We start from the raw sequence: 56,507 nt of genomic DNA on the forward strand, positions 1-56,507 counted from the left end.
CTGGAGCGGGAGAAGAGGCTCGAACTCTCGACCTCAACCTTGGCAAGGTTGCGCTCTACCAACTGAGCTACTCCCGCATCGTCAACAACAGGCCAGCATTATAGAGGAACCCGAAGGGGTGTCAAGGGCCGGACTAGGGTTAACTGAAACATTTCGCCAAATCAACCCGCCCTGCCCGCTCAATCCAGGCTGCCGGCCTTTTCCTTGATCAGCGGCCAGGCCAACTTCAGGTAGTAGCACATCGACCAAACGGTCAACACGCAGGCGATCAGCAACAGGCGTTCGCCCCACACTTGCGTGTCGACGGCGCCCAGCAAAATGTCGTGGAACAGCAGCAGCGGGATGGCGGTCATCTGCGCCGCCGTCTTGATCTTGCCCAGCGAGCTCACCGCCACCGATTTGGAGGCGCCGATCTGCGCCATCCACTCGCGCAGCGCCGAGATGGCGATTTCGCGGCCGATGATGATGAAGGCCAGGATGGCGTTGACGCGGTCCAGCTGCACCAGCACCAGCAAGGCGCCGGCCACCATCAGCTTGTCGGCCACCGGGTCGAGGAAGGCGCCGAAGGCCGAGGTTTGGTCCCAACGCCGCGCCAAAAAGCCGTCGAACCAGTCGGTGATGGCGGCGACGATGAACACCAGCGTGGCGGCCATGTTGCGGTCCGCCACCGGCAGCCACGGCGTGGGCAGATAGTACACGCCCACCACCAGCGGAATCAGCGCCACGCGCAACCAGGTCAACAGGATCGGAATATTGAAGGGCATAGGCTCGAGTAAAGGAACGGCTGTAAAAAAGTTGTAACAATGCGCCGCTAGTCTACCTTGCCGCCGCACATTAAACCAGCACGCTCAGTTACAACGGCCTGTTCTAGTGTAATTGTTTATATATTTCTTCGGCCAGGGCGTTGGAGATGCCCTCGACCGACATCAGGTCCTGCACGCTGGCGTCGACCACGCCGCGCAGGCCGCCGAAGCGGGCCAGCAGCTTTTGCCGCCGCTTGGCGCCGATGCCCTCGATCTCCTCCAGGCGCGAGGTCTGCCGCGTCTTGGCGCGCTTGGCGCGCATGCCGGTGATGGCGAAGCGGTGCGCCTCGTCGCGGATCTGCGCCACCAGCATCAGCGCGGCCGACTCCTTGCCCAGCTCCTGCGCCGGCCTACCGTCGACGAACAGCAGCGTCTCCAGGCCGACGCGGCGGCCCTCGCCCTTGGCCACGCCGACGATCAGGCTGATGTCCAGGCCGAGCTCGGCGAACACCTGGCGCGCCATTTCGATCTGGCCCTTGCCGCCGTCGATCAGCACCACGTCGGGCATCACGCCGTCGCCGTTGGCCACCTTCTCGTAGCGCCGCATCAGCACCTGGCGCATCGCCGCGTAGTCGTCGCCGGGGGTGATGTCGTTGATGTTGTAGCGGCGGTACTCACCGTTCTGCATCTGGTGGTGGTGGAACACCACGCAGGAGGCCTGGGTCGCCTCGCCCATGGTGTGGCTGATGTCGAAGCATTCGACGCGCAGCGCCTCGATATCCTCGCTCTCCAGGCCCAGCGCCTCGACCAGCGCGCGCGTGCGCGACTGCTGCGAGCCCTGCTCCGACAACAGGCGCGCCAGCGAGATCTCGGCGCCCTTCTGCGCCAGCTCCAGCCATTTGCGGCGCGCGTCCTGCGGCTGGAAGATCAGGTTGATGCGGTGGCCGCACTGCTCCTGCAGGGCCAGCATCAGCGCCGGCTGGTCGAATTCGATGTTGAGGATCAGCGTGCCGGGGATGAATTTCTCGGTGTAGTGCTGCACCAGGAAGGCGCTCAGCACCTCGACCTCGATGGCCTGCTCGGCGATGGCGGCGGCGTCGTTCAACTGGCTGGGGAAGTAGGCGCGGTCGCCCAGGTGGCGGCCGCCGCGCACCATCGCCAGGTTGACGCAGGCGCGCCCGCCCTGCACCAGCACGGCGATGATGTCGACGTCGGCGTCGCCGCCGGTCTCCATGCTCTGCTGGTGCAGCACGCGCGACAGCGAGGAGATCTGGTTGCGCACCGCCGCCGCCTGCTCGAACTTGAGCTCGCCGGCATAGGCGTGCATCTTCTTCTCCAGGTCGGCCATCACCTCGCTCTGCCGGCCGCGCAGGAAGCGGGCGGCGTTCTCGACGTCGAGCTTGTAGTCCTCCGGTGCGATCAGCTTGACGCAGGGCGCGCTGCAGCGGCCGATCTGGTGCAGCAGGCAGGGCCGCGTGCGGTTGGCGTAGACGCTGTCCTCGCAGGTGCGGATCAAGAACACCTTCTGCAGGATCTGCATCGACTCCTTCACCGCCCAAGAGCTGGGAAAGGGGCCGAAGTACTGGTTCTTCTTGTCGACCGCGCCGCGGTAGTAGACCATGCGCGGCGACTCGCCGCCGGTGATCTTCAGGTAGGGGTAGGATTTGTCGTCGCGGAACAGGATGTTGAAGCGCGGCTGCAGCGTCTTGATCAGGTTGTTTTCCAGGATCAGCGCCTCGGCCTCGCTGTGCGTCACCGTGGTCTCGAGTCGGGCGATGCGCTCGACCATCATGGCGATGCGCGGGCTGGCCAGGTTCTTCTGGAAGTAGCTCGACACGCGCTTCTTCAGGTCGCGCGCCTTGCCGACGTAGAGCACGGCGTCGGCGGCGTCGAAGTAGCGGTACACGCCCGGCAGGTTGGGCAGCTTGGCCACCGTCTCCAGCACTTGCGCGCGCGGGTCCGGCAGGGTCGTTTCGGCTTCGGTCATTGCTGTTACCAGTATCTGTGTGCTTGCTGCGGAAATCAGTCGGCCGGGTCGGAGGCCGATTCGGCGGCCTGCTCGACGATGACGAAGGCGACGGCGTATTCGGCCTCGTCGCTGATGGTCACCTGGGCCGACAGGCGCTTGGCCAGCATGAACTCCTGCAGCACGCCGCTGCAGACGATCACCGGCTTGCCGCTGGGCTCGTTGAGCATCTGCGCCGCCGGCCAGGTCATCGGCATGTGCAGGCCCAGGCCGATGGCCTTGGAGAAGGCCTCCTTGGCGGCGAAGCGGGTGGCCAGGAAGCGCAGGCCGCGCACCGGGTTGCGCGCGCTGCGCGCCAGGTACTTCTCCATCTCCTGCGGGCCGAGGATCTTGCGGGCGAAGCGCTCGCCGTGCCGCTCCAGCGCGGCGGCCACGCGCGGGATCTGGCAGATGTCGGTGCCGATGCCGTAGATCATCGCGCGCCCAGGCGGGTGGCGACCATGATCGCCTTCATCTCGCGCACCGCGTTCTCCCAGCCGACGAAGACGGCGTGGGCGACGATGGCGTGGCCGATGTTCAGCTCGGCGATATCGGGAATCGCGGCGATCGCCTGCACATTGGTGTAGTGCAGGCCGTGGCCGGCGTTGACCTTCAGCCCGCGCCCGACGCCGTACAGCACGCCGGCCTTGATGCGCTCCAGCTCGGCGGCCTGGGCGGCGCCCTCGGTGTCGGCGTAGCGGCCGGTGTGCAGCTCGATCACCGGCGCGCCGATCTCGGCGGTGGCGGCGATCTGCTCTTCGTCGGCGTCGATGAACAGGCTGACGCGGATGCCCTCGGCCTGCAGCTGGCGCACCGCCGCCTGCACCGCCTTGAAGTTGCCGACCACGTCGAGGCCGCCCTCGGTGGTCACCTCGGTGCGCTTCTCCGGCACCAGGCAGACGTCGACCGGCTTGATGCGGCAGGCGAAGTCGATCATCTCCTGGGTCACGGCGGCCTCCAGGTTCATCCGCGTCAGCAGCTGCGGCGCCAGGGCGATGACGTCGGCGTCCTTGATGTGGCGGCGGTCCTCGCGCAGGTGCAGCGTGATGCCGTCGGCGCCGGCCTGCTCGGCCAGCAGCGCGGCGCGGATCGGGTCGGGGTAGGCGGTGCCGCGCGCGTTGCGCAAGGTGGCCACGTGGTCGATGTTGACGCCCAGGTCGATGACCGGGCCGGATGGCTGCAGGAAGCTCATGGTGTGTCCGTGTGAAGTCGGTGGTGGTGGTGGTGTGGTGGCTACAGCTGCATCAGGTCGAGCAGGATCTGCCGCGTGTTGAGCGGCGCGCCGCCCAGGTGGTGGGCCAGCAGGAAGCGCATCAGCTGCTTGCTCTGCGCCTGGGTGGCGGCGTCCTGGTAGTCCTCGTTCTCCATGTCGAGCAGGGTCTTGCCGGAGACGCGCGGCCAACTGTCGGTGGCCCGCTCGGGCCGGGCGCCGCGCTCGGGGTCGACCACGTAGACCAGGTCGGCGCGCACCCGCTCGCGGCTGGCGGTGCAGCGCGTCAGGTCGGCGGCGACGCCGGTTTCCTTGAGCAGCGCGCGCTCGAACTTGCGCAGCACGATGGTGGCCGGCTCGTTGTGGGCCAGCTGGTTCAGCGTGGCGACGTAGTGGTCGAACAGGGCCGGGTGGGCGTCGTCGCGCGCCAGCAGCTTGACCAGCAGCTCGTTCAGGTAGAAGCCGCACAGCAGCGCGGTCTTCTCCAGCGGCAGCATGCCGCCCACCCACTCGGCCTCGGTCAGGGTGCGCAGCTCGGACTTGCCGCTCCAGCTAGACGACAGCGGCTGGAAGGTTTGCAGCACGCCGCGCAGCTGCGAGTGCGGCCGCTTGGCGCCCTTGGCGATCAAGGCCACGCGGCCGTAGTCGCGCGTGAACATGTCGATGATCAGGCTGGTTTCTTTGTAGGGATAGCTGTGCAGCACGAAGGCCGGCTGGCCGGCCACCTTGGTGCCGAAGGTGCGCTCGCGCGAGGGCGCGCGGCTGCGCTTGGGCGGTGTGCTGGCGGCGGCGCCCTGCCCGGCCGCGCGCGGCGCCACGCCGTCGGCCTCAGGCGGGGCCTGGGGCGCTGCTGCGGCGTCGGCTAGCGTGGCGGTGGACATGCGTGTGGTGGAGTCCTTGCCGCTTACTCGTAGCCGTAGGCGCGCAGACCCGCTTCGTTGTCGGCCCAGCCGGACTTGACCTTGACCCAGATCTCCAGGTACACCGGGCCGCCGAACAGGCGTTCCATGTCCAGCCGCGATTGGGTCGAGACCTCTTTCAGGCGCGCACCCTTGTTACCGATGATCATAGACTTGTGCGTGTCGCGCTCGACCAGGATGGCGGCGAAGACGCGGCGAAGGTCGCCCTCCTGCTCGAACTTCTCGATCAGCACGGTGCTGGTGTAGGGCAACTCGTCGCCGACGAAGCGGAACAGCTTCTCGCGCACGATCTCGGAGGCGAGGAACTTCTCGCTGCGGTCGGTGATGTCGTCCGGGCCGAAGATCGGGTTGTTCTCCGGCAGGAATTTTTTGATCTCGTTTTGCAGGCCGTCCAACTGGAAGCGCAGCTTGGCCGACACCGGCACGATGGCGGCGAAGTCGAACTTGGCGGCGACCTGCTGGGCGAAGGGCAGCAGCACGGCCTTGTCCTTGACGCGGTCCGACTTGTTGATCACCAGCACCACCGGCACCTCTTTCGGCAGCAGGTCCAGCACTTGCTGGTCGGCCGGGCCGAAGGTGCCCGCCTCGATCACGTAGAGGATCAGGTCGGACGAGATCAGGGTGTTGGTGACGGTCTTGTTGAGCGTCTTGTTGAGCGCGTTGGCGTGGCGCGTCTGGAAACCCGGCGTGTCGACATAGATGAGCTGCGCGTCCTCCAGCGTCTGGATGCCGGTGATGCGGTGGCGCGTGGTCTGCGCCTTGCGCGAGGTGATGCTCACCTTGGCGCCGATCAGCGTGTTCATCAAGGTCGATTTGCCCACGTTGGGGCGGCCGACGATGGCGATATAGCCACAGCGGAAGTTGGCGGGGGTGGTTGCGGTAGTCATGCTAGTGTCGATTCAATGTATGTGCGGGGGTGCTGCTCGGTAATTCACTTGTGGGCCAGCTTGGCGTCGGCGACGCCGGGCTGGGCCGCCTCGCCGTGGCCGGCGTTGTTGCCGCTGCCCTGGACGGTGGCGATGCCGGCCAGTTTCAGCTGGGCCGCGCGGGGCTTGACCTTGCGGCCGGCCGACGGCGTCTTCAGCATGGCCTGCTCGGCCATGCCCAGCGCCAGCTTGGCGGCGGCCTGCTCGCCGGCGCGGCGGCTGCCGCCCCGGCCGTAGACCTGCACGCCCAGCTTGGGCACCAGGCATTCGATTTCGAACTCCTGGCTGTGCGCGGCGCCGTGGGTCGCCACCACATTGTACAGCGGCAGCGAGATCTTCTTACTTTGCAGGAATTCCTGCAGCAGGGTCTTGGCGTCCTTGCCCAGGGTTTGCGGGTCGACCGTGTCGAGAATGGGGATGTAGAAGGCGCGGATCACGTCGCGCGCGGCGTTGAAGCCGGCATCGAGGAAGATCGCGCCGAGCAGCGCCTCGAGCGTGTCGGCCAGGATCGACGGGCGGCGGAAGCCGCCCGACTTGAGCTCGCCCTCGCCCAGCCGCAGAAACTGCGACAGCTCGAGCTTTTGCGCGATCTCGTACAGCGACTGCTGCTTGACCAGGTTGGCGCGCAGGCGCGACAGGTCGCCCTCGTCGATGCTCTGGTAGCGCTCGTACAAGATGGAGGCGACCACGCAGTTCAGAATCGAATCGCCGAGGAATTCCAGGCGCTCGTTATGCAAACTGCTATGGCTACGGTGCGTCAAGGCCTGCTGCAACAGGCCAGCATCCTGGAACGTATAGCCTAGACGGGTTTGCAATAACTGAAGATTCATTGTTGTTTGGTTGTTTCGTGGTTTATTGTTCGGGTTTGGCGGCGGCCGGCGCGCCGCCCTTGGCGGTGCTGCCGGCATATTCCAGCAACAGGCTGGCCGGGCCGACCAGCGGGATCTTCTTCTCGTAGGCGAAACTGACTTCCATTTCGCCGTTTTCCTTGCCGATGATCAGATCCTTGCCGCCGATCGAGCTGATGTAGTTGACCGTGGCGTTGGCGTCGAAGGAATTCTGGATCTCGCGCACGCCGCCGCCGGTGGCCTTGGCCGCCTTGATGGCGTTGAGCACGGCGCGGTACTCGGAATACGTCGGCACGATCTTCAGCGCCAGGATGCCGACGAAGCCGGCGACGGCCAGCACGACGATCAGGCCAACCAGGGAAATCCCCTCTTGCTTGATACCGCAGTGCCGTTTCATCGCCATCTTAGCCCCTCGCCAGTCTTAGTGTATGCCGCCGATGCGTCGCAGGTTGCCCAGGTTCATCCAGACAAAGAAGGCCTTGCCGACGATGTTCTGGTCCGGCACGAAGCCCCAGTAGCGGCTGTCGGCGCTGTTGTCGCGGTTGTCGCCCATCATGAAATAATTTCCTGCCGGCACTACACAGGTGAAGCCCTCGTACTTGTAGCTGCAGTTCTCGCTGTGCGGGAAGGTCTTGACGTCGCCCAGGTTCAGCGACGCCGCCTGCTCGTTGTTGAGGATCTTGTGCGCCACGCCGGACAGGTTTTCCCGGTATTGCTTGTTATACACCAGATGCTCGTCGTCCAGGTAGTCGTCCAGCGCGGTGTACTCGACCGGCTTGCCGTTCACCGTCAACCGCTTGTTCTCGTAGGTGATTTTATCACCCGGCACGCCGACCACCCGTTTGATGTAGTCCTGGCTCAGGTCCTTCGGATACTTGAAGACCATCACGTCGCCGCGCTGCGGGTCGTTGATGGCGATGATCTTCTTGTTGATCACCGGCAAACGGATGCCGTAGGTGAACTTGTTGACCAGGATGAGGTCGCCCACCAGCAGGGTCGGCACCATCGACGAGGACGGGATCTTGAACGGCTCGTACAGGAAGGAGCGCAGGAAGAACACCAGGGCGATGACCGGGAAGAAACTACCCGAGTACTCGATCCAGGTCGGCTGGCGCAGCAAGGCCGCCTCGATCGCGCCACGGCTGCTGTTGTGGTCGATCTTGATGCCGTCGGCGGTCAGCTTGTTGTTGCGGGCGTCGAACTCGGCCAGCGCGCGGTCGGCGGTGGCGCGGCGCTGCTTGGCCAGGTAGAACACGTCGAGGAACCAGATCGCGCCGGTGACGACCATCAGCACGAACAGGATTAAGGCGAAGTTTCCTAAGATGACTTGCAGGCTCATTTATCGTCCACTTGTAAGATTGCCAGGAACGCCTCTTGCGGGATCTCCACCGAGCCCACTTGCTTCATGCGTTTTTTACCTGCTTTTTGCTTTTCCAACAGTTTCTTCTTACGGCTGATGTCGCCGCCGTAGCACTTCGCCAGCACGTTCTTGCGCAGCGCCTTGACGTTCTCGCGCGAGATGATGTTCGAGCCGATGGTGGCCTGGATGGCCACGTCGAACATCTGCCGCGGGATCAGCTCGCGCATCTTGGCGGCCACCTGGCGGCCACGGTACTGGCTGTTCGAGCGGTGCACGATGATGGCCAGCGCGTCGACCTTCTCGCTGTTGATCAGCATGTCGACCTTGACCACGTCGGCGGCGCGGTATTCCTTGAACTCGTAGTCCATCGAGGCGTAGCCGCGCGAGGTCGACTTGAGCTTGTCGAAGAAGTCGAGGACGATCTCGCCCATCGGCATCTCGTAGACCAGCTTGACCTGGCGGCCGTGGTAGCTCATGTCCATCTGGATGCCGCGCTTGGCGATGCACAGCGTGATCACCGAGCCGACGTACTCCTGCGGCATGTACAGGTTGACGGTGACGATGGGCTCGCGCACCTCCTCGATGCGCGACGGGTCGGGCATGCGCGAAGGATTGTCGACGTTGAGCACGGTGCCGTCGCGCTGTACCACCTCGTACACCACGGTCGGCGCGGTGGTGATCAGGTCCATGTCGAACTCGCGCTCCAGGCGCTCCTGCACGATCTCCATGTGCAGCAGGCCGAGGAAGCCGCAGCGGAAGCCGAAGCCCAGCGCCTGCGACACTTCCGGCTCGTACATCAGCGCGGCGTCGTTCAGTTTGAGTTTTTCCAGCGAGTCGCGCAGCGCGTCGTACTGGTTGGCCTCGACCGGGAACAGGCCGGCGAACACCTGCGGCTGCACCTCCTTGAAGCCGGGCAGCGGCTCGGCGGCCGGACGGTTGGCCAGGGTGACGGTGTCGCCCACCTTGGCGGCCTTCAATTCCTTGATGCCGGCGATGATGAAGCCGACCTGGCCGGCCGACAACTGGGGCAGCGACAGCGAGCGCGGCGCGAAGACGCCGACGTCCTCGACCAGCTGCACCGAGTCGGTGGCCATCAGGCGGATCTTGTCCTTCGGCTTGAGCGTGCCGTTGATGACGCGCACCAGCATGACCACGCCGACGTAGTTGTCGAACCAGGAGTCGACGATCAGCGCCTGCAGCGGCGCGGTCGGGTCGCCCTTCGGTGGCGGCACCTTGGCGATGATCGATTCGAGCACGTCCTCTACGCCCAGGCCGGTCTTGGCCGAGCAGTGCACGGCGTCGGTGGCGTCGATGCCGATCACGTCCTCGATCTCGGCGATGGCGCTGGCCGGGTCGGCGTTGGGCAGGTCGATCTTGTTCAAGACCGGCACCACCTCGACACCCAGGTCGAGCGCGGTGTAGCAGTTGGCCACGGTCTGCGCCTCCACGCCCTGCGAGGCGTCGACCACCAGCAGCGCGCCCTCGCAGGCCGACAGCGAGCGGCTCACCTCGTAGGAGAAGTCGACGTGGCCGGGCGTGTCGATCAGGTTCAGGTTGTAGACCTTGCCGTCGCGCGCCTTGTAGTGCAGCGCGGCGGTCTGCGCCTTGATGGTGATGCCGCGTTCGCGCTCCAGATCCATCGAATCGAGCACCTGCGCCTCCATCTCGCGGTCGGACAGGCCGCCGCACAATTGGATGATGCGGTCCGCCAGGGTCGATTTACCGTGGTCGATGTGGGCGATGATGGAAAAATTGCGTATGTTGTTCATTAACAAATATAAAAACGAATTGAGTCGACACTGCGGGGCAGAAGATTCACGCGGGAAAACAGTCGCGGGCCGCCGCGTACGGTCGTCCGATGTGCTCGTGCAATTTCCCACGCAATACAAAAAAAGCGCTCCGAGCGGGGCGTGATGCCCTGGCGAGCGCCTTGAATACAATCACTAAAACGCGAAACTTAGCTTTTCTAACCCCGCATTTTACCGGATTTCAGAGTGGAAAGCCCGTGTTATGACGCCCGGCGGGACGGGAAATGCATTTTCACCAATGTTTTGAGGCAAAAAAGCGGGTCGGCGGCGGCGGAAATTGTTGAGTAGTCAACTTTCCAAGGCCAACGCGGCGCGCACCTTTTCCTCGTCGAGGAAATAGTGGCACAGCTCGGGCTGCGCCGGGTCGGCGAACAAGACCGGCACCAGCTCGTCGAAACGGGCCAGCAAGGCGGCGTCGCCGGCCGTGTCGATGTCGACCACGGCCACGCTGAACGGGCGCTGCGGCGTGTGCAGCAACATCAGCGCGTCCAGCATGTCCTGACACAGGTGGCAATAGCCGCGGGAGTATAGGGTGAAGTGCATGCGAATGAGTAAGGGTGGAAATTGGTCAAGGCGGCGGCCCAAGGCGAGGGTCAGACCCTAGGGTCTGACCCTGGATTCCCGCCGCCGGCTTTTGCCGCTCAGCGGGGCGTGGGTCCGCCCCTCCGACTTGCGCCTTGGGCAGACTACTTGGCCGCCGGCCGCAGCGAGACGAACTGCGTCACGTCGCCGCGCCGCACCAGCACCACCGAGGCCTTCTTCGGATCGAGCTTGGCGACGGCGGCGTTGAACTGCCTGGCGTCCTTGATCTCGACGTTGTTGAGTTGCAGGATCACGTCGCCGGCGTGCAGGCCGGCGCGCGCCGCCACGCCCTCGGCCGCGTCGACCGCCGCGCCGCCGTCCAGGTCGAGCGCCTTCTTCTGCGCCGGCGTCAGGTCGCTGACCTTCAGGCCCAGCGCGTTGGCGGCCAGCTCGGCCTTCGGCTTGGCGGCCTCGGCCTTGGCCTTGGCGCTCTTGTCGGCCTCCAGCTCGGCGATGGCAACGCTGAGCTCCTGTTGGGCACCCTTGCGCCAGATGGTCACCGTGGCCTGGCTGCCCAGCGCGCTGCCGCCGACCAGGCGCGGCAGGTCGGACGAGCGGTTGATCTGCACGCCGTTGAACTTGAGGATGATGTCGCCGGCGCGGATGCCGGCCTTGTCGGCCGGGCCGCCCGGCTCGACCAGCGAGACCTCGGCGCCCTGCGCGCTCTTCAGCCCCAGCGACTCGGCCACTTCCTTGCTCAGCTCGCCGATCTGCACGCCGATGCGCCCGCGCGTGACCTTGCCCGATTTCTTCAACTGGTCGGAGACGCGCATCGCCTCGTCGATCGGCACGGCGAAGGAGATGCCGTTGTAGCCGCCGGACAGGGTGGCGATCTGCGAATTGATGCCGATCACCTCGCCGCGCATATTGATCAGCGGGCCGCCCGAGTTGCCCGGGTTGACCGCGACGTCGCTCTGGATCAGCGCCAGGTAGTCGCCGGTGTCGCGCGACTTGGCCGAGATGATGCCGGCGGTGACGGTGTTCTCCAGGTTGAACGGCGAGCCGATGGCGATCACCCACTCGCCGACGCGGATCTTGCTCGAATCGCCCATGGTCAGGCTGGGCAGCTTGCCGCCCTCGACCTTCAGCAGGGCCACGTCGGTGCGCGCGTCGGCGCCCAGCACCTTGGCCTTGAACTCGCGCTTGTCGGTCAGGGTCACGTAGACCTCGTCGGCGCCGTCGACGACGTGGGCGTTGGTCAGCACATAGCCCTCGGGCGAGATGATGAAGCCGGAGCCGACGCCGCGCTGCACCTCCTCCCCCTGCGGCGCCTGGCGGCGGCCGCGCGGCGCCTTGCCGCCCGGATTCGGCGTCGGCACGGCGCCGCCGAAGAAGCGGCGCAGGAACTCCTGCATCTCCTCGTCGCTCGGGCCGCCTTGAGCGCCCTGCCCCAGCTTGAGGCGCTCGGTGGTGCGGATGTTGACCACGGCCGGGCCAACCTTGTCGACCAGCTCGGTGAAATCGGGCAGGCCGGCCACGGCGGCGGCCTGGGCGGCGGGCGCCAGGCCGAGCACGGCGGGCGCGAACAGGACTCCGGCGCTGAGCATCAGCGCCGACAAGGTTTTACTACCAGCAGAGAAGTTATTTTTCATGGAAAGTATCGTTCTTTTTGGGAGTTCGGGAAACGCGGGGCGCCCCGGCCGCTACGCGACTAAGCGTACGCCGGGAGCGAGACACATGGTAAGCGAAATTTCGCCTTGCCGCATGCGCAAGATATAGCATCTGGCAGCTTTTTCAAGGGCACGGCGGGGGGGCAAGATGAGTGCAGCTAGGCAAACAAGACCCAAGAGCGCAAACCTGGGGTCGCCCCCCCCGCGGGGTCCGACCCCGGCTCTCCGCCGTTGGGTGGTGCTATAGCCGCCGGCGCCTTGACAGCGGGCTCAGGGCAGAATGGGGGCGGCCAGGGCGCCGCCGGGGCCGGTCTGGCGCGCCGCCGCGTCGGCCGCCTGGACCGGCACTTGGGACTGCTGTGCCGCCTGCGCCGGCGCTGCCGGCTGGTGCGCGCCCCCGGCTGCCGGCTGGGCGGCCTGCGCCGCCGCGTCCGCGCCGTCCTCGGCCGCCAAGCGGAGCGCCACGCGCGCCGCGAAGTCGAGGCCGGGCCGCGCCTCGGCACCGCGCAGCACGTCGCCGACCAGGTGGTAGCTCTGCCAGGCCAGGCGCGCCTCGGGGTCGTTCAGCGCGGCCAGCGTCAGCTCCAGTTCGCTATCGGGCAGCTCGCCGTCGGCCAGCGCCGAGATGTTTTCATGCAGACTCTTCAGGGTATCCATCACGTTTCCAACCAGGTCTATGCCAACAGTTCGCGCCGCGCCACACCCTGCCTGGGTGCCCCGTTTGATGATTGCCGCCTTACCAGCGCTTGTCAATCGGCAAATCCAACAAGGGGCGCAATTTCTCCGCGATCACCTCGCGCGCACGGAAGATACGGCTGCGCACGGTGCCGATCGGACAGGCCATGACCGCCGAGATCTCCTCGTAGCTCAGACCCTCGATCTCGCGCAAGGCGATGGCGGTGCGCAGATCGACCGGCAAGGCGTCCATGGCGGCGTTGACCGTCTGGGCGATCTGCTTGCTGGCCAGCAACGACTCCGGTGTGTTGATATCGCGCAGGTGGTCGCCGTCGTCGAACACCTCGGCCTGCTCGGCGTCCGTGTCGGTCGAGGTCGGCGTGCGGCGGCCCTGGTTGATGAGGAAGTTCTTCGCCGTGTTGATGCCGATGCGGTACAGCCAGGTGTAGAAGGCCGAGTCGCCGCGGAAATGCCGCAACGCGCGGTAGGCCTTGATGAACGTCTCCTGCACCACATCTTCGGCCTCCGCCGGATCATGCACGATGCGCGACACCAGCCGCATCAAGCGCCGCTGGTATTTCGACACCAGCAAATCGAATGCCTGCCTCTCACCTGCCCGGACCCTGTCGACCAGCAGCTGATCACACTCACGTTCTGTTGTCACTCCCGATATCCTTGGTGGCCTGCAGCGTGGGCGCTCCCGGCGGCGGTTTCAATTGAGCCGAAACAGCCCCCATACAGCTATAGAGTTAGCGCACTGCAATAAGTTCACGGTTTTTGCTTTTTTTTTACTGCTCAACGCCGCGCGCGGCGATGGCGCGACACGCCACCACCAATCCGCGCAGCTCCGTGCCGGGCACCACCGTCAACGTCGTCAAGCGGCCATCGGCATGGCGCAGACGCAGCAACAGCAAGCCCGGCCACAGCGTCGATCCGGCCAGCAAGACGACTGGTTCGGCGGCGCTGACGGCCCCTGTCTGTTGGTATACCGTCAGCCGAATTTGTCCGACAGCGGAAATATCAAGCCGGCTTAGCATAGGCTGGCGCGGCGGCAACAGCAGCCCCGCCGCCCCGCCCAGCAGGCAGGCGGCCGGCCAGCACCAGCCCGGGCACAAGACGGACGCGACCATGACGCAAACGCACACGGCCGTATGCGACAGGCGCAGACGGGCCGAGGGGCGAACGACGACGGACACCGCGATCGACATGACTGAGCGACAGTGGGTAATGCAAAAAGGGAAAAAACTGGAAGCGCCGGCCGCGAAGGCCGGGCAATTCAGGTGCCCGCGAACGCGGGCACCGAATCAACGCTCACCCTGTTCGACCAGGGCGGGCGCTAAAAAGTTCAAACTTTTCCGAACACGAGGCTACCGTTGGTGCCGCCGAAGCCGAACGAGTTCTTCACCGCATACTCGATCTTCATCGGCCGCGCCACGTTGGCGCAGAAGTCCAGATCGCAGGCCGGGTCCTGGTTGAAGATGTTGATGGTCGGCGGCGACACCTGGTGGTGTACCGCCAGCACCGTAAACACCGCCTCCAGACCGCCGGCGCCGCCCAGCAAATGGCCGGTCATCGACTTGGTCGAGTTGACCACCATGTTCTTGGCGTGCGCGCCGAAGGTGCGCTTGATCCCCATCACTTCCGCCATGTCGCCCAAGGGGGTCGACGTGCCGTGGGCGTTGAGGTAGTGCACCTGGTCGGGATTGACGCCGGCGTTGGCCAGCGCGGCGATGACGGACTTGCTGCCGCCACTGCCATCCTCCAGCGGCGAGGTCATGTGATAAGCATCGGCGCTCATCCCAAAACCGAGCAGCTCGGCGTAGATCTTGGCGCCGCGCGCCTTGGCGTGTTCGTACTCTTCGAGCACCATCACGCCGGCGCCCTCGCCCAGCACGAAGCCGTCGCGGTCGGCGTCCCACGGCCGCGAAGCGGTCGCCGGGTCGTCGTTGCGGGTCGACAGCGCGCGGGCCGAGGCGAAGCCGCCCAGACCCAGCGGCGAAACGGTCGCTTCCGCGCCGCCGGCGATCATGATGTCGGCGTCGCCGTACTCAATCAGTCGCCCCGCCACGCCGATGCTGTGCAGGCCGGTGGTGCAGGCCGTCACGATCGACAGGTTGGGACCGCGCATGCCATACTTGATCGACAAATTGCCGGAGATCATGTTGATGATCGAGGCGGGCACGAAGAACGGCGAGATGCGGCGCGGGCCGCGCTTGTCGTAGTCCTGCTTGGTTTCCTCGATCAGCGGCAGACCGCCGATGCCCGAACCGATGATCACGCCGATACGGTCGGCGTTTTCCTCGGTCACGACCAGGCCGGAATCCTGCACCGCCTGGATGCCGGCGGCCATGCCGTAATGGATGAAGGTATCCATGTGGCGGGCTTCTTTGGCGGGGATGTAATCCTCGATGTTGAAGCCTTTGACTTCGCCGGCGAAGTGGGTGCTGAAGGGCTGCGCATCAAACTTGGTGATGTTGGCGATGCCCGACTTGCCCTCGGTGACTGCGCTCCACGCTTCGGCAATGGTGTTGCCGACGGGTGAAACGCAACCCAGGCCAGTAATCACTACACGACGGTTTTTAGAACGGCTCAAGCGATTCTCCTGGAGTCGATCGGACAGGCTTAGGCCTTGACGTGGGCAGTAGCGTAGTCGATCGCTTGCTGCACGGTGGTGATCTTCTCGGCTTGTTCGTCCGGGATTTCCATTTCGAACTCGTCTTCCAGGGCCATCACCAGCTCAACGGTGTCGAGCGAATCGGCGCCGAGGTCGTCGACGAACGACGATTCGATTTTGATGTCCGCTTCGGCGACGCCCAGTTGTTCAGCGACGATTTTCTTTACGCGTTGTTCGATATCCGACATGTTATGGCTCCATTATGTTTGTTACGGAAAGCGCGCATTTTATCAGGTTTGCGCACCTAAAAACTAATTTCGGTGTCTGCTGCTAAATATTCCGAAATCACTACTAAATGACGGGAACAGGCGGCCCGGGGCCGCCCGGGTCCGTCAATTCATGTACATGCCGCCGTTCACGTGCAGCGTGCTGCCGGTGACGTAGGCGGCCTGCGGCGAGGCCAGGAAGGCGACGGCGGCGGCGACGTCCTCGGGCTTGCCCAGGCGTCCCAGCGGGATCTGTGCCAGCAGCGCGGCGTGTTGCTCCTCGCCCAGCGCCTTGGTCATGTCGGTGTCGATGAAGCCCGGCGCGACACAGTTGACGGTGATGTTGCGGCTGCCGATCTCGCGCGCCAGCGCGCGGCTCATGCCCTCCACGCCGGCCTTGGCCGCCGCGTAGTTCATCTGCCCCGGGTTGCCCGACGAGGCCACCACCGAGGTGATGTTGATGATGCGGCCGGCCTTGGCCTTCATCATGCCGCGCAGCACGCCGCGGGCCAGGCGGCCGACCGCCGACAGGTTGGTGGCAATGACGCTGTCCCACTCCTCGTCCTTCATGCGCATGGCCAGCTGGTCCTGGGTGATGCCGGCGTTGTTGACCAGGATCGCCACGGCGCCCCAGGTTTTGCCGATCTCGTCGATGACGGCGGCGCAGCGCGCCGGGTCGGTCACGTTGAGCACCAGGCCGCAGCCGGCCTCGGGACCGATCTCGGCCAGATAGGCGCTGATCGCCTCGGCGCCGGCCTCGGTGGTGGCGGTGCCGATCACGCGCGCGCCCTGGCGCGCCAGCTCCTGCGCGATCGCCTTGCCGATGCCGCGCGACGCGCCCGTGACCAGGGCGACTTGATTTTGCAGATTCATGGAAGTCCTTAAACGTAATTAATCATACTGCACCAGTTGGCGCCTTGGCGCCAGCCAGTCCTACTTGAGCAAGCTCAGCACCCGTTCGAGCGAGGCCTGGTCGACGATGGCGTCGCCCACCAACGTGGCGTCGATGCGCTTGGCCAGGCCCATCAGCACCTTGCCGGGGCCGCACTCGACCACCTGGGTGATGCCCTCGGCGGCCACCTTCTGCATCGTCTCGACCCAGCGCACCGGGCTGGCCGCCTGGCGCACCAGGGCGTCCTTGATGCTGGCCGGATCGTTCAGCACGGCGACATCGACGTTGTTGATCAGGGCGACCTGCGGCGCGGCGAAATGCAGCCCGGCCATGTAGTCGCGCAGGCGGTCCGAGGCCGGCTTGAGCAGCGAGGAGTGGAACGGCGCCGACACCGGCAGCTTCATGGCGCGCTTGGCGCCCTTGGCCTTGGCCAGTTCGCAGGCGCGCTCGACGGCGGCCGTGTGGCCGGCGATGACCACCTGGGCCGGCGCGTTGAAGTTGACCGGCTCGACCACCAGGCCGGGCGCGGCGGCGGCCGCCTCCAGGCAGGCGGCGCGCACGTCCGCGTCGGACAAGCCGAGCACGACGGCCATGCTGCCCTGCCCCACCGGCACCGCCTCCTGCATCGCCTGGGCGCGGAAGCGCACCAGCGGCACGGCGTCCTTGAAGGCGATCACGCCGGCGGCCACCAGGGCGGAGTATTCGCCCAGGCTGTGGCCGGCGACCACGTTCGGCACGGGGCCGCCGGCGGCCAGCCAGGCGCGGTAGACGGCCACGGCGGCCGTCAACATCACCGGCTGGGTGTTGGTGGTCAGGTCCAACTCCTCCTTCGGCCCCTCGGCGATCAGCTTGCCCAGATCGAATTGCAGGGCGTCGGACGCCTCGGCGACGGTCTGTTCGACCACCGGGTTGCCGGCGAAGCCGTCGAGCATCGCGATCGCTTGCGAGCCTTGGCCGGGGAAAACAAATGCAAATTTAGTCATGCTGAGATTCCGTCTCGTTGTAGTCTGTGTTGGGCATCCGCATACTTGCGGGTTTGCCAACCTTACACTGGAGCGCGCCCGAAGCAAGCTGGACGGGCGCCTTTAGAATTCTAATTCTAAATTACTTCCAGAAAATTACATCCCTGCCCTTACATCCGGGCCAGTCCTGCCGAGTAGAAGCAAGCCATCACATCCTCGCCAGGACGGCGCCCCAGGTGAAGCCGCCGCCTACGCCTTCCATCATCACGTTGTCGCCCTTCTTGATGCGGCCGTCGCGCACGGCGATGTCGAGCGCCAGCGGGATCGAGGCGGCCGAGGTGTTGCCGTGCTGGTCGACCGTGACCACCATTTTTTCCAGCGGCAGGCCGAGCTTCTTGGCGGTGCTGTTCATGATGCGGATGTTGGCCTGGTGCGGGATCAGCCAGTCGAGCTGGTCGGCGCGCATGCCGGCGTGCTCCAGGGCCTCGTGGGCGACCTTTTCCAGCACGGAAACGGCCAGCTTGAACACCGCCGGGCCGTCCATGTAGAGGAAGGCGCTGCCGGCGACGGCGCCGCCGGAAACGTTGCCCGGAACGCTGAGGATGTCCGCGTGGCGGCCGTCGGCGTGCAGCTTGGTGGCCAGGATGCCTGGCTCGCTCGAGGCGCCCAGCACGATGGCGCCAGCGCCGTCGCCGAACAGCACGCAGGTGCCGCGGTCGTCGAAATTGAGGATGCGCGAGAACACCTCGGCGCCGATCACCAGCACCTTCTTGTGCGCGCCGGACTTGATGAAGCTGTCGGCGGTGGCGACGGCGTAGACGAAGCCGCTGCAGACGGCCTGCACGTCGACGGCGGCGCAGTGGTTGCTCATGCCCAGCTTGCGCTGGACGATGCAGGCGGTGCTGGGGAAGCTGCCGAAGAAGTCGGGCGTCGAGCTGGCCACGATGATCAGGTCGATGTCGTCGGGCTGCAGGCCGGCCATGGCTAGCGCCTGGCGGGCGGCGTGCACCGCCAGGTCGGAGGACTTCTGCTCCGGCTCGGCGTAGTGGCGCGCCGAGATGCCGCTGCGCGAGAAGATCCACTCGTCCGAGGTCTCGATGCCCTTGGCCGCCAACTGCTCGGTCAACTCTTGGTTGGTCACGCGCTTTTCGGGCAGGTAGCTGCCGGTGCCGATAATTTTGCTGTACAAAGTCATGCCGTTCTACCGTCCACTAAATAGTTGAGTTGGGTAATTCCGGTGCTACCGGGTCGCGCGGCATCAGTTCAGCGATCATGGTCGACAAATGTGCCAGCACGTCATTTTTTGCAGCATCATACGCTCGCTTGATCGCCCATTCAAAGGAATATGCGTCGGCGCTGCCGTGGCTCTTGAAGACCAGGCCGCGCAGGCCGAGGAAACTGGCGCCGTTGTAGCGGGCCGGGTTGAACTTGGCCTTGATCGACTTGAGCGCGCCCATGCCGATCAGCGCGGCCAACATGGTGAAGATGTTGCGCTTGAATTCGCTGCGCAGCATGTTGCCCATGAAGCGGGCCACGCCCTCGACCGCCTTCAGTGTGACGTTGCCGACGAAGCCGTCGCAGACGACGATGTCGACCGTGCCCTTGAAGATGTCGTTGCCCTCGACGTTGCCGTAGTAGTTCAGCGCGCCGCGCTCGTGGTCGGCCTGCAGCAGCTTGGCGGTCTGTTTGACCACCTCGTTGCCCTTGATGTCCTCGGTGCCGACGTTGAGCAGGCCGATGGTCGGCCGGGCGATGTTTTCCATCGCGCCGACCAGCACCGAGCCCATGATGGCGAACTGGTGCAGGTGGTGCGACTCGCAGTCGACGTTGGCGCCCAGGTCCAGCATGTAGGTCGGGCCGTCCTTCTCGTTGGGCATGATGCTGCAGATGGCCGGACGGTCGACGCCGGCCATGGTCTTGAGCACGTAGCGGGCCACGGCCATCAGCGCGCCGGTGTTGCCGGCCGAGACGGCGGCCTGCGCCTTGCCGTCCTTGACCTGCTCGATGGCCACGCGCATCGACGAGTCCTTCTTGCGGCGCAGCGCCACCTCGAGCGGATCGTCCATCAGCACCTGCTCGGAGGCGTGCAGCACGGACAGGCGGGGATGGGCTTCGGCGTGGTGCTTTTTCAGCTCGGCGCGGATGACGTCTTCCAGTCCGACGAGGATCAGCTCGGCGTCCGGTTCAGCTTTTACGAAGGAAATTGCGGCGGGAATGGTGACCGACGGGCCATGATCTCCGCCCATGCAGTCGATAGAAATTTTGATTGTCATTGTTTTGATTCAGTACCACGCTCCAACCCTTCTGGGGCAAGCTGCGGCAAGGGGCGGACCACTAGCGGACAGGGTCGACGCGATTCAAAATGACGGTGTGCAAAAGAGGATTGCAGCCGATGATAAAGAAAAAGCGGCGCCACGCCGGTATACACCACGTCGCACCGCTTTTATCTTAGCCTACTAAAAACGTCGATTACTCGTCGTTTTTGGTTTTCAGGACTTTGCGACCACGGTAGAAGCCGTTAGGGCTGATGTGGTGACGCAGGTGGGTTTCACCGGTGGTTGGCTCGATACCCAGTTGTGGTGCTACCAGGAAATCGTGCGAACGGTGCATACCGCGCTTCGAAGGGGACTTCTTGTTCTGTTGAACTGCCATGATGACTCCTAATACATAAGTTCTAAAATTTTAACACATTCGACTGGCAAATACATGCGAATCGAGTATCCCAGCGGCAAAACCGAGCTTGCTTGTCTTGCCGACATCGTTAAACCACTTTTACTACGTTTTCACTACACACTGCCATACTCGATTACTACACGCGTTTGACACGTTCTTTACAACACTACAATTCGGTACTGCGGTTTACTCTGGTTTCAGGCCCTTGAGGGCGTCGAAGGGTGACTTCTTGGCCACCTTGAGGGCGTCCAGCGCCGAGGTGTCCGGACAGGCGCCGTGCTTCGGCGTGTGCGGCAGGGCCAACAGGGCCTCGTCCTCGACCAGGTCGGCCACGTTCATCGTGCGGCTGCCGACGATCACGTCGATCGTCTCGTCGTCCAACATTTCTTCGATTTCATCAGCCTGATCGTCGTCCTTGCCCAGCATCAGCAGGGTGGAGGCGTCGATCTTATGGGCATACGGGGTCAGGCAGCGCTGACAGATCAGTTGCACCGTGCCGGTCACCGACATGGTCATCTGCGGAAAGCCCGTCTTGCTGGTGCTTCCCACGATTTTCCAGGCGATGGAGCCAGACTGGTCCGCGCAATCCTTGGTCAACCGGGTCATTTCGGCGACAGGCGTGACGCCCTCGCGGCTCCCGCTGATCCGACAGAATTCAAAGGCGTCGATCACAAAAGCGTTCATTGGTAGAAAATTTCCCCGGAAAACCTGCGATAATAACAGGGTTTTCGCCGCCGAGTCAAAGCCTTAGCACATTTTTTTCGTTCTAATGCGTGCCTTGCCTGCCCGGTCCCAGAGCATATAACATTTCGCCCCCGGGAGCCAGTGTTGCCACCCTATTCCCCGCTTAAAACTTGCTCCACACCCATAAAAATGACCTTCAACACAACTAGTCCGTCCGCCGTCCCGCCAGCAACCGCCCCCACCGCCGCCGCCGTCCCCGTCCGCCTGGTGCTCGCCTCCAGCTCCGCCTACCGCAAGGAATTGTTGCAACGCCTGGGCCTGCCCTTCGAGGTGGCCGTGCCCGACCTCGACGAGCGCCCGCTGGCCGGCGAGACGCCGAGCGCCACCGCGCTGCGCCTGGCGCGCGAGAAGGCCGCCGCCGTCGCCGCCCGCCTGCCCGGCTGCCTGGTGATCGGCTCGGACCAGGTCGCCACCCTGGACGGCGAGCAGATCGGCAAGCCGGGCGACCACGCCAACGCCATGCTGCAATTGCAAAAGATGCGCGGCCGCGAGGTGGTGTTCCACACCGCCCTGTGCCTGTGGGACGGCCGCGCCGCCGACCCGGCCGGCGCCGCCCAGCTCGAGGACGTGCAGACCGTGGTCACCTTCCGCGACCTGCCCGACGCCGAACTGGACGCCTATCTGCGCATCGAACAGCCCTACGACTGCGCCGGCAGCGCCAAGAACGAGGGCCTGGGCATCGCCATCCTCGAACGCATCGCCAGCAGCGACCCCACCGCCCTCACCGGCCTGCCGCTGATCGCCCTGACCGGCATGCTGCGCCGCGCCGGCGTGGCCTTCTTCGGCGCCTGAGCGTCCTCCCCTATTTACTTACCGACCATTAGTTAGCGACCCATGAGCACTCCCGGCACCCTTTACCTGATCCCCAACACCCTCGGCGAGACCGAGGCGCTGTCGCAAGTGATCCCCGAGCAGGTGCAGCGCACCACCGCCGGCCTCGACTACTTCGTCGCCGAGAACGCCAAGACGGCGCGCGCCTTCCTCAAGCTGATCGCCGCCCAGCACCCGCTGGCCAAGCCGCTGCAGGAGATCCAGATTGCCGAGTTGAACGTCAACACCCCGGCGCAGGCGCTGGCCGGCCTGCTGGCGCCGCTGCTGGCCGGGCGCGACGCCGGCCTGGTGTCCGAGGCCGGCGTGCCGGCGGTGGCCGACCCCGGCGCCGACCTGGTGCGCCTGGCGCACCAGCACGGCGTGCCGGTGCGGCCGCTGGTCGGGCCGTCGTCGCTGCTGCTGGCGGTGATGGCGAGCGGCCTGAACGGCCAGAGCTTCGCCTTCAACGGCTATCTGCCGACCGACGCGGCGCAGCGCGCCAAGCGCGTCAAGGAGCTGGAGCAGCGCTCGCGCGGCGAAAAGCAGACCCAGCTGTTCATCGAGACGCCCTACCGCAACGCCGCCATGCTCGAGGCGCTGGTGGCCAACTGCCAGCCCGGCACGCTGATCTGCGTGGCCACCGACATCAGCCTGGCCAGCGAGAGCATCCGCACCATGACCGGCGCGCAGTGGAAGGGTTTGCTGGCCGCCGGCAAGGCGCCGGACTTCCACAAGAAGCCGACCGTCTTCCTGCTGCTGGGCCAGTAGCGGCGGACGGGGTCCGGCGCGCGCCCGTGGCGGGCCGGCAAACCCCACAAGCAAAGGGGTCTGACCCCGTACGGGGTCAGACCCCGCAGCGTATCGGGGTGCGGGGTGAAACCCAAGCCGCTACTGCACGCCGTGGGCGTACTCGTGCACCCAGTCGAAGGCGGCCAGCTGGATCTCGTACAGCTCGGCCGGGGTCAACTGCAGCTCGTGCAGCATCTTCGCCAGCACCGGGCCGCGCTCGGCCAGTTCGATATGCTCGATCAGGTTGAGCATGCTGCCGTAGTCGCCGCTGCGGTGCAACAGCGCCTGGCGCACCTCGTCGAGCACGTTGACGCTGTCGAGCACGTCGCTCATCTTGATCGAGAACAGGGTGTCCATCAGCGACATGATGCCGACGGTGAAGCCGATGTCGGCGCTGACACGCTGGCCCGGCCGCAGCTTCTCCATCATCAACTCGATGGTCTTGCCGCGCGTGGTGGCCATCTGCAACAGCGGCGAGGTGAACTCCTGGCGCTGCCCCGTCTTGACGTACAGCAGGATCTGCAGCCAGCGCTGCAACTGGCGCCGGCCCAGCACCACCAGCGCGTGCCCCACCGAATTGATGCGGAAGCGCGCGCCGACCGAGGGCGTGTTGACCAGGCGTAGCAGGTTGAGCGAGATCAGCGCGTCGTGCTTGACGCTGCGCTCGATGACGTGGCTGTCGGCGTCGCTGCCGAGCAGCTCGAGCAGGTGCAGGATGGCCAGCTGCGAGGGCGCGATCTTCTTGCCGCTCAAAATGACCGGACGGGCGAAATAATAGCCCTGGAAGTATTCGAAGCCCATCGCCATGCACTGCTGGAACTCCTCGACCGTCTCGACCTTCTCGGCCAGCAGTTTCTGCTGCGGATTCTTCAGCGTGCGCGCCAGGGTGCGCAGCGTGCCCGGATGCATGTCCTTGATGTCGACCTTGACGATGTCGCACAGCGGCTGCAGGGTGTGCACGTCGTCCGAGTCGGCGACGACGTCGTCGAGGGCGAAGCGGAAGCCGGCGCGCTTGAGCTCGCGCACCCGCTCGACCACCTCGGGCGTCGCCTTGACGGTCTCGAGGATCTCCAGGATCACCTTGTTGTTGGGCAGGAAGCTGATGAAGTCGCTCATCAGGCCGACCGTGTCGACGTTGACGAAGGCCATCTGCTCGCCCACCACCTGGCCCATGCCCAGCTCGGAGGCGTGGGCGATCACGGTGGCGGTGGCCTCGGCGTCGTCGGCGAAGTCGGCCTCGTTGCGTTCGGCCGTGTTGCGGAACAGCAGCTCGTAGGCGACCAGGCGTTGATGGCGGTTGAGGATTGGTTGGCGCGCCAGGAAAAATTGATTGGCGAACGCGGCCGAAAAATGGGTCGACGGTGACAAACCGGTGGTCATGGGAAACCCCATCTGCGATTAGCACTGGTGGCCGTGGCTGGGCCACGGCAAGCCCGGCCGGGATGTCAATCGCATCCCGGCTGTTACTAGACTAACCCTATCGCGACAGTCCTGACAATATCTTATTTGCTGATTTGCGGCCGGCGCGCGCTAGTGTTGCGTCCAGCCATCGGCTGGCCCGATTCGAGCACGAATTTGGCGCCGGCGTCCTTGCCCAGCACCTTGACCAGGTAGGGCATGATTTCTTTGAGCATGGGTTCGAGCGTGTACGGCGGGTTGATGACGAACATGCCGCTGCTGTGCAGACCGAAGCCGTCGGGCATCGGCGTGTTGATGGTCAGCGTGACGTGCAGCCACTCGCCGGGCAGTTGCTTGAGCTTGTCGGCGAACTGGCGCGACTCCATGCGCTGCAGCACCGGATACCAGACCGCGTAGGTGCCGCCGGGGAAGCGCACCAGGGCGTCGGCCAGGGTGTCCTTGACCTTGCGGTAGTCCATCTTGTCCTCGTACGGCGGGTCGATCAGCACCAGGCCGCGGCGCGACGGCGGCGGCAGCATCGCCTTCAGGGCATGGAAGCCGTCGCCCTTGGTGATGATGACGCGCTTGCCGCGCGTGGTCGGCCGCACGCCCTGGGCGGCGGCGTGCGCCTCGACCTTGCGGAAGTTGTCGGCCAGGATCTTGGCGTCGGCCGGGTGCAGCTCGAACAGGCGCAGGCGGTCCTGCTCGCGCGCCACCTGGTCGGCGCAGTAGGGCGAGCCGGGGTAGTAGCGCATCTTGCCGCTCGGGTTCATCGCCTTGACCAGGTCGACGTATTCCTTCAGCGGCGCCGGCAGGTCGGTACGGTTCCACAGCGGGCCGATGCCGGTTTCGAACTCGGCGTTCTTCGAGGCGTAGCCGCCGTCGAGGGCGTAGACGCCGGCGCCGGAGTGCGTGTCGATATAGCTGTAGGCGGTATCCTTCTGGTTCAGATACTGCAACAACTGGATGGTCACGAAATGTTTCAACACATCGGCGTGATTCCCCGCGTGAAAGGCGTGGCGGTAACTCAACATAACTTGGTCATTCCTAAAATGGGGTGGCGGCGCGGCGGCGCGGGGCGCCTGAACGATAGGCGTCCGCAGCATGGCGAAACGCAAGAATACCGCCATTATCCACCAGAACGCCCGCGACGCCAAAAAAGCGCGGCGCCGCCGGCCGCCGCCTGGCTTACATTGGGAAACAAAACGTCACCGTGGCGCGGCCGATTCTGCTGTATTCTAGGCAAGTTAACGCCACACGAAACCGCACCGCCGCGCATGAAACGCCTGCTTCCCCTGTCATTGCTCTCCCTTTCGCTGATCTGCCGCGCCGCCCCGGCGCAGGATTGGCACGTCTACACCCACAGCGGCGGCGGCCAGACCGCGCTGCTCGACGGCACGCTGCACGGCAAGCCGAACGGCGGCAAGCGCGCCTATTATGTCGAGCTGGTGCACGCCATGCTGGTCCAGCTCGGCCTGCCCGGGCGCATCGACGAGGTGCCGCTGGCGCGCGGCCTGGCCATGCTGCGCAGCCGCGACGACGTCGTGCTGTTCAACCTGGATCGCACGCCCGAGCGCGAGGACAAGTTCGCCTGGGTCGGGCCGATCTCGGAGGAGTCCGACTATCTGTACGAGAGGACGGCGGCGCCGACCGGCATCCGCAGCCTGGCCGAGGCGCGGCCCTTGCGCGTCTGCGTGCTCAACGGAAATGTCCACGACGAGCTGCTGGCCGCCGCCGGCCTGCGCAATCTCTACCGGCACAACAACTATGCCGGCTGCTTCCAAATGTTGATGCTGGGCCGGGTCGACCTGGTCGCCTCGGCCGACGGCGGGCTGCGCCACAAGCTGCGCGAAGCGCGTATCGCGGCGGCAGCGATCCAGGCCACGCCGGTGCGCATCGCCCACTCCAAGGGCTATATCGCGCTGTCCAAGGCCGTCCCGGCGGCCGAACTGGCGCGCTGGAACGCCGCGCTCGCCACGCTGGGCAGGAACGGCACGCTGCGCAGGCTGCAGCAGCAATACGCCGGCGCCGAACCCTAGGCCGCCGGCCTTGCCCGCCTTGCGGCGCCGCGCCAAAAAAAGAAGCCGCCACAGGACCTACTCCCGTGACGGCTTGTGAAAGCGGCGGGACTCTCACCCGCCATACCCCTAATCGTTGCGCCCTCAGGCGACCTTTTTGGCGTCGAAGAACTGTTCGTCCTCGGTCGAGCCGTGCAGCGCGGTGGTCGAGCTTTGGCCGTTCTGGATGCACTGGGTGACGGCGTCGAAGTAGCCGGTGCCGACCTCGCGCTGGTGTTTGACGGCGGTGAAGCCCTTGTCGGCGGCGGCGAATTCGGCCTCCTGCAGCTCGACGAAGGCCGACATTTGCCGGCGCGCGTAGCCGTGGGCCAGGTTGAACATGCCGTAGTTCAGCGCGTGGAAACCGGCCAGCGTGATGAACTGGAACTTGTAGCCCATCGCGCCGAGCTCCTTTTGGAAGCGGGCGATGGTGGCGTCGTCCAGGTTCTTCTTCCAGTTGAACGAGGGCGAGCAGTTGTAGGCCAGCATCTTGCCGGGGAACTTGGCGTGCACGGCGTCAGCGAACTGCTTGGCGAAGGCCAGGTCCGGCTTGCCGGTTTCGCACCAGACCAGGTCGGCGTAGGGCGCGTAGGCCAGCGCCCGCGCGATGGCCTGCTCGATGCCCGGCTTGACCTTGTAGAAGCCCTCGACGGTGCGCTCGCCGGTGCAGAACGGACGGTCGTTGTCGTCCACGTCCGAGGTCAGCAGGTCGGCCGCCTCGGCGTCGGTGCGGGCGATCACCAGGGTCGAGGTGCCCATCACGTCGGCCGCCAGGCGGGCGGCGGTCAGCTTCTCGACCGCCTCGCGGGTCGGCACCAGCACCTTGCCGCCCATGTGGCCGCATTTCTTCACCGAGGCCAGTTGGTCCTCGAAGTGGACGCCGGCGGCGCCGGCGTCGATCATCGACTTCATCAATTCATAGGCGTTGAGCACGCCGCCGAAACCGGCTTCGGCGTCGGCCACGATGGGGGCGAAGAAGTCGATGTCGTCCTTGCCCTCCGACCATTGGATCTGGTCGGCGCGTTGGAAGGTGTTGTTGATGCGCTTGACCACCATCGGCACCGAATTGGCCGGATACAGCGACTGGTCGGGATACATTTCGCCGGCTAGGTTGGCGTCGCCGGCCACTTGCCAGCCGGACAGGTAGATCGCCTTCAGGCCGGCCTTGACCTGCTGCATGGCCTGGTTGCCGGTCAGCGCGCCGAGCGCGTTGACGAAGGGCTCGTTGTTGACCAGGTTCCACAGTTTCTCGGCGCCGCGCTTGGCCAGGGTGTGCTCGATCTGCAGGGAGCCGCGCAGACGGACCACGTCGTCCGCGCTGTAGGTACGGGTAACCCCCTTCCAGCGTGGATTGGTGTCCCAGTCTTTTTGCAGGGCTGCTACTTGCTGTTCACGAGTTGCCATGGTGTTCTCCTTATTCACGTACACGTTAAAAACGACATCCTTTGAATAAATCATAGCCCCTTTTGTGCCGCGCAACAATAGTCTTATATAAGACATATAAGCAAATTAAATCATCATTAAATCAATGACTTGATTTTCATTTCCCGGCATACGAAATGAAATTCCTCCCCATGAAAGAAACAGATGCTGCGCGCACACATCATTTCCCACAATGTGGAATTATTTTCCCGCCAGATGAAAAAAAACGGCGCGGGCGGCGCGACAAGCCGAAAATAGTTTGGTGGAAAAACGACAGATGGACGGCGGAGACGGGAGAAACGATGTTACCGCCCAACTGCGCGAGGCATATTGTTGGGCGGCAAGGGTCGGGCGGCGAGGTGGCGGGGCGTGTTGCGGGGGATCAGGCGAGTTTCTGTTGGGCGACCAGGACGCCGTCGGCGTCGGCGTAGATCCAGTCGCCCGGGGCGACCGTCACGCCGGCGATGCAGACGCGCACTTCGCGCTCGCCCTCGCCCTTCTTGCTGCTCTTTTGCGGATGCAAGCCCAGCGCGCGCACGCCGATGGCGCAGGCGTTGATCTCCCCGCTGTCGCGGATGCAGCCGTTGACGACGATGCCGCTCCAGCCGTTGTTCTGCGCCAGCAGGCCCAGTTGGCCGCCGACCAGGGCGCGGCGCATGCTGGCGCCGCCGTCGATCACCAGCACGTGGCCGTCGCCCGGCGTCTCCAGCGTGGCGCGCACCAGCGCGTTGTCCTCGAACACCTTCAAGGTGCGCGCCGGGCCGCTGAATTTGGCGTGCAGGCCAAAGTGCAGGAACAGCGGCGGCAGCACGGCCAGGCCGCCCTCCTCCAGCAGGGCCGGGTTGTCGTCGCACAGGTCGGTCGTCGCAAAGCTCATCGTTACTCCACAGTGGATTTATCGTGCGGACAATTCTAAACTTTTTGCAGCCGCAACGCGCGGGTATTGCCGCCCACGCCCACCGCCGTCAGGATCGCCAGCGCCTGGAACAGGGCGATGCAGACGAACACCCAGGCCGGCCGGTGCGCGTCCATCAGCGCGCCGAACAACAGCGGGCCGAGCGCCAGGCCGCTGTCCAAGCCCGAGTAGACCACGCCGAAGACGCGGCCGGTGGCGTTCTTCGGCGCGGCGGCGCGGATCAACAGGTCGCGCGACGGGCCGGCCACGCCGGAGGCCAGGCCGATCAATCCCATCAACACCACCGCCAACCAGGCCGGCGTGACGGCCAGCGCCAGCAGCAAAGCCAGCAAGGCGGCAAAGGAGAAGGCGAAGGTGATGGTGCGGTCGTGGTCCGGCGAACGCGCCGCCAAAAAACCGCCGTAGACCATGCCCAGCGCCGAGGCCACCATGTAGATCGTGTAGGCGCCGGTGGCCCAGGCCAGCGGCATGCCGAACAGCGCCACCAGGCTGAGCGAGGCGAAGCTTTGGATGCCGCCCAGCGCCACGGCGGTCAGCAGGAAGAAGCCGAAGCACATCCACACCGAGCGCAGGCGCAGGAAGTCGAGCGAGCCGGCCGGCGCGGCACCAGCGGCGTGGTGGACGATGGGGTCGGGGCGCAGCGCGTGGCGGTTCAGCGCCAGCACCAACAGCACGGCGAAGGGCAGCACGGCGGCGCACAGCAGGGCCACGCGCCAGCTCGACAAGCCGGCGACGAAGGTCAGGAACAGCGGCGCCGCCGCCCAGCCGATGTTGCCGCTAATGCCGTGCACGGAGAAGCCGTGCGCCAGCCGCGCCGAGGAGACGCGCTGGTTGAGCAGCGTGTAGTCGGCCGGGTGGAACACGCTGTTGCCGGCGCCGGCCAGCAGCGCGCCCAGCATCAGCATGGTGTAGCTGTTGGCGGCGGCCAGCAGCAGGGCCGACAGGCCGAGCAGGCTGATGCCGGAGAACAGCACGGCGCGCGCGCCGTAGCGGTCGACGACGAAGCCGGCCAACGCCTGGCCAACGCCGGAGATGGCGAAGAACACCGTCATCAGCAGGCCCAGTTCGGCGTAGCTGAGGTTGAAGGCGGTCTTCAGCCAGGGGAACAACGCCGCCAGCACGAGGTGGAAGAAATGCGACACGCCGTGCGCCAGCCCGACCAGGCCGATCACGCGGGCGTCCTGCCGCAGTGTGCTTGTACTCATCTTGCACTCCTGTTTCAAAATTGGAAACCCAGTGTAAGCAAAATGCGGGCGACTGATTTAAGATAGGAAGACAAGCTTTGTCGCGATTCCGCCAAATCCTTATTCATTCCGCCATGCCGATACCCGTCGTCACCCACACCAGCCACTACCGGCCCTGCAACGATCCGACACCCGCGCGCCCGCTGACGATGAGCGCGCGCAACCTGCAGGCCGACGAGCACCTGCCGCCGCACAGCCATCCCTGGGGCCAGATCACCTACGCCATGGAGGGCGTGGTGCGGGTGACGGCCAACAACAGCAGCTGGATCGTGCCGCCGCAACGGGCGATCTGGATTCCACCCAATGTGGTGCACGAGGTGACGGTGCTGCAGAAGACCCGACTGCGGCCACTGTGGGTGCAGGCCGAGCAGGCGCCCTTCCCCGGCGGCGAGTGCGAGGTGTTGGAGGTGTCGCCGCTGCTGCGCGAGCTGGTCGCGGCGCTGGAGCAGCTCGACCTGGGCGTGGCGCACGCGCGCGAGCCCATGCTGACCGCCTTGATACTGGACGAAGTGGGCCGCTCGGCGACGCGGCCGATCCGCGTGCCGCTGCCGACCGACAAGCGCCTGAAGGGACTGTGCGCGGCGCTGATCGCCCAGCCCGGCTCGCCGCTGACCTTGGACCAGTGGGCGGCGCAGGCAGGCGCCTCGACGCGCACCTTGGCGCGGCTGTTCGAACGCGACTTGGGGATGAGCTTCGTGCAGTGGCGCCAGCAGGTGCGGCTGGCGCACGCCGCGCCGTTGATCGCGCGTGGCATGCCGCTGGCGCAGGTGGCCGAGCAGCTCGGCTACGCCAGCCAGTCGGCCTTCTCGGCGATGTTCAAAAAGACCTTCGGCAGCACGCCGTCGGCCTTCTTCGCCGGACGCAGCGGCGGATGAGGTGAAATCAATCAGGCCTGAGCTTGCCAAGAAGCGTCCGCAATCTAAACTAGACATATCTTTGGCGAGGCCGTCTCATGATTATCACCTACCTCATCGTTGCGTTTAACGTAATTGGCTCAATCTCAGTCGTGTTGCTGACTTGGGGCTGCGTACGCGGCATCAAAGCCGAGCGCGCCCAGAAGCTGCTTGCTCAACAATCCGCAGCGCAGAAATGACGATGCCGCCGCCGGGGGCTTGAGGCCTCCGGCGGCGGCATCGTGAGGTGCCGCTTGGCTTACTTGCCGCCTACCTGCTGGCTTACTTGCTGCCCGGCTCGAAGGTGCCACCGGCCTCGAACACCAGCGCGCCGTCGCGCACGTCGATGCGGATGGTGTCCTTCGGCGCGAAGGTGCCGGCCAGGATCTGCTTCGACAGCGGATTTTCGATCTGCTGCTGGATCGCACGTTTCAGCGGACGCGCGCCGTACACCGGATCGTAGCCCGCCTCGGCGATCTTCTGCAGCGCCAGGTCGCTCACCGTCAAGCCCATCTCCATGCGCGCCAGGCGGTCTTCCAGGATCTTCAACTGGATCTTGGCGATGGCGCCGATGTTCTTCTCGTCGAGGCCGTGGAACACCACGATCTCGTCGATGCGGTTGATGAACTCCGGACGGAAGTGCGAGCGCACCTCGGCCATCACCTGCAGCTTGACCACGGCCGGCTCGGCCCCCTCCAACGCCTGGATCTTATGCGAACCCAGGTTCGAGGTCATGATGATGACGGTGTTCTTGAAGTCCACCGTGCGGCCCTGGCCGTCGGTCATGCGGCCGTCGTCGAGCGCCTGCAGCAGCACGTTGAACACGTCCGGGTGGGCCTTCTCGACCTCGTCGAGCAGGATCACGCTGTAGGGCTTGCGCCGCACCGCCTCGGTCAGGTAGCCGCCCTCGTCGTAACCGACGTAGCCCGGCGGCGCGCCGATCAGGCGGGCCACCGAATGCTTCTCCATGAACTCACTCATGTCGATACGGATCATCGACTCCTCGGTGTCGAACAGGAAGCCGGCCAGCGCCTTGCTCAGCTCCGTCTTGCCGACGCCCGTGGGCCCGAGGAACATGAACGAGCCGTATGGACGGTTGGGGTCCGACAGGCCGGCGCGCGAGCGGCGGATGGCGTCGGCCACGGCGACGATCGCCTCGTCCTGCCCGACCACGCGCTCGTGCAGCTTCTCCTCGATGTGCAACAGCTTGTCGCGCTCGCCCTGCATCATGCGCGAGACGGGGATGCCGGTGGCGCGCGAAACCACTTCGGCGATCTCCTCGGCGCCGACCTCGGTGCGCAGCAGCTTGGGCGCGCTGCTGGCGACGCTGGAAACCTTCTCGGCCTGCTTAAGCTGGGCCTCCAGCTCGGGCAGTTTGCCGTACTGGAGCTCGGAGACGCGCTGCCAGTTGCTCTCGCGCGTGGCGCGCTCCATCAACAGCTTGACCTGTTCGATCTCCTCCTTGATGTGGGTGCTGCCCTGCACCACCGACTTCTCGGCCTTGAGGATCTCCTCGTAGTCGTTCAGCTCGCGCTGCAGCTTGATGATCTCCTCCTCGATCAGGCCGAGGCGGCGGCGCGAGCCCTCGTCCTTCTCCTTCTTGACGGCCTCCTTCTCGATCTTCAGCTGGATCAGGCGGCGTTCCAGCTTGTCCATCACCTCCGGCTTGGAGTCGATCTCGATCTTGATCTTCGAGGCCGCCTCGTCGATCAGGTCGATCGCCTTGTCGGGCAGGAAGCGGTCGGTGATGTAGCGGTGCGACAGCTCGGCGGCGGCGATGATGGCGGCGTCCGAGATGGCCACCTTGTGGTGCAGCTCATACTTGTCCTGTAGGCCGCGCAGGATGGCGATGGTGGCCTCGACCGAGGGCTCGTCGACCAGGATCTTCTGGAAGCGGCGCTCCAGCGCGGCATCCTTCTCGATGTACTTGCGGTACTCGTCGAGCGTGGTGGCGCCGACGCAGTGCAGCTCACCGCGCGCCAGCGCCGGCTTGAGCATATTCCCGGCGTCCATCGCGCCCTCGGCCTTGCCGGCGCCGACCATGGTGTGCATCTCGTCGATGAAGACGATGGTCTGGCCCTCGTCCATCGCCAGTTCCTTGAGCACCGACTTGAGGCGCTCCTCGAACTCGCCGCGGTACTTGGCGCCGGCCAGCAGGGCCGCCATGTCGAGCGACAGCACGCGCTTGCCCTTGAGCGAATCGGGCACCTCGTTGTTGACGATGCGCTGCGCCAAGCCCTCGACGATGGCGGTCTTGCCGACGCCCGGCTCGCCGATCAGCACCGGGTTGTTCTTGGTGCGCCGCTGCAGCACCTGGATGGCGCGGCGGATCTCGTCGTCGCGGCCGATGACCGGGTCGAGCTTGCCGGCGCGGGCGCGCTCGGTCAGGTCCAGCGTGTATTTTTTCAGCGACTCGCGCTGGCCCTCGGCCTCCTGCGAGTCGACCTTGGCGCCGCCGCGCACGGTGTCGATGGCGGCCTCCAGCGATTTGCGGCTCAGGCCGTTCTCGCGCGACAGCTTGCCGGCGTCGGACTTGTCCTCGGTCAGCGCCAGCAGCACCATCTCGCTGGAGACGAACTGGTCGGCGCGTTTCTGCGCCTCCTTGTCGGCCAGGTTCAGCACGGCGATGAACTCGCGGCTGGCCTGCACGTCGCCGCCGGTGCCGGACACCTTGGGCAGGCGCTCCAGCGACGATTTCAGCGCGTTGCTCAGGCCGCCGACGTTGACGCCGGCGCGCTGCAGCAGCGAACGGGCGCTGCCGTCGTCCTGGTTCAACAGCGCGGTCAGCAGGTGGACCGGTTCGATGTAGGGATTGTCGTTGCCTACGGCCAAGCTTTGCGAGTCGGCCAGGGCTTCCTGTAACTTCGTGGTGAGTTTGTCTTGCCGCATGGAAGTGCTCCGGTGAATTTAACTTAGCGCTACAGGTTGGGCTGTGCGATCCGTTTTCAAGGAGACTCCTATTTAAATGATAATTCCATGATCTGGGTCAAATAGCCCGGATTCATGCCGCGCGGTCAGGGCGCCGGCGGCGCGGCACGAGGGTCAGACCCTAGGGTCTGACCCTGGATTGACGCCGGTGGGGTTTCTTAACTTAGCTGCATTCGGGCCTGACCCTGGGTTTTTCGGCTTGGCCGCATGCGCTAGGCGCCGCCCCACTTCTTCAGCGCCGTTTCGTCGCTGACGCGGGCGTCGACCCAGCGCGCGCCCTCCGGCGTCTGTTCCTTCTTCCAGAACGGCGCCTCCGTCTTCAGGTAGTCGATGATGAACTCGCAGGCGGCGAAGGCCTCGCCGCGATGCGCCGACGTCACCGCCACCAGCACGATCTGCTCCAGCGGCTGCAAGGGGCCGACGCGGTGGATCACCAGCGCGCCGAAGATCGGCCAGCGCTGCCTGGCCTGCTCGATGATGGCGGCGATCGATTGCTCGGTCATGCCGGGATAGTGCTCCAGTTCCATCTGCGCCACCTCGGCGCCCTCGTTCAGGTCGCGCACCGTGCCGACGAAGCCGACCACCGCGCCGACCTTGGGATTGTCGGCGCGCAGCTTGGCCAGTTCGGCCGTCAGGTCGAAGTCCCATTCCTGGATGCGCACCTGGAACGGTTTCACGGCGGCGGGGGCGCTCATTTCGCCTCCGCCGCGCCGATCCGGCGGAACAGCTGCTCGATGCGGCTGGCGGTGCGGTCGTCGGCCAGGGCCGGCATGGCGCACAGCTGCAGGTACTGGGCCGCCTGGGTCAGCGGCTTCTGGCCGGACTTGAGCGAGGACTGCAGCACCTCGACCTGCATCTTCAGGCGCTCGCGGGCGAACTCGGCGCCGCTGTCGACGCCGGCGACGATCTCCAGGCGCAGCACCTCGTCGAGCAGGCGGGCGCGGTTGGCCTCCAGCTGGGCGGCGTAGCTGCCGCGCTGGCCGTCCAAGGCGCCCAGGGCGGCCTTGAAGCGGCCGTGCAGCGCGCGCTCGTACTCGGCCGCCAGCGGCGGCAGGGCCTGCCAGCGGCCGCTCCAGTCGGCCGCGGCGGCGGCGCCGTCGGGTGCGCCATCGTCCCGGCCCAGCGTGGCCTCCAGGGCTTGGCACAGGCGCAGCTTGTCGCGCAGCGCGTTGGCCTGGGCGGCGCCGGCGCGGCGCTTGATGGCGTCGGCCTGGGCCTGCACGGCCGCCACGGCGGCCTGGTAGCGTTGGGTGATCTTGGCCTCGGCGGCGCGCGGCACCGCGCCGGCGCCGTGCCAGGCGCTGGCGGCGTCGCGCAGCGCGGCGGCGATGGCGGCCAGTTGGGCCTTGTCCTCGCCGTCGAAGGCGGCCGCCTCCAGCCCGGCGCAGATGGCCTCGCGGGCGTGCAGGTGGACCTTGCGCTCGCTGTCGGCGGCGTGGGCGCTCTCCTTGCGCTGGGCGAACAGGTGGTCGCAGGCGGCGCGGAAGCGCTGCCACAGGGCCTGCTCGGCCTTGCGCTCGAGCGGCAGCGCCTTGGCCTGCTCCTGCCAGCGCTCCTGCAGGTGGCGCATCACGTCGAGCGTGCTGCGGTCATGCGGCAGCAGCGCCTCGACCTCGGCGATCAGCTGCTCGCGGCGCGCCATCTCCAGCGCGCGCTGCTCGGCCAACGGCGCCATCATGGCGGTCATGGCGTGCTCGAAGGCGGTGTCGAACTTCTTCTTTTCCTTGCGGTCGATGGTGCCGAGGCGGCCCCACACCTGGCGCAGGCGCTGCGCGGCGGCGGCCACCTGCTTCCAGTCGGCGTGCTCGGTGCCGGCCATGGCGCCGACCTCGTCGATCAGGGCCTGGGCCTTGGCGGCGTTGTGGTGGCGCTCCTCGGCCAGTTGCTTGAAGTGGGCGGCGGCCGGCGCGTAGGCGGCGCTGCAGGCGGCGTCGAAGCGCTCCCACAGGGCCTTGGGGGCGTGGCCGGAGACGGCATCCAGGCCCTTCCAGCGCTCGCGCATGCTGCCCACCTTCTTGGCCAGCTCGCTCATCGCCAGGCCCTGCGCGGCCAGTTCCTCGACCGCCTTGACCAGCTCCTCGCGCGAGACGTTGCCGCCCCAGCGCGCCCAGTCGCCCAGGCGTTTCAGCTCGGCGCGCAGGTGCGCCAGGCGCTCCGACTGGGCCGCCGTCAGGCGCCCGCCCTTGCGCTCCTTGAGCCACTTGTCGTGCTCGGCGGCGGCGTGCAGCAGGCCCTGCTCCAGCGCCGCCTCCAGCGCGTCGAGCGTGTCGACGAAGCGCTTGTTGTCCTGCTGGTCGTCTTCCTTGCCCGCCCTGGCCGGCTTGGCCGGCTTGGCGGCGTTGGCGGCGTTGGCGGCGTTGGCGTCGCGCGCCTTGTCGCCGCGCTCTACCGGCGCCGCCGGCGGATTGGCGGCCGCCACGGCGGCCAGCACCACGTCCAACTCGGCCTGCTGGCGCGCGGCCAGCTCGCCGGCCGGCACCGCGCCCAGCGCCTGCCAGGCGCGGCGCAGCTGCTCGGCGCCCAGGCTGTCGGGCGCGGCGGCCTGCCACTCGGCCAGCGCGGCCTGGCGCGCGTCGAACACGGCTTGGTGCTGTTGCAGCGCCTGCAGGGCGGCGCCGGCCGACTCCAAGGCGGCGGCGACGTCGTTCAGCAGATGCTTGGGCAGCGAGGTCAGCTCGGCCGAGGCCAGCGCGGCGGCGTGGCCGGCGCGCAGCCGTTCCAGCACCTCGGCGGCGGCGACCGGCGCCAGACCGGCGGCCGGCAGCGCGCGCAGCTCGGCCAGCGCGTCGATGACGGCGCGTTGCAGGCTGACCTGGCTTTCCAGCCGCTGGGCCAGCGCGGCGCGCAGCGGCGCGAAGCACTCGGCCTGCTCGGCGGCGGCGGCGGTGACGGACCACTGGCGGTCGAGGTCGGCCACCATGTTCGGCGTCAATTTCTCGTCCTGGATCAGGCGCTCGGCCTGGGCGATGCAGGTCCGGGCTTTTTGCTGCTCGGCAAGTTGGTAGCGGATCGCGTCCAGCCGGCCCTGCATCAGCTTGGCGACGCGGCGGTCGCTGTTGCGCATAGCCAGTAAAACTTGCTCCAGCGCAGCTTGCGACACCACGTGCTCGGCGGCGGCCAGGCGCACGCCGGCGAATTCGCTCTGCAGGATCAACTCAACGGCGGCGGCCTCGTCGCCGGCCAACAGGCGGGCGCGGGCGGTCTGCTCGTCGCGGCGGGACGCGGCCTGGGCGGCGGCGCCGTCGCTGGCTTCGGAGGCGGCCGAGGCCCGTTGCGGCTCGGCGGACTTGTCGGTAGCTCGTTTAAAAAGGAAATCGAACATGGTGAGCTATGGGTGGGGGAAAACCACCATCATAGCAAAGCAGGGGAAGTTTGCCCGGCGATGCTGCTTTCGGGGCCGCCGCCGGCCCAGCCGGCCTAGCTGCGGCCATGCTGGCGCGCCAGCGGATCGGCCAGCGCCAGGCCCAGCGGCGCCGGCGCCAGGGCGTCGGCGGCGCGCGGCGCGGCCGCCAGATCCGACGGTTCGGCCATGTCGAGCGGCGGCAGCGGCAGCAGCGCCAAGCGGGGCGACAACTGGCGCTCGGCGCCGGCCGCCGGCAGCGCGATCGGCGCCGCCGAACGGCTGCGGCGCGCCTCGACCACCTTGGCGTCGTGCAGCAGGAACTGGTTGGCGATGGCGAACCAGGCCTCGCCGCAGATCACGCTGCGGGCGATGGCGAACAGTTCCTTCTCCTCCTTCTCCAGGCGCTGCAACAGGGCGCTGCAAAAGGTTTCGATGCTGGCGCAGATCTGGCTGACCTGCTCCTCGGCGCCCTCGTGCAGGCCGCCGATGCGCTCCTGCATGGCGCGGATCACCGCCAGCGCCGCCTGGTTCAGCCGGCTCAGCTCGTCGAGCAGCTGGTCGGCCCGCTCGGTGGCCTGGCGGATCGCCGGGATCAAATACATCTCGATCTTGCGCCAGTGGCAGGCCTGGTACAGCCGGTTCAGGGTCTCGCAGGCATACTCCAGCTGGCCCAGGGTGATGCTGTTTTGCTGCATCAGGTTGGCGCGCACATATTGTTGAAACGATTGCAGGCTGACGCGCACGCTGGCTTGCTCGACCGACAGAGCTACCAGGGTATAGGTGGCCGTTAACATTCTGACTCCCAGGAAACGTTGCGTCTGAGCGGGACGCCTACGATAATGTGTCTGTCCAGCAAGTTTGTGACACTCGACGGACAGCGCGGAAGTAAAAGTGTAAATAAACCCGACAAGACCGTTTTGACCTAGCACAAGCGCGGCCGAGTTCCTTGCAATTCGAGACGCAATCCGACCGTCCCCGCCTCGTCGCGCGGCAACACCTCGCCGCCGAAGCGCCGCACCAGGTGCTGCACGCCACCGTTTTCGGACAGGGCCTCGCCGCTCAGCTCGGCCGTGCCCCGACTCCGGAAGTAATCCACCAGTTTTTGGAACAGCACCAGGCCCAGGCCCTTGCCCTTCAAGTCGGAGCGCACCACGATGGCGAACTCGGCGCTGAAATTGTCCGGGTCGGCCACCGCCCGCACCACGCCCAGCGTCTCGGGCTGGCCGTCGGCGCCGGCGCGGGTGGCGATGAAGGCCATGGCGCGGTCGTAGTCGATCTGCGTCAGCCGCGCCAGCTGGGCCGGCGGCAGCTCGCGCATCGCCGAGAAGAAGCGCAGGCGCACGTCGTCCGGGTCGAGCGCGTTGAAGAAGGCCAGATGCTGCGGCGCGTCCTCCGGGCGGATCGGCCGCAGCAGCACGCTGCCGCCCTGCCAGGCCACTGTCTGCTCGAGCTCCTGCGGATACGGCCGGATCGCCATGGCGCAGGCGGGGCGCGGCGGCGCCAGGCGGATGTGGGCGTCGAGCGCCAGCACGCCGGCGGCGTCGGCCAGCAGCGGGTTGATGCTCAGCTCGGCCAGCTCGGCCAGGTCGGCCACCAGCTCGGCCACCTGCACCAGGGTGCGGCCGATGGCCTCCAGGTCGGCCGGCGCGCGCTGGCCGAAGCCGGCCAGCAGGCGCGCCACGCGGGTGCGCCCGACCATGTCGCGCGCCAGCACCATGTTCAACGGCGGCAGGCCGACGGCGCGGTCGGCCGCCACCTCGGCGGCCAGGCCGCCCTGGCCGAACACGATCACCGGGCCGAACACGGCGTCGTTGTGGACGCCGATGGCCAGCTCCTGCGCCTCCGGCCGGCGGGCCATCTGCTGCACCACGAAGCCGGTGCCGGCCAGGTCCGGGCGCAGCCGCTTGAGGCGGTCGCGCATGGCGCCGGCGGCGGCGCGCAGCATGTCGGCGTCCTCCAGGTCGAGCACCACGCCGCCGACGTCGGCGCGCCGGCCCAGCGCCGCCGCGCTGGCCTTCAGCGCCACCGGGTAGCCGATCGCGGCGGCCGCCGCCAGCGCGCCCTCGACGTCGGCCACGACCCGCGTCGCGGCCAGCGGAATGCCGTAGGCGGCCAGCACCGCCTGGCTGTCCATCTCGCTCAGCTCGCGCCGGCCGGCGGCCAGCGCGGCGGCCACCACGGCGCGCGCGGCGGCCCGCTCGGGCGCCGCCGGCAGCTGCGCCGGCACCTCCATCAGCAGGTCCTGGTTGCGCCGGTACTGGGCGATCTGTAGGAAGCCGTGCACCGCCTTCTCCGGCGTGTCGTAGGTCGGCAGGCCGGCCCCGGCGAACAGCTGGCGCGCCGCCGCCACCGCGCTGCCGCCCAGCCAGCACGACAGCACGTTCTTGCCGGCCGCCTGCAACAGCGGCGCCACCGCCTCGGCGATGCGCAGGCTCGGCACCATCGCCGTCGGCGCGTGCAGGAACAGCAGCGCGTCGGCCTGCGGCTCGCCCAGCAGCGCCGCGACGGCGCCGGCGTAGCGCTCGACCGGCGCGTCGGCCAGCAGGTCGAGCGGGTTGGCGGCCGGCGCGGCCATCTGCCTGAGCCGCTCGGCGGTGGCGGCCGACAGCGGCGCCAGCTGGGCGCCGCCGGCCAGCAGCGCGTCGGCGGCGATCAGGCCCAGGCCGCCGCCGTTGGTCATCACCGCCAGCCGCTCGCCGCGCTGGCCGCGCGCCCGCGCCAGCGTCTCGACGGCGTCGAACAGGTCCTCGGTGGAGTGCACCCGCAGCATGCCGGCGCGGCGGATCGCCGCGTCGAACACGGCGTCGGCGTCGCCCTCGCGGTCGCGGCCGACCTTCAGCACGATCACCGGCTTGCCGCGCGCGGCCAGGCGGCCGGCCGACATGAACTTGCGCGCCCCGCTGACCTGCTCCAGGCAGAGCAGGATGGCGGAGGTGTCGTTGTCGGCCGCCAGGTAGTCGAGCAGGTCGCCGAAGTCGATGTCGGCGCCCTCGCCCATGGCGACGAACTTGGAGAAGCCGATGCCGCGCAGGCTGGCCCAGTCCAGCACCGCCGTGCCCAGCGCGCCGGACTGCGAGACGAAGGCCAGCTTGCCGGCGCCGGCGCCGATGTGGGCGAAGCTGGCGTTCAGGCCCAGCGCCGGCACCAGCAGGCCGACGCTGCCGGGGCCGAGGATGCGCAGCAGGTGCGGCTTGGCGGCGTCCAGCATGGCCTGGCGCAGGCTGCGCCCGCCGCCGCCCTTGAGCGCGCCCAGGCCGGCCGTCATGACGATGGCGGCGCGGCAGCCGCGCGCGCCCAGCTCGGCGATCAGGCCGGGGATGGTGGCCGGCGGCGTGCACAGGATGGCCAGGTCGGGCGCGCCGGGCAGCGCCGCCACCCTGGGGTAGCAGCGCAGGCCGTGCAGCATGTCGTACTTGGGGTTGAGCGGCCAGATGACGCCGTCGAAGCCGCCCTCGGCCAGGTTGGCCAGCACCCGCGTGCCGATGCGCTGCGCCTGCTCGGAGGCGCCGATCACGGCCACCGAGCGGGGTTTGAACAATCGGTCGAGATTTCTGATGCTCATGGTCCGGGCCCTTTGGCGTATGCCTGCATTATCGCTGCCGTGCGCCCGCCGTGCGCCGCCGGCGCGCCATTTAACCCGGCTTTCGGCCTTTTCGCCGCCGCCCTGTTGTTTTTCTACCAGCGCGAGTGGTGGTCCTCGGTCACGCCGACCAGCTGGTGGACCATGCGCTTGGGCTGCTCCGGCCCGCTCCTGACCCAGCCGGTGAAGGTGCCGATCGGCTGCAGGTAGCGGCTGGCCGCCACCAGCAGGTTCTTGTCCTCGCGGCGCGCGCCGTCCGGCGTGAAGTGCAGCTCGAGCAGGTCGTCCTCGGTGAAGATGTGCCAGCGCGCCAGCGGGTCCGAGGCGTCGTACAAGAAATGCGCCGGGCCGAGCGGGTAGATGCGGCCGTCCAGCCACAGCGCGTTCTCGTTGGCGCCGAAGTAGCCAGCTTGCAGGTTGAAACCGAGCTCCAGGCTGTGCGCCGAGGCCCAGCGCCAGGCCGTCTCGCGCGCCAGCAGGCCGTTCGAGTAGTCGTAGCTGGCCACGCCGCCGGCCAGGTCGTAGTCGTCGCGCCAGGTGCGCACCTGGCCCGTCAGCGGCATGCCGGACGACTTCTGCGTGGCGTGCACCGCCCCCCCGGCGATCGGCCCGACGGCCAGCAGCAGCGGCGCCGCGCCGGGGCCGAACTCGGCGTCGATCTCGACGTGGTCGCAGCGCAGCTCGAGGCGGTGGCGGCCGGCGCCGTCGCTGTCGATCGCGATGTTGCTCTTGCGCGTGCGGAAGCGGCTGGCGCCGCCGGCGTGGCCGGCCAGGCTGGCCGAGATGCCCGGCAGGCCGTCCTGCGAGAAGTTGGCCATCATGTCGGCGTCGTCGCGGTCGAAGGCGTAGGCGAAGGCGGTGCTGGTCCAGCCGACGTCGACGATGGCGACGGCGCAGAAGACGTGCTCGGTGGCCAGCGCCACATAGTGCCAGCGCTTGTGGTGGAAGCGGCGCCACAGCGCGCCGCGCGCGTACGGCGCGGCCAGCGCGGCCCAGTCGAAGCCGTCTACCTGGCCGGCGTAGCGGCCGAAGCGCGGCAGGCCGTCGGCGCCGATCACGCCGGCCGGCGCGGCCGGCAGCGCGGCCGGCCCCTCGTCGTGCCGGCTGGCCGGCTGCTGGATGCTCATGCCGCCTCCCGCTGCGCGTCGGCGGCCAGCGCGGCCGCCAGCGGCGCGGCGAACTCCTGCGGCGCGCACTGCTCCAGCCGCACTTGCGCGCAGCCGTGCCAGGCGGCGCAGCGGCGCAGCGCGGCGGCGACGTCGTCGACCAGGCGCGCGCTCAGCCGCAGGCCCGGCTCCATGTGCAGCGCCTTCAGTTCGAACACGCCGTCGCGCCGGTGCGCCTTGGCGTCGACCCGGCCGACCAGCGCGCCGCGGCGCAGGATCGGCAGGCAGAAGTAGCCGTGGCGGCGCTTGTCGGCCGGCGTGTAGCACTCCAGCCGGTAGTCGAAGTCGAACAGCTCGAGGGCGCGGCGGCGGTCCCACACCACCGGGTCGAACGGCGACAGGATGGTGGTCAGGCTGGCCGTCAGCGCGCCGGCGGCGGCGGCGGCCGCCAACTCGGCGTGCTCGGGGTGGATGTAGACCGGCTCGTCCCAGCCGGCGACGCGGGCGCGCAGCAGGGCGCCCTCGGCCACCAGCGCCGCCAGGTCGGGCCGCGCGCCCTTGCTGCGGAAGTAGTCGGCGGTCCAGCCGGCCTTGGCCAGGCCGAGCGCCTTGACCGCCTTCAGCAGCAGCGCGCGGGCGCCCGCCTCGGCCGTCGGCAGGCGGCCGTCGTCCCAGTCCGGCAGCACGCGCTCGGCCAGGTCGTAGACGCGCTGGAAGTTGTGGCGCCGCGCGATCATCAGCGCGCCGGTGGTGAACAGCACCTCCAGCGAGCGCTTCTCCGGCTTCCAGCTCCACCAGCCGCCGGCCTTGCCGTCGCCGCGCTCGAAGTCGGACGAGCGGGTCGGCCCGTTGACGCGGATGTGCTCGAGCACCGCGTCGACCTCGGCGCGGCGCTCGCGCATCCAGGTGGCCGAGTACTTCCAGCCCATCGCCGCCGGGTCGAGCATGCGGTGGCGGTACAGGGCGTAGTCCTCGATCGGCACGAAGCAGGCCTCGTGGGCCCAGTATTCGAACAGCGCGCCGTCCTCCAGCAGCCGCTCCAGCCAGGCCTGCGGGTAGTCGCCCAGCCGGCTCCACAGCACCAGGTAGGGGCTGCGCGCGACGACGTGGATGGTGTCGATCTGCAGCACGCCCATCTGGCGGATGGCGGCCAGCAGGTCGTCCGCCCTGGCCTTGCGGCGGCGCGGCTGCAGCAGCCCCTGCGCGGCCAGGTGCAGCGCGCGCGCGGCGGCCAGGCTGAGTGTCAATTCGGTCAAATCCCGGGTCCTTTTGTCGTCTCTTTTGTCGTCTGCCAGCGTCGCCGCCGGCGGCGGCCGGCGCGGCACGCCTATTCTAATGAGAAATCGGCAATTCCTGTATTTTTTGTGCCACCGCCGGGCCCGCCGCGGGGCGGCGTCGCCCGGGCCGGCCGAATATTTTCTCAGGGCAAGCCCCCAAGCGCGGCAAATCCGGGCAGAATGGGGAAAACATGAGACACCGGCCCGCGCCGGGGAAAGACCGCCGCCATGACTCTTGTCCGCCGACGCCCAATTGAGCACGCTTAACACGCCCCTGCGCCGCCTGTACCGGGCGCTGCTGCTGCCCGCCTTCGCCCTGGCGCTGCTGGCCTCGATGTGGGCGGCGGTGACCTACCAGATCGGCCAGGAGCGCGACAACGCCCACCTCGAGGCGGTGCTGCGCGCGCAGTCGCTGGCGCGCACGCTGGCCGAGCACTCCGACCACCTGCTGCGCCAGTGCGACCACGCCACCCAGCTGTTCAAACTGAAGTTCGAACAGAGCGGCGGCACCCTGCGCCTGGACGAGTTCAGCCGCCGCGACGGCCTGCTCGACTCGCTGCTGCCGTCCAAGCTCGACCCGCCGCTGGCCCTGCTCGGCGCCGACGGCCGCCTGCTCGACAGCCGCAACGGCAGCTTCGACCCGGCGCTGGGCCGGCAGCCCTTCTTCGCCAGCCACGCCGCCGAGCCGAACGACATCGTGCTGGTGTCGACCCCGCTGGTCGAGCCGCGCACCAAGCGCTGGCTGGTGCAGCTGTCGCGCCGCCTGAACCACGCCGACGGCAGCTTCGCCGGCGTGTTCGTCATCATGATCGACCCGACCAACTTCGTCGAGGACTACGACCGCATCAACGTCGACGAACAGGGCGCGGTGCTGCTGATCGGCCGCGACAGCGGCCTGAGCACCGGCCGCGTCGGCGGCCAGCTGGTGGTCAGCGACAGCATCGACTTCGCCGCCCCCGAGCCGGCCGTGCGGGCCGGCGACGAGCTGCTGCTCAAACACCCGTTCGACCGGATCGAGCGCATCTACAGCCACCGCGAGCTGCCGCGCTACGGCCTGATGGCGGTGGTCGGCATCGAGGCGGGCAACGCGCTGGCCCGCTTCGAGCAGCTGCGCCGCCGCTACCTGGGCGCCCTGCTGGTGGCCTCGGCGCTGGTGCTGCTGTTCGTCGGCCTGCTGATGCAGCAGGCGGCGCGCCTGCGCCGCACCACCCGGCGCGCCACCGAGGCCCAGCACATGCAGCGCGCGGCGGCCGACGCCAGCCTGGACGCGGTGTTCCTGCTCAAGGCCTGCCGCGAGCACGGCCGCCGCGGCGGGCGCATCGTCGACTTCACCTTCGCCGACCTCAACGAGCGCGGCGCCGCGCTGGTCGGCTTGCCGCGCGCCGAGCTGCTCGGCCGGCGCGTGTGCGAGGTGCTGCCGGCGCTGCGCAGCGAGGGCTACCTCGACAAATACCTGGCCGTGCTGCAAACCGGCCAGCCGCTCGAGGAGGAGTTCCAGCTCAGCTTCCTGCCCGGCGGGCCGCACTGGTTGCACCACCAGATCGTCGCCATCGACGACGGCGTCGCCGTCACCACGCGCGACATCGCCGCGCGCATGGAGGCCGAGCTGGCGATGCGCAAGAAGCAGGCCGAGCTGGCCGCCGTCAACGACGCCTCGCCGCTCGGCCTGATCCGCGCCGACGCGGCCGGCCACTGCACCTACGTCAACCGCACCTTCGAGGCGGTCACCGGCCTGACCCGCGCCCAGGCGCTGGGCGACGCCTGGCTGGCGGCGGTGCACCCGGACGACCGCGCCGCCCTGCAACAGGCGCTGCGCCGGCTCAGCCGGGACCACCAGCCGTTCCAGGACACGCTGCGGGTGGTGCACCCGGACGGCACGGTGGCCTGGGTCTCGTTCAAGATCGCCGTCATGCGCATCGACGACAAGGTCTACGGCTACGTCGGCACGGTCGACGACATCACCGTGGTGCGCGACTCGGTGATGGCGCTGCGCGAGAGCGAGGCGCGGCTGCGCACCATCGCCGACACGCTGCCGGCGATGATCGCCTACCTCGACGAGGACGAGATCTACCGCTTCCACAACCTGGCCTACGAGCGCGAGTTCTCGCGCAGCGGCCTGCACGTGCTGGGCAAGAGCGTGCTGCAGATGGTCGGCGCCACGCGCTACGCCTTCCTGGCGCCGTTCATCGCCAGCGCGCTGGCCGGCGAGACGCTGTCGTTCGAGGAGGACGACCACAGCCTGGGCTACGAGCGCTGCTTCGAGGTGGTCTACATCCCGCAGAGGGACGCCGAGGGCGGCCGCGTGGTCGGCTTCCACGTCATGCGCCAGGACATCACCGTGCAAAAGCGCGAGAAGCAGCGCCTGCTCAAGCTGTCGCAGATCGACGCCCTGACCGGCCTGACCAACCGCGCCGGCTTCCTGCAAAAGCTCAACGACAGCATGGCCCAGTGCCGCGACAACGCCGCCATGATGGCGGTGATGTACATGGACATCGACCGCTTCAAGCCGGTCAACGACACCTTCGGCCACAGCGTCGGCGACGCCCTGCTGAAGTCCTTCTCGGCGCGCCTGACCCACACCATGCGCGCCAGCGACACCATCGCCCGCCTCGGCGGCGACGAGTTCACCATCATCATGGAGCGCATCAGCCGCGTCGAGGACGCCGCCGCGCTGGCCGGCAAGATCGTCGCGGCGATGCAGGCGCCGTTCGAGCTCAACGGCATCGTCGTGTCGATCTCGGCCAGCATCGGCCTGACCTTCTACAGCGACGAGGACCTGTCGCCGGCCGAACTGCTCAACCGCGCCGACGTGCTGCTGTACGAGGCCAAACAGGCAGGCCGCAACACCTTCCGCAGCGGCCCGGCGCTGGCGCCGGCGCGCTCGGACGCCGCCTGAACGCGGCCTGAACGCGGCCTGAGCGCGGCCTAAACGGCGGCCCGGGCGCGCCGGCGCCGCCGCCGCGCGCCGCTTGCCGCGCCCCGCTTCGGCCTGCGTCAATGCCGGCTTGCTCTGGGCCGGCCCATATTGCGCTATATTGAGCGCTTCCTGGCCGTTTCCACACTCACTCCATGCGTCTGCTGCACACCTCCGACTGGCATCTGGGCCAGTCCCTCCACAATTTCGAGCGCGGCTACGAGCACCAGCGCTTCCTCGACTGGCTGCTCGACACGCTGGCCGCCGAACAGGCCGACGCGCTGCTGATCGCCGGCGACATCTTCGACAACGCCAACCCCTCGTCGGCCTCGCAGAAGCAGTTGTACCGCTTCCTGCGCCAGGCCGGCGAGCGCCTGCCGCGCCTGAACATCGTCGTCATCGGCGGCAACCACGACTCGCCCGGCCGGCTCGAGGCGCCCGGCCCGCTGCTCGAGGCGCACGGCACGCGGGTGGTCGGCGCCGTGCCGCGCGACACCGCCGGCGCCATCGACCTGGAACAGCTGGTGCTGCCGCTGACCGGCGCCGACGGCGCCGTGCAGGCCTGGTGCCTGGCCCTGCCCTTCCTGCGCCCCGGCGACGTGCCGCGCCCGGCGCCGGCCGCCGCCGACGCCGACGCCGCTGTCGACGCGGCCGACGGCGCCGATGCAGCCGATGCAGCCCCCGCCCCGCCCGGCGATCCCTACCTGGCCGGCATCGCCACGCTGTACCGCCAGGCGCTGGCGCTGGCCGAGGCCAAGCGCCAGCCCGGCCAGGCCATCGTCGCCATGGGCCACTGCCACATGGTCGACGGCCAGATGTCGCAGGACTCCGAACGGCGCATCGTCATCGGCGGCACCGAGATGCTGCCGGCCGGGATCTTCGGCCCGGCCATCGCCTACGCCGCGCTGGGCCACCTGCACCTGGCGCAGACGGTCGGCAAGCAGGGCCACATCCGCTACAGCGGCAGCCCGATCCCGCTGTCGTTCGCCGAGATCGGCTACCAGCACCAGGTGCTGCGGGTCGACCTGGACGGCGCCGCGCTGGCCGGCGTGAGCGCCATCCCGGTGCCGCGCGCGGTGCAGCTGCTGCGCGTGCCGGCGCGGCCGGCGCCGCTCGAGCAGGTGCTGGCCGAACTGGCCGCGCTGGAGTTCCCCGCCCCGGCCACGGAGGCTGCCGACGCCGACACCCCGTCCCATGCGCCGCCCATCGAAACCCAGCCGCTGCTGGAGGTGCGCGTGCGCCTGGACGCCCCCGAACCCGGCCTGCGCGCCCGCATCGAGGCCGCGCTCGACGGCAAGCCGGTGCGCCTGGCCAAGATCGAGACCAGCAGCGGCCCGCGCGGCGCCGCGCCGGAGGACGCCACGCTGACGCTGGACCAGCTCGACCGCTTGAAACCGGACGACATCTTCCGCCAGCTATACCAGCAAAAATTCAACGCCGAGGCGCCGGCCGAACAGCTCAGCGCCTTCGCCGAGCTGATGCTGCCCGCCGCCTGAACACCCCAACCGTATTGAAGCAGACAGCATGAAGATTTTGAAAATTGGCGGCAAAAACCTGGCCTCGCTGGCCGGCGAGTTCCAGGTCGACTTCGAACAGGAGCCGCTCGCCTCGTCCGGCCTGTTCGCCATCAGCGGCCCCACCGGCGCCGGCAAGAGCACCCTGCTCGACGCCCTCTGCCTGGCGCTGTACGACGCCACGCCGCGCCTGCTCAAGGCGGTCGGCCGCAGCCTGCTGCCCGACGTCGGCAGCGACACCATCTCCTCGCAGGACACCCGCGCGCTGCTGCGCCGTGGCGCCGCCGAGGGCTACGCCGAGGTCGACTTCATCGGCAACGACGGCGCCGGCTACCGCGCGCGCTGGAGCGTGCGCCGCTCGCGCACCCGCGCCGAGGGCGCGCTGCAGCCGACCGCGATGAGCCTGCACCAGCTGCCCGGCCTGCAGCCGATCGGCGCCACCAAGACCGAGGTCAAGGCCGAGATCGAACGGCGCATCGGCCTGTCCTTCGAGCAGTTCACCCGCGCCGTGCTGTTGGCGCAGAACGAGTTCTCCACCTTCCTCAAGGCCGAGGACAACGAACGCGGCGAACTGCTCGAGACCCTGACCGGCAGCACCGTCTACAGCGAAATCTCGATGCGCGCCTTCGAGCGCGCCAAGCAGGAACAGGCCGAGCTGCAAAGGCTGCTGTCGCGCCTGGCCGACCAGCGCCCGCTGACGGCCGAGGCGCGCGCCGAACTGGAAGCCGACAGCGCCGCCGCCGACCACGCCGTGGCGCAGCTGGACCAAGCCAAGGCCGCGCTGGAACAAGACCTGCGCTGGCACCAGCAGGCCGCCCGCCTGCAACAAGGCGAGCAACAAGCGCTACTGGACTGGCAGGCGGCCGGCGAACAATTGGAGGCCGCCGCGCCGCGCCGCCAGGCGCTGGAACGCATCGACGCCGTCCAAGCGGCGCGCCCGCTGGCCGCCGACATCGCCCGCCTCGACGCCGACCACCACGCCACCCGCGCCGCGCTGGCGAGCAACGCAGTCCAGCTCGAACAAGCGAGGCAGGCGCAGCGCCAGGCCGGCGCCGCGTTGGAGCAGGCCGCCGCGCAACTGCTGCAAGCCGAGCAGGCGCAGCGCGACGCCGCGCCGCTGCTGGACCAGGCCAAGGCGCTCGACGCCCGCATCGAAGCAATGCTGCCCGCCTACAGCGCGGCGGCCAAGGCCGGCGAACAGGCCGGCCAGGCCGACGCCCGCGCCAAGGCCGCGCTACAGGAAAAACAGGAGCAACACCGGCAGCTGCAAGCGTCGCAGCAGAACGGCGCCGACTGGCTGGCGCGCCACCACCACTGGCAGGCGCTGGCGCAGTCCTGGCCGCGCTGGGACGTGCTGTTCGTCCAGGCCGGCCAAGCCGCCTCGCAGGCCGAAAAACTCGGCAAGGCGCTGGCCCGCGTGCAGCACAGCGCCAAGGGCCACCGCGACGACCAGGCCGGCGCCGCCGCCAAGCTGGCCGGCGCCCAGGAGCGCCTGCACGCGCTCGAGGCGCAGCGCCAGGAAGCCTTGCGCGCGCTGGCCGCCTTCCCCGCCGACCAGCTGCTGGGCCAGCGCCACGCGCTCGACCAGCGGCGCGAGCTGCTGGCCGGCGCCGAGCGCATCTGGATCGAACTGGACGCCCGCCAACAACGCGGCCGCCAGATCGAAGCCCAGTCCGCGCAACTGCGCCACAACCGCGAACGGGCCGACGCCGCGCTGGCGCTGGCGCGCCAGGAGCACATCGGCATCATGGCCGCCTTCGGCCAGGCCGAGCGCTCGCTCAAACTGGCCGAGGCGGCCTGCGCCGAGAACGTCGAAACGCTGCGCGCCGCGCTGGAGGACGACAGTCCCTGCCCCGTCTGCGGCGCGCTCGAACACCCCTACCGCCACAACGACGGCGCCATGCAGGCCATGCTGGGCGGTTTCCAGGCCGAGGTGGCGCGCTGCCGCCAACTGGCGCAGACCAATATCGACCAGCAGGCCGACCAGCGCGCCGGCGCCCAGGCCAGCATCGAACAACTGGGCGTGCTGACGGCCGAACTACGCACGCTGCTGGAAGCCATCGAGCGCCTGAACCAGTCCTGGCATGGCCACCCGCTGCTGGCCGACGCCGCCACGGCGCTGCCCGCCGAAGCCGAACGCGCCGCCTGGTTCCACAGCGAGCTGGCCGCCGCCAGCGCCGGCCTGCAGCAGTTGGAGCAGCAGGAGCGCGCCATGCGGCAGGCCGCCGCGCAGCGCGACCAGACGCAGGCGGCCTGCGAACGGGCCACCGCCGAACACGCCCAACTGCTCGAGGTGACGTCGCAGGCCCGCACCGCGCTGGCCCAGATCGACGCCGAGCACAAGGCGCTCGACGAGCAGCGCATCGAAGTGGCGCTGCAACTGGGCGCCCTGCTCGACGACCTCGACGCCGCCTTCAGCGGCAACGACCTACCCAGCGAAGGCTGGAAGGACGACTGGAAAGCCGGCCCGGCGCGCTTCCACGAGGCGCGCCAGGCCGAGAGCCGGCAGTGGCTGGCCCAGCGCGGCGCCGCCGACGAACGCGCCGCCGCGCTGGCCACCATCGACGTGGAACTGAAGGCGCTGACCGACGCGCTGGCCACCGCCGGCGCCGCCGCCAGCGTGGCCCGCAGCGCCTTCCAGGCGGCCGAGCGCGACATCAAGACGGCGCAGGACCAGCGCATGGCGCTGTGGGACGGCCGCGAGATCCGCGACATCGAGGCGGCGCTGCGCGGCGCCATCGACGCCGCCAAGGCGCGGCTGGAGGCCCAGCACGGCGCCAGCCAACAAGCCGCCCACGCCATCACCCGCCTCGACGAGGCCGGCGCGCAAGCCACCCAGCGCCTCGCCGCGCTGGCCAGGCAGGCCGGCCTGGCCGCCGCCCTGCTCGACGACTGGCTGGCCGCCTTCCAGCAGCGCCAGCAGGACGACACGCCACTCGACCTGGCCGGCCTGCACGCCCTGTTGGCCTGCCCCGAGGAGGCCCTGGCCACCGAGCGCCAGGCGCTGCGCGCGCTCGACAGCGCGCTGGCCAACGCCGCCGCCGTGCTGCGCGAACGGCAGGACCAGCGCGCGCAACACCAGCGCGGCGCGCCGGCCGACAGCACGCAATCGGCCGACACGCTGGCCGAGGCCATGACGGCGCTGGCCGCCGAGCGCAAGGAGCGGCACGACGCCGCCACCGCGCTGCAACTGGGCCTGGCCCAGGACAACACGCGGCGCCAGCAGGCGCAGGCGATGCTCGGCGCGATCGAACAACAGGAGGCGGTCGAACGGCGCTGGGCCCGCATGAACGAGCTGATCGGCTCGGCCGACGGCAAGAAGTTCCGCAACTACGCCCAGCAGTTCACCCTCGACGTCCTGCTCGGCTACGCCAACGCCCACCTGCGCCAGCTGGCGCGGCGCTACCAGCTCGAACGCATCGCCAACCCGGCCAACCCCTCGCTCGGCCTGCTGGTGCGCGACCTCGACATGGGCGGCGAGATGCGCTCGGTGCACTCGCTGTCCGGCGGCGAATCGTTCCTGGTGTCGCTGGCGCTGGCGCTGGGCCTGGCCTCGCTGTCGTCGAACCGGGTGCGGGTCGAATCGCTGTTCATCGACGAGGGCTTCGGCAGCCTCGACGCCGAAACCCTGCGCGTCGCCATGGACGCCCTCGACGGCCTGCAATCGATGGGCCGCAAGGTCGGCGTGATCTCGCACGTGCAGGAAATGACCGAGCGGATCGCCACCAAGATCATGGTGCAGCCCTCGGCCGGCGGCAAGAGCGTGGTCACCGTGCAGTAGGCGCGGCCGCCGCGAAATTGCAAGCAAATGCTACAAATTTGCTATCATCGGGGCAGAGCGAGGCCTAGCCAATCATGAGTATCGCCGCCGTCACCGCCAACGCCAACGCCGTTCCACCCGCCACAGCGCAGCGGGTCGCCCCCGCGCGCGCCGGCGCCGGCGCGCCCACCGAACTGACGCCGCAGGCCCTGGTCCTGATCGACAAGCTCAAGGCGCGCGACGCCGAGGTGCGCCAGCACGAGCAGGCCCACCTGGCCGCCGCCGGCGGACTGGCCGTCTCCGGCGCCAGCTACACCTACCAGCGCGGCCCCAACGGCATCGACTACGCCGTCGGCGGCGAGGTCCACATCGACACCTCGCCCGGCCGCACGCCGCAGGAGACCATCAGCCGCGCCCACACCATCCAGGCCGCCGCGCTGGCGCCGGCCGAGCCGTCCGGCGCCGACCGCGCCGTCGCGGCCCAGGCCCAGCAGCTGGAACAACAGGCCCGCGCCGAGCTGGCCACCGCACAAACCCAGCAGGCCGACGGCGCGACAAGCAATGCCACCGCGTCCGCCGACCCGCGCCGCCAAGCGCTGCAACGCGCCTACGACCTCGCGCCGCTGGCGGCGCCGACACTCAACGTCTTCGCCTGAGCCTGGCCTCACAGGCCGACCATGGCCATCTCCTGCTCGCCGTAGCGCGCGCCGCGCACCGCGCCGGCCGGCACCGCAGCGGCGATGGCCGCCAGTTCCGCCGCGCTCAACACCAGCTCGGCGGCGGCCACGTTCTGCTCCAGATTGGCCAGCCGGCGCACGCCGGGAATCGGCACGATCTGCTCGCCCTGCGCCAGCAACCAGGCCAGCGCCAGCTGCGCCGCGCTGACGCCGCGCGCGGCGGCCAGCTGCTCCAGCCGCGCCACCAGTGGCGCGTTGGCGCGCAATGCCGCGTCCTGGAAGCGCGGCAGGCCACGTCGATAATCGTCCGCCGCCAAGCCCTCGGTCGAACCCAGCCGGCCGGTCAGGAAGCCCCGGCCCAGCGGGCTGTAAGGCACGAAGCCTACGCCCAGTTCGCGACAGGCCGGCAGCACCTCGTCCTCCACCTCGCGGCTCCACAGCGAATACTCGGACTGCAGCGCGGCGATCGGATGCACCGCGTGGGCGCGCCGCAGCGTGTCGGCCGACGCCTCCGACAAGCCCAGGTGCAGCACCTTGCCCTCGCGGACCAGCTCGGCCATCACCCCGACCACCTCCTCGATCGGCACCGCCGGATCGACCCGGTGCTGGTACAGCAAATCGATGCTCTCCACGCCCAGCCGGGCCAGCGAGCCCTCGACCGCCGCGCGCACCTGCTCCGGGCGGCTGTCGACACCGGTCACCCGCTGCATGCCCTGCCCCTGCGTGCCGATGCGGAAGCCGAACTTGGAGGCGATGCTCACCTTGCCGCGCAGCCCGCACAGGGCGCGCGCCAGCAGCTCCTCGTTGGCGTAGGGGCCATACACCTCGGCCGTGTCGAACATGGTCACGCCCAGCTCGACGGCGCGGTGCAACGTGCGGATCGACTCCGCCTCGTCGGCGCCGCCGTAGGCAAAGCTCATCCCCATGCAGCCCAGGCCGATGGCCGACACCGACAAGCCGGTCGAACCCAATGTGCGCGTCTTCATCACAGTAAACTCCTTTTGTATTGAATGGAGCGGCCAGTATGCGCGGCCTTGTTTGATTAGATAAGATGGCTTATTCTGCACGCACTACTGAGTAAAATTCATCAATCCATGACCGACCTGCACGAACTCGACGCCTTCGCCGCCGTCGCCCGCCTGCGCAGCTTCCGCCAGGCCGCCGTCGAACGGGGCGTCTCCGCCTCGGCGCTGAGCCACACCGTGCGCGCGCTGGAGGAGCGGCTCGGCGTGCGCCTGCTCAACCGCACCACCCGCAGCGTGACGCCGACCGAGGCCGGCGCCCGCCTGCTGGCCCGCCTGCTGCCCGCCATCGGCGAGATCGCCGACGCCCTGGCCGAGCTGGACGGCCTGCAGGACGTGCCGGCCGGCGCCCTGCGCCTCAACCTGCCGCGCCCCGCCGCCCGCCTGCTGCTGGCCCCCATGCTGGGCCGCTTCGCCGCCGCCTACCCGCGCGTGCAGCTGGAGATCGTCACCGACGACGGCCTGCTCGACATCGTCGGCGCCGGCTTCGACGCCGGCGTGCGCTTCGGCGAACGCCTGGCCGCCGACATGATCGCCGTCCCCTTCGGCCCGCCGCAACGCTTCGTCGTCGTCGCCGCCCCCGCCTATGTGGCGGCGCACGGCGCGCCGGCCACGCCGCGCCAGCTGGAGCGGCACAACTGCATCGGCCGGCGCTTCCCCAGCGGCAGCCGCTACGCCTGGGAGTTCGCGCAGGACGGCCGCAGCTTCTCGGTCGCCGTCAACGGCCCGCTGCTGTTCGACGACGACCAGCTGATGCTTAGCGCCGCCCTCGACGGCGCCGGCCTGGCCTACCTGTACCAGGCCGACGCCGCCGCCCACATCGCCGCCGGCCGGCTGCTGCCGCTGCTGGAGGACTGTGCCGCCGCGCCGTCCCAATACTTCCTCTACTACCCCAGCCGCCGGCAGATGCCGCCCGCGCTGCGCGCCTTTGTCGACGCCGTGCGCGCCGGCTGGCCGGCCGGCGCCACAGCGGACGCCGACGCCGCGCCGCAACGCAGGTGATAAAATCGCCCCTTTGCCCGAAAACCCAAACACCATGTTAAAAGCACCACGCACGCTCACCTTCAAATGCGCCAAGTGCGCCAAATCCGTGCAGGTCTTCCTGCAAAAGGTGTCGGCCTGCTCGCACATCCAGCCCTACCAGGGCATCTGCAAGTGCGGCGAAGTCAAACGCCACGCCACCGGCCAGAAGGACGCCGTCCAGTCCTACCTCGAATCGGCCGACGGCAGCTGGTCGCACCACCACTAACTGCGGCCGCCGCGCAGCGCCACTTTTTGCCCCGCACCCCGATGCGCCCCGGGGTCTGACCCCGCACGGGGTCAGCCCCCTTTGCCCGAGGGGTAAGGCCGGCCACCCGCCAATCCAAAAAGAACCGCTTTTTTACGCCCACCCCTCAAGTAATCCCGCGCCCTGCCGTTGTATCCACTACAACTCCCCCCGGAAGCCGCCATGTCTACCATTCCCGCCCTCGGCGCACAGCCCTACCGCTCCACCCTGCCCGCGCTGCTGCCGCAGGACGACGGCAAGAGCGGCGCCGCCAACGGCGCCAAAGCCACCAAGCTCGCCCCGCTCGGCAACGACGTCACGCTGTCGCGCAGCGGCATCGACCTGCAAAAGCGCGTCGACAGCGTCGGCAACGCCACCGTGGACCTGGCGCAGAACCTGCTCGGCAGCTTCGCCCAGTCGCTGTTCGGCGACGCCGCCAAGGGCGCGCAGATCTCCTTCGACTCCGTCAGCCTGGACACCTCGTCGAGCTACGGCGCGCTGGTGCAGCACAGCTCGGGGCCGAACGGCAGCAGCGACACGGCCGCCTTCCAGCTCACCGACAGCTCGCACTTCCTCGGCAGAGGCACCATCACCACCGCCGACGGCCGCAAGTTCGAGTTCGAGGTCGAGGTGCAGTACGAGGCCAGGATCGAAGGCGGCATCAGCCAGAGCACCGGCGCCGCCAACAATGGCCAGGCCAACAACCACGGCAAGGCCGGCGACAGCCACGGCAAGGCAAGCAATAGTGCCAACGACGCCAAGCCCGACACGCTGCCGACCGTGCAGTTGCCGAACATCGACTTCCCCGGCAGCCTGCTCGACCTGTTCAAACTGATCGGCCAGGACTTGACCGCCAACCTGCTCGGCGGCGCCGCCGGCCTCGGCCAATCCGGCGCCCAGGATACCGGCGGCGATCAAAGCCAGGGCCAGGGCGGCAGCCTGACGCTGCGCCTGCTCAAGCTGATCGACAGCCCCAGCCCGCTCGACCTGTACGCCCCGCCCAACACGGCCGAAAGCCGCGCCAAGGCGCTGGCCGACTCCTACGCCACCCAGCCCGGCGCGCCTTCCGCCCCGCCGGCACTGAGCGCCTCCACGCCGGCCGCAACGACGGCAGCGGCAACGGCGCCGGCCAGCACCTCCGCCTGACCAAGCCCGCCGGCCTTGGCACCGGGCCAAGGCGCCGGCTACGCCGGCAAGACCCGGCGGCACAAAGCCAGGGTCGGACTCCCCGCCTTGGCGCGCCGGGTCCGACCCTAGGTTCGCGCCTTGGGCTTCCCAAAAACGAGCCGCGCCCGCACCGGCCGCCAGCGCCATCGACACTCCGCCCCCGTCCGCCCCACGTATAATAGCGACACCGTCCTCGAAGCGCCGCGACCGTGCCCAGCACCGCCGGCGCCTTCGCCGCAACCCTATTCCTTTCGATTGCCCCAAACATGCCCGTCCAAGACCTCGCCCATCGCCCCCTCCATGCCACGCAGGTGGCGCAATGATGGCCCCGCAAGGCGCGACGCCGCAAATCCACTGGACCGAAAACGGCGTTGAGCACAGCGCGCGCTGGCGCTCCGAAAGCGGCATGGCGCCGCCCAAGCGCGTCGTCATCGCCGACGACCGCACCACCGCCGACGTCGCCTACCGCCTGGCCTGCGAGGGCACCGCCCTGCTCTGGCGCGGCGACTTCCAGAACGCCCGCCAGCTGCTGCAGGCGCTGGCGCGCCGCGCCGACCACAAGCACAGCAAGCCGGGCAAGAAGGCCAAGCCGGCCAAGCCGCCCGCCAACCCGACCGAAGCCTTCCACCTGCACCGCCAGGCCCAGTCGCAGCGCGCCCGCACCCTGGCCATGCTGCTGATCCCCTTCGAGGCCGACTACACCATCCCGCTGCGCCGCGCGCCCGAGGTGCAACTGGCCTGCAACGAGGCCTACGGCCGTGGCGAGGAGCCCTTCATCGCCTCGCTGCGCGAGCTGCTCGGCCTGATCGGCGCCCACGAATGGCGCCGCACCGGCGTCGAGATCCCGGCGCTGGAAGGCCGCATCCACCCGCACTACGGCGTGTTCTCGCCGGTGCGCGGCGAATACGTCGAGCTGGTCGCCAGCACCCCGCTGCCCAAGGGCGCCACGCTCGGCTTCGACATCGGCACCGGCACCGGCGTGCTGTCGGCCGTGCTGGCCAAGCGCGGCCTGGCCCGCGTCATCGCCACCGACCAGGACCCGCGCGCGCTGCGCTGCGCCCGCGAAAACCTGGCCCGCCTCGACCTCGACGGCACCGTCGAGCTGCTCGAGGCCGACCTGTTCCCGCAGGGCCGCGCCCTGCTGGTGGTGTGCAACCCGCCGTGGCTGCCGGCCCGCCCCAGCTCGCCGATCGAGTACGCCATCTACGACCCGGACAGCCGCATGCTGCGCGGCTTCCTCAACGGCCTGGCCGAGCACCTGGCGCCCGGCGGCGAGGGCTGGCTGATCCTGTCCGACCTGGCCGAGCACCTCGGCCTGCGCACCCGCGACGAGCTGCTCGGCTGGATCGCCGCCGCCGGCCTGGCCGTGCTGGGCCGCAACGACATCAAGCCGGTCCACCCGCGCGCCGCCGACGCCAGCGACCCGCTGCACGCCGCCCGCGCCGCCGAGCTGACCTCGCTGTGGCGCCTGGGCGCCGCCACGGCATAAGCTGCGCTTAATGAAAAGGGCGAAGTATAAGCATTTCTTATTTCTCCCTTGCACATCCGTCCCGCCCTGTATATAATTCGTCTGCGGGGTGGAGCA

Annotated in this window: 50 protein-coding genes and 2 tRNA genes (1 of these 52 cut by a window edge); 15 read left to right on the forward strand and 37 right to left on the reverse strand. The window is 68.2% G+C overall.

Annotation, left to right across the window (positions count from 1 at the left end; all coding sequences use genetic code 11):
• Position 1: 1 nt before the first annotated feature.
• The 22 genes from BM252_RS09940 to plsX form a co-directional block, all read right to left on the reverse strand.
• Positions 2–77 (reverse strand) — tRNA-Gly (locus BM252_RS09940).
• 102 nt (positions 78–179) lie between these two features.
• Positions 180–764: a CDP-diacylglycerol--glycerol-3-phosphate 3-phosphatidyltransferase gene (gene pgsA / locus BM252_RS09945; protein ID WP_093386980.1), complete on the reverse strand. Its 585-nt coding sequence runs from the start codon at positions 762–764 to the stop codon at positions 180–182.
• 103 nt (positions 765–867) lie between these two features.
• Entirely contained in the window at positions 868–2,730 is a 1,863-nt protein-coding gene (gene uvrC, locus BM252_RS09950; RefSeq protein ID WP_093386982.1) for an excinuclease ABC subunit UvrC, read from the reverse strand.
• A gap of 35 nt (positions 2,731–2,765) precedes the next feature.
• The gene (gene acpS, locus BM252_RS09955; RefSeq protein WP_093386985.1) at positions 2,766–3,185 is read right to left on the reverse strand and encodes a holo-ACP synthase; all 420 of its coding nucleotides are present in this window, start codon (positions 3,183–3,185) and stop codon (positions 2,766–2,768) included.
• Entirely contained in the window at positions 3,182–3,940 is a 759-nt protein-coding gene (gene pdxJ, locus BM252_RS09960) for a pyridoxine 5'-phosphate synthase (RefSeq protein ID WP_093386987.1), read from the reverse strand. Before pdxJ ends, acpS begins: the two co-directional genes overlap by 4 nt.
• Positions 3,941–3,981: 41 nt before the next feature.
• Entirely contained in the window at positions 3,982–4,839 is an 858-nt protein-coding gene (gene recO, locus BM252_RS09965; protein WP_093386990.1) for a DNA repair protein RecO, read from the reverse strand.
• A gap of 23 nt (positions 4,840–4,862) precedes the next feature.
• Entirely contained in the window at positions 4,863–5,765 is a 903-nt protein-coding gene (era, locus tag BM252_RS09970) for a GTPase Era (RefSeq protein WP_093386992.1), read from the reverse strand.
• 44 nt (positions 5,766–5,809) lie between these two features.
• Positions 5,810–6,634: a ribonuclease III gene (gene rnc, locus BM252_RS09975; protein WP_093386994.1), complete on the reverse strand. Its 825-nt coding sequence runs from the start codon at positions 6,632–6,634 to the stop codon at positions 5,810–5,812.
• Positions 6,635–6,656: 22 nt separating this feature from the next.
• On the reverse strand, positions 6,657–7,055 hold the full coding sequence (locus BM252_RS09980; RefSeq protein WP_245774179.1) for a DUF4845 domain-containing protein: 399 nt from the start codon (positions 7,053–7,055) through the stop codon (positions 6,657–6,659).
• An 18-nt stretch (positions 7,056–7,073) separates the two neighbouring features.
• Positions 7,074–7,991 carry a signal peptidase I gene (gene lepB, locus BM252_RS09985; RefSeq protein ID WP_093386997.1) on the reverse strand — a complete coding sequence of 306 codons (918 nt, stop codon included), beginning with the start codon at positions 7,989–7,991 and terminating at the stop codon, positions 7,074–7,076.
• Positions 7,988–9,781 carry a translation elongation factor 4 gene (gene lepA / locus BM252_RS09990; RefSeq protein ID WP_093386999.1) on the reverse strand — a complete coding sequence of 598 codons (1,794 nt, stop codon included), beginning with the start codon at positions 9,779–9,781 and terminating at the stop codon, positions 7,988–7,990. Before lepA ends, lepB begins: the two co-directional genes overlap by 4 nt.
• A gap of 327 nt (positions 9,782–10,108) precedes the next feature.
• A complete protein-coding gene (locus BM252_RS09995) occupies positions 10,109–10,363 on the reverse strand; it encodes a glutaredoxin family protein (protein WP_093387002.1) in 255 nt (84 codons plus the stop codon).
• Between the two features lie 143 nt (positions 10,364–10,506).
• Positions 10,507–11,994, reverse strand: coding sequence for a DegQ family serine endoprotease (locus tag BM252_RS10000; RefSeq protein WP_093387004.1), 1,488 nt, complete (start codon positions 11,992–11,994; stop codon positions 10,507–10,509).
• Positions 11,995–12,282: 288 nt separating this feature from the next.
• Entirely contained in the window at positions 12,283–12,669 is a 387-nt protein-coding gene (locus tag BM252_RS10005; protein WP_093387007.1) for a sigma-E factor negative regulatory protein, read from the reverse strand.
• A gap of 79 nt (positions 12,670–12,748) precedes the next feature.
• Positions 12,749–13,351, reverse strand: coding sequence for an RNA polymerase sigma factor RpoE (rpoE, locus tag BM252_RS10010; RefSeq protein ID WP_093387009.1), 603 nt, complete (start codon positions 13,349–13,351; stop codon positions 12,749–12,751).
• A 124-nt stretch (positions 13,352–13,475) separates the two neighbouring features.
• Complete coding sequence (locus BM252_RS10015; protein WP_093387012.1) at positions 13,476–13,895, reverse strand: hypothetical protein; 420 nt, start codon at positions 13,893–13,895, stop codon at positions 13,476–13,478.
• Positions 13,896–14,032: 137 nt separating this feature from the next.
• On the reverse strand, positions 14,033–15,280 hold the full coding sequence (gene fabF / locus BM252_RS10020; protein ID WP_093387014.1) for a beta-ketoacyl-ACP synthase II: 1,248 nt from the start codon (positions 15,278–15,280) through the stop codon (positions 14,033–14,035).
• A gap of 29 nt (positions 15,281–15,309) precedes the next feature.
• Complete coding sequence (gene acpP / locus BM252_RS10025; RefSeq protein ID WP_008449912.1) at positions 15,310–15,549, reverse strand: acyl carrier protein; 240 nt, start codon at positions 15,547–15,549, stop codon at positions 15,310–15,312.
• Between the two features lie 144 nt (positions 15,550–15,693).
• Positions 15,694–16,440 (reverse strand): 3-oxoacyl-ACP reductase FabG, encoded by a 747-nt coding sequence (fabG, locus tag BM252_RS10030; protein WP_093387017.1) that lies wholly within the window; start codon positions 16,438–16,440, stop codon positions 15,694–15,696.
• Positions 16,441–16,500: 60 nt separating this feature from the next.
• Positions 16,501–17,442 carry an ACP S-malonyltransferase gene (gene fabD, locus BM252_RS10035; RefSeq protein ID WP_093387019.1) on the reverse strand — a complete coding sequence of 314 codons (942 nt, stop codon included), beginning with the start codon at positions 17,440–17,442 and terminating at the stop codon, positions 16,501–16,503.
• 187 nt (positions 17,443–17,629) lie between these two features.
• On the reverse strand, positions 17,630–18,616 hold the full coding sequence (locus BM252_RS10040; RefSeq protein ID WP_093387022.1) for a beta-ketoacyl-ACP synthase III: 987 nt from the start codon (positions 18,614–18,616) through the stop codon (positions 17,630–17,632).
• 16 nt (positions 18,617–18,632) lie between these two features.
• Positions 18,633–19,694 (reverse strand): phosphate acyltransferase PlsX, encoded by a 1,062-nt coding sequence (gene plsX / locus BM252_RS10045; RefSeq protein ID WP_093387024.1) that lies wholly within the window; start codon positions 19,692–19,694, stop codon positions 18,633–18,635.
• Here plsX and BM252_RS30940 point away from each other — a divergent pair.
• Positions 19,666–19,881, forward strand: a complete 216-nt coding sequence (locus BM252_RS30940) for a hypothetical protein (protein WP_174900465.1) — start codon at positions 19,666–19,668, stop codon at positions 19,879–19,881. The two genes, plsX and BM252_RS30940, sit on opposite strands and share 29 nt — an antisense overlap.
• Positions 19,882–19,890: 9 nt before the next feature.
• Here the strand turns inward: BM252_RS30940 and rpmF are convergent, their stop codons facing one another.
• On the reverse strand, positions 19,891–20,073 hold the full coding sequence (gene rpmF / locus BM252_RS10050) for a 50S ribosomal protein L32 (RefSeq protein WP_008449924.1): 183 nt from the start codon (positions 20,071–20,073) through the stop codon (positions 19,891–19,893).
• Between the two features lie 207 nt (positions 20,074–20,280).
• Complete coding sequence (locus BM252_RS10055; protein WP_093387027.1) at positions 20,281–20,778, reverse strand: YceD family protein; 498 nt, start codon at positions 20,776–20,778, stop codon at positions 20,281–20,283.
• A 267-nt stretch (positions 20,779–21,045) separates the two neighbouring features.
• Here BM252_RS10055 and BM252_RS10060 point away from each other — a divergent pair, with 267 nt between their 5' ends.
• The gene (locus tag BM252_RS10060; RefSeq protein ID WP_425442293.1) at positions 21,046–21,630 is read left to right on the forward strand and encodes a Maf-like protein; all 585 of its coding nucleotides are present in this window, start codon (positions 21,046–21,048) and stop codon (positions 21,628–21,630) included.
• A gap of 42 nt (positions 21,631–21,672) precedes the next feature.
• A complete protein-coding gene (locus BM252_RS10065) occupies positions 21,673–22,416 on the forward strand; it encodes an SAM-dependent methyltransferase (RefSeq protein WP_093387032.1) in 744 nt (247 codons plus the stop codon).
• 120 nt (positions 22,417–22,536) lie between these two features.
• On the opposite strand, the gene BM252_RS10070 is transcribed toward BM252_RS10065, so the two are convergent.
• Positions 22,537–23,817: an EAL and HDOD domain-containing protein gene (locus BM252_RS10070; RefSeq protein ID WP_093387034.1), complete on the reverse strand. Its 1,281-nt coding sequence runs from the start codon at positions 23,815–23,817 to the stop codon at positions 22,537–22,539.
• Between the two features lie 122 nt (positions 23,818–23,939).
• Positions 23,940–24,869: a 23S rRNA (adenine(2030)-N(6))-methyltransferase RlmJ gene (locus tag BM252_RS10075; RefSeq protein ID WP_093387037.1), complete on the reverse strand. Its 930-nt coding sequence runs from the start codon at positions 24,867–24,869 to the stop codon at positions 23,940–23,942.
• Positions 24,870–25,112: 243 nt separating this feature from the next.
• Here BM252_RS10075 and BM252_RS10080 point away from each other — a divergent pair, with 243 nt between their 5' ends.
• Positions 25,113–25,874, forward strand: coding sequence for a substrate-binding periplasmic protein (locus BM252_RS10080; protein ID WP_139236394.1), 762 nt, complete (start codon positions 25,113–25,115; stop codon positions 25,872–25,874).
• 123 nt (positions 25,875–25,997) lie between these two features.
• Here the strand turns inward: BM252_RS10080 and aceA are convergent, their stop codons facing one another.
• From aceA to BM252_RS10095, 3 genes are all read right to left on the reverse strand, one after another.
• Positions 25,998–27,296 carry an isocitrate lyase gene (gene aceA / locus BM252_RS10085; protein ID WP_093387288.1) on the reverse strand — a complete coding sequence of 433 codons (1,299 nt, stop codon included), beginning with the start codon at positions 27,294–27,296 and terminating at the stop codon, positions 25,998–26,000.
• Between the two features lie 400 nt (positions 27,297–27,696).
• Complete coding sequence (rraA, locus tag BM252_RS10090) at positions 27,697–28,191, reverse strand: ribonuclease E activity regulator RraA (RefSeq protein WP_093387042.1); 495 nt, start codon at positions 28,189–28,191, stop codon at positions 27,697–27,699.
• A 35-nt stretch (positions 28,192–28,226) separates the two neighbouring features.
• Positions 28,227–29,435, reverse strand: a complete 1,209-nt coding sequence (locus BM252_RS10095; RefSeq protein ID WP_093387044.1) for an MFS transporter — start codon at positions 29,433–29,435, stop codon at positions 28,227–28,229.
• A gap of 113 nt (positions 29,436–29,548) precedes the next feature.
• Here BM252_RS10095 and BM252_RS10100 point away from each other — a divergent pair, with 113 nt between their 5' ends.
• Together BM252_RS10100 and BM252_RS30945 are read left to right on the forward strand one after the other, a co-directional pair.
• Positions 29,549–30,349, forward strand: coding sequence for an AraC family transcriptional regulator (locus BM252_RS10100; protein ID WP_093387047.1), 801 nt, complete (start codon positions 29,549–29,551; stop codon positions 30,347–30,349).
• A gap of 77 nt (positions 30,350–30,426) precedes the next feature.
• Positions 30,427–30,567, forward strand: coding sequence for a hypothetical protein (locus BM252_RS30945; RefSeq protein WP_174900484.1), 141 nt, complete (start codon positions 30,427–30,429; stop codon positions 30,565–30,567).
• 82 nt (positions 30,568–30,649) lie between these two features.
• Here BM252_RS30945 and clpB read toward each other — a convergent pair whose 3' ends face one another.
• The 7 genes from clpB to BM252_RS10135 all read right to left on the reverse strand — a co-directional run bounded on the left by clpB (position 30,650) and on the right by BM252_RS10135 (position 42,580).
• On the reverse strand, positions 30,650–33,256 hold the full coding sequence (clpB, locus tag BM252_RS10105) for an ATP-dependent chaperone ClpB (protein WP_093387049.1): 2,607 nt from the start codon (positions 33,254–33,256) through the stop codon (positions 30,650–30,652).
• Positions 33,257–33,507: 251 nt separating this feature from the next.
• Positions 33,508–33,990 (reverse strand): molybdopterin synthase catalytic subunit MoaE, encoded by a 483-nt coding sequence (gene moaE, locus BM252_RS10110; RefSeq protein ID WP_093387052.1) that lies wholly within the window; start codon positions 33,988–33,990, stop codon positions 33,508–33,510.
• Positions 33,987–36,617 carry a DUF349 domain-containing protein gene (locus BM252_RS10115; RefSeq protein ID WP_093387054.1) on the reverse strand — a complete coding sequence of 877 codons (2,631 nt, stop codon included), beginning with the start codon at positions 36,615–36,617 and terminating at the stop codon, positions 33,987–33,989. The genes moaE and BM252_RS10115 overlap by 4 nt, the downstream gene beginning before the upstream one ends.
• Positions 36,618–36,712: 95 nt before the next feature.
• Complete coding sequence (locus tag BM252_RS10120; protein ID WP_093387057.1) at positions 36,713–37,432, reverse strand: hemerythrin domain-containing protein; 720 nt, start codon at positions 37,430–37,432, stop codon at positions 36,713–36,715.
• Between the two features lie 128 nt (positions 37,433–37,560).
• Positions 37,561–40,200: a bifunctional acetate--CoA ligase family protein/GNAT family N-acetyltransferase gene (locus BM252_RS10125; protein ID WP_093387059.1), complete on the reverse strand. Its 2,640-nt coding sequence runs from the start codon at positions 40,198–40,200 to the stop codon at positions 37,561–37,563.
• Between the two features lie 113 nt (positions 40,201–40,313).
• The gene (locus BM252_RS10130; RefSeq protein WP_093387061.1) at positions 40,314–41,345 is read right to left on the reverse strand and encodes a DUF2804 domain-containing protein; all 1,032 of its coding nucleotides are present in this window, start codon (positions 41,343–41,345) and stop codon (positions 40,314–40,316) included.
• Positions 41,342–42,580, reverse strand: a complete 1,239-nt coding sequence (locus tag BM252_RS10135; protein ID WP_093387064.1) for a winged helix-turn-helix domain-containing protein — start codon at positions 42,578–42,580, stop codon at positions 41,342–41,344. Before BM252_RS10135 ends, BM252_RS10130 begins: the two co-directional genes overlap by 4 nt.
• Positions 42,581–42,854: 274 nt before the next feature.
• On the opposite strand from BM252_RS10135, the gene BM252_RS10140 reads away from it, so the two are divergent.
• The 4 genes from BM252_RS10140 (at position 42,855) to BM252_RS10155 (ending at position 51,445) form a co-directional block, all read left to right on the forward strand.
• Positions 42,855–45,497, forward strand: a complete 2,643-nt coding sequence (locus BM252_RS10140; protein WP_245774180.1) for a diguanylate cyclase domain-containing protein — start codon at positions 42,855–42,857, stop codon at positions 45,495–45,497.
• 173 nt (positions 45,498–45,670) lie between these two features.
• Positions 45,671–47,011 carry an exonuclease SbcCD subunit D C-terminal domain-containing protein gene (locus BM252_RS10145; protein WP_093387066.1) on the forward strand — a complete coding sequence of 447 codons (1,341 nt, stop codon included), beginning with the start codon at positions 45,671–45,673 and terminating at the stop codon, positions 47,009–47,011.
• A gap of 28 nt (positions 47,012–47,039) precedes the next feature.
• Positions 47,040–50,810: an AAA family ATPase gene (locus BM252_RS10150; protein ID WP_093387069.1), complete on the forward strand. Its 3,771-nt coding sequence runs from the start codon at positions 47,040–47,042 to the stop codon at positions 50,808–50,810.
• 74 nt (positions 50,811–50,884) lie between these two features.
• Positions 50,885–51,445, forward strand: a complete 561-nt coding sequence (locus BM252_RS10155) for a putative metalloprotease CJM1_0395 family protein (RefSeq protein WP_093387072.1) — start codon at positions 50,885–50,887, stop codon at positions 51,443–51,445.
• A gap of 8 nt (positions 51,446–51,453) precedes the next feature.
• Here the strand turns inward: BM252_RS10155 and BM252_RS10160 are convergent, their stop codons facing one another.
• Positions 51,454–52,452, reverse strand: a complete 999-nt coding sequence (locus BM252_RS10160) for an aldo/keto reductase (protein WP_093387074.1) — start codon at positions 52,450–52,452, stop codon at positions 51,454–51,456.
• A 108-nt stretch (positions 52,453–52,560) separates the two neighbouring features.
• On the opposite strand from BM252_RS10160, the gene BM252_RS10165 reads away from it, so the two are divergent.
• The 5 genes from BM252_RS10165 to BM252_RS10185 all read left to right on the forward strand — a co-directional run.
• Positions 52,561–53,490: a LysR family transcriptional regulator gene (locus BM252_RS10165; RefSeq protein ID WP_093387077.1), complete on the forward strand. Its 930-nt coding sequence runs from the start codon at positions 52,561–52,563 to the stop codon at positions 53,488–53,490.
• A gap of 34 nt (positions 53,491–53,524) precedes the next feature.
• Positions 53,525–53,737 (forward strand): hypothetical protein, encoded by a 213-nt coding sequence (locus tag BM252_RS10170; RefSeq protein ID WP_093387293.1) that lies wholly within the window; start codon positions 53,525–53,527, stop codon positions 53,735–53,737.
• 201 nt (positions 53,738–53,938) lie between these two features.
• A complete protein-coding gene (locus BM252_RS10175) occupies positions 53,939–54,901 on the forward strand; it encodes a hypothetical protein (RefSeq protein ID WP_245774181.1) in 963 nt (320 codons plus the stop codon).
• Positions 54,902–55,241: 340 nt separating this feature from the next.
• Positions 55,242–56,411, forward strand: coding sequence for a methyltransferase (locus BM252_RS10180; protein ID WP_425442286.1), 1,170 nt, complete (start codon positions 55,242–55,244; stop codon positions 56,409–56,411).
• Between the two features lie 82 nt (positions 56,412–56,493).
• Positions 56,494–56,507 (forward strand) — tRNA-Met (locus tag BM252_RS10185) (it continues 63 nt past the right edge of the window).

This window comes from Rugamonas rubra (genome assembly GCF_900114705.1).
GTDB classification, from domain to species: Bacteria; Pseudomonadota; Gammaproteobacteria; order Burkholderiales; family Burkholderiaceae_D; genus Rugamonas; species Rugamonas rubra.

Excerpts from the sequence above, each read along its gene's own strand:
- uvrC (WP_093386982.1), bottom strand. The coding sequence starts at position 2,730 with ATGACCGAAGCCGAAACGACCCTGCCGGACCCGCGCGCGCAAGTGCTG.
- BM252_RS10165 (WP_093387077.1), top strand. The coding sequence starts at position 52,561 with ATGACCGACCTGCACGAACTCGACGCCTTCGCCGCCGTCGCCCGCCTG.
- BM252_RS10175 (WP_245774181.1), top strand. The coding sequence starts at position 53,939 with ATGTCTACCATTCCCGCCCTCGGCGCACAGCCCTACCGCTCCACCCTG.
- BM252_RS10150 (WP_093387069.1), top strand. The coding sequence starts at position 47,040 with ATGAAGATTTTGAAAATTGGCGGCAAAAACCTGGCCTCGCTGGCCGGC.
- BM252_RS09995 (WP_093387002.1), bottom strand. The coding sequence starts at position 10,363 with ATGCACTTCACCCTATACTCCCGCGGCTATTGCCACCTGTGTCAGGAC.
- acpS (WP_093386985.1), bottom strand. The coding sequence starts at position 3,185 with ATGATCTACGGCATCGGCACCGACATCTGCCAGATCCCGCGCGTGGCC.
- BM252_RS10075 (WP_093387037.1), bottom strand. The coding sequence starts at position 24,869 with ATGTTGAGTTACCGCCACGCCTTTCACGCGGGGAATCACGCCGATGTG.
- BM252_RS10005 (WP_093387007.1), bottom strand. The coding sequence starts at position 12,669 with ATGGATACCCTGAAGAGTCTGCATGAAAACATCTCGGCGCTGGCCGAC.
- BM252_RS10160 (WP_093387074.1), bottom strand. The coding sequence starts at position 52,452 with ATGAAGACGCGCACATTGGGTTCGACCGGCTTGTCGGTGTCGGCCATC.
- BM252_RS10000 (WP_093387004.1), bottom strand. The coding sequence starts at position 11,994 with ATGAAAAATAACTTCTCTGCTGGTAGTAAAACCTTGTCGGCGCTGATG.
- lepA (WP_093386999.1), bottom strand. The coding sequence starts at position 9,781 with ATGAACAACATACGCAATTTTTCCATCATCGCCCACATCGACCACGGT.
- BM252_RS10015 (WP_093387012.1), bottom strand. The coding sequence starts at position 13,895 with ATGTCGATCGCGGTGTCCGTCGTCGTTCGCCCCTCGGCCCGTCTGCGC.
- rnc (WP_093386994.1), bottom strand. The coding sequence starts at position 6,634 with ATGAATCTTCAGTTATTGCAAACCCGTCTAGGCTATACGTTCCAGGAT.
- BM252_RS10155 (WP_093387072.1), top strand. The coding sequence starts at position 50,885 with ATGAGTATCGCCGCCGTCACCGCCAACGCCAACGCCGTTCCACCCGCC.
- rraA (WP_093387042.1), bottom strand. The coding sequence starts at position 28,191 with ATGAGCTTTGCGACGACCGACCTGTGCGACGACAACCCGGCCCTGCTG.
- BM252_RS10125 (WP_093387059.1), bottom strand. The coding sequence starts at position 40,200 with ATGAGCATCAGAAATCTCGACCGATTGTTCAAACCCCGCTCGGTGGCC.
- lepB (WP_093386997.1), bottom strand. The coding sequence starts at position 7,991 with ATGAGCCTGCAAGTCATCTTAGGAAACTTCGCCTTAATCCTGTTCGTG.
- BM252_RS30945 (WP_174900484.1), top strand. The coding sequence starts at position 30,427 with ATGATTATCACCTACCTCATCGTTGCGTTTAACGTAATTGGCTCAATC.
- aceA (WP_093387288.1), bottom strand. The coding sequence starts at position 27,296 with ATGGCAACTCGTGAACAGCAAGTAGCAGCCCTGCAAAAAGACTGGGAC.
- BM252_RS10095 (WP_093387044.1), bottom strand. The coding sequence starts at position 29,435 with ATGAGTACAAGCACACTGCGGCAGGACGCCCGCGTGATCGGCCTGGTC.
- BM252_RS10080 (WP_139236394.1), top strand. The coding sequence starts at position 25,113 with ATGAAACGCCTGCTTCCCCTGTCATTGCTCTCCCTTTCGCTGATCTGC.
- acpP (WP_008449912.1), bottom strand. The coding sequence starts at position 15,549 with ATGTCGGATATCGAACAACGCGTAAAGAAAATCGTCGCTGAACAACTG.
- BM252_RS10065 (WP_093387032.1), top strand. The coding sequence starts at position 21,673 with ATGAGCACTCCCGGCACCCTTTACCTGATCCCCAACACCCTCGGCGAG.
- BM252_RS30940 (WP_174900465.1), top strand. The coding sequence starts at position 19,666 with ATGCAGTCGATAGAAATTTTGATTGTCATTGTTTTGATTCAGTACCAC.
- era (WP_093386992.1), bottom strand. The coding sequence starts at position 5,765 with ATGACTACCGCAACCACCCCCGCCAACTTCCGCTGTGGCTATATCGCC.
- recO (WP_093386990.1), bottom strand. The coding sequence starts at position 4,839 with ATGTCCACCGCCACGCTAGCCGACGCCGCAGCAGCGCCCCAGGCCCCG.
- plsX (WP_093387024.1), bottom strand. The coding sequence starts at position 19,694 with ATGACAATCAAAATTTCTATCGACTGCATGGGCGGAGATCATGGCCCG.
- BM252_RS10115 (WP_093387054.1), bottom strand. The coding sequence starts at position 36,617 with ATGTTCGATTTCCTTTTTAAACGAGCTACCGACAAGTCCGCCGAGCCG.
- BM252_RS10055 (WP_093387027.1), bottom strand. The coding sequence starts at position 20,778 with ATGAACGCTTTTGTGATCGACGCCTTTGAATTCTGTCGGATCAGCGGG.
- clpB (WP_093387049.1), bottom strand. The coding sequence starts at position 33,256 with ATGCGGCAAGACAAACTCACCACGAAGTTACAGGAAGCCCTGGCCGAC.
- pgsA (WP_093386980.1), bottom strand. The coding sequence starts at position 764 with ATGCCCTTCAATATTCCGATCCTGTTGACCTGGTTGCGCGTGGCGCTG.
- BM252_RS09980 (WP_245774179.1), bottom strand. The coding sequence starts at position 7,055 with ATGGCGATGAAACGGCACTGCGGTATCAAGCAAGAGGGGATTTCCCTG.
- pdxJ (WP_093386987.1), bottom strand. The coding sequence starts at position 3,940 with ATGAGCTTCCTGCAGCCATCCGGCCCGGTCATCGACCTGGGCGTCAAC.
- BM252_RS10145 (WP_093387066.1), top strand. The coding sequence starts at position 45,671 with ATGCGTCTGCTGCACACCTCCGACTGGCATCTGGGCCAGTCCCTCCAC.
- BM252_RS10100 (WP_093387047.1), top strand. The coding sequence starts at position 29,549 with ATGCCGATACCCGTCGTCACCCACACCAGCCACTACCGGCCCTGCAAC.
- BM252_RS10070 (WP_093387034.1), bottom strand. The coding sequence starts at position 23,817 with ATGACCACCGGTTTGTCACCGTCGACCCATTTTTCGGCCGCGTTCGCC.
- BM252_RS10120 (WP_093387057.1), bottom strand. The coding sequence starts at position 37,432 with ATGTTAACGGCCACCTATACCCTGGTAGCTCTGTCGGTCGAGCAAGCC.
- BM252_RS10040 (WP_093387022.1), bottom strand. The coding sequence starts at position 18,616 with ATGACTTTGTACAGCAAAATTATCGGCACCGGCAGCTACCTGCCCGAA.
- rpmF (WP_008449924.1), bottom strand. The coding sequence starts at position 20,073 with ATGGCAGTTCAACAGAACAAGAAGTCCCCTTCGAAGCGCGGTATGCAC.
- BM252_RS10180 (WP_425442286.1), top strand. The coding sequence starts at position 55,242 with ATGATGGCCCCGCAAGGCGCGACGCCGCAAATCCACTGGACCGAAAAC.
- moaE (WP_093387052.1), bottom strand. The coding sequence starts at position 33,990 with ATGAGCGCCCCCGCCGCCGTGAAACCGTTCCAGGTGCGCATCCAGGAA.
- fabD (WP_093387019.1), bottom strand. The coding sequence starts at position 17,442 with ATGACTAAATTTGCATTTGTTTTCCCCGGCCAAGGCTCGCAAGCGATC.
- BM252_RS10130 (WP_093387061.1), bottom strand. The coding sequence starts at position 41,345 with ATGAGCATCCAGCAGCCGGCCAGCCGGCACGACGAGGGGCCGGCCGCG.
- BM252_RS10170 (WP_093387293.1), top strand. The coding sequence starts at position 53,525 with ATGTTAAAAGCACCACGCACGCTCACCTTCAAATGCGCCAAGTGCGCC.
- fabG (WP_093387017.1), bottom strand. The coding sequence starts at position 16,440 with ATGAATCTGCAAAATCAAGTCGCCCTGGTCACGGGCGCGTCGCGCGGC.